The sequence below is a fragment of the Nocardia ignorata NBRC 108230 genome, from assembly GCF_001612905.1.
GTDB lineage: Bacteria > Actinomycetota > Actinomycetes > Mycobacteriales > Mycobacteriaceae > Nocardia > Nocardia ignorata.
This window is the reverse complement of the sequence record NZ_BDBI01000012.1, coordinates 1-57,671: the sequence shown is the minus strand read 5'-3', so window position 1 is coordinate 57,671 and position 57,671 is coordinate 1. Positions and strand designations below refer to the sequence as shown.

Below are 57,671 nucleotides of genomic sequence, written 5' to 3'. Positions count from 1 at the left end.
GTACGAGCGACACCGCCAACGGCCACCGCCGCCCCACAGCGAACACCACCGCGGCGCTCATCGCGAGCACCCAGTAGTGCACAGGCACCCGGAACCGACCCGGGTACGTGCTGGCCGCCAGCAGCACCGGGACCACAGCCACCGGCAGCCACCGCAGCAGGCGGCGCAGGTCGGGGCGAGCACGCACATCGATCACGCTCCCACCGTATGCGTCGACCGCGGAAGGCCCGACCGCCCGCAACCACGACACACCGGGCCGTCCGCCGCTACACGTGGCCCTCGCGCCCGGCGGCATCGCCCTACAGGTGGCGAGGGTCTTCGGAGACCGACTAGCAGACCACAGGAAGGTGCACAAGGGTCGGGCGGGCGGAAATTCCGGGCGGTAGTCGGGCCGGTGGGCTGAGCCGGGCGCGAAGGAACCGAGCGAAGCTGGGGTTCCCCCTCAGAGATGGAGTTGCCTGTGGTTTCGCGACGAGGATTCCTCGCCGGCTTGGCTCTTGCCCCGGTCGTGTATGCGGCCGGGTGTTCGGTTCGGCCGTCCGTTTCGGCCGCCAACGGCACTCGTCCGCTGCCGATCCCGTCGCTCGCGCCGTCGTCCGTCGGTGCCGACGGTGTCCGGCGGTTCACCCTGCGCGCCCAGGCGGGCTCGAGCGAGATGTTGCGCGGGGTCTCGACGCCGACCTGGGGTTACAGCGGGTCGGTGCTCGGCCCGACGGTGCGAGCGCGGCGGGGTGAGCGGGTCGAGTTGGCGATCAGCAATGCCCTGCCCGAGGCGACGTCGGTGCATTGGCACGGCATGCACCTGCCCGCGAAGTTCGACGGTGGACCGCATCAGATGATCGCGCCGGGCGCGGTGTGGACGCCGAGCTGGACGGTGCAGCAGCAGGCCGCGACCCTCTGGTATCACCCGCATCCGCACGGTGCGACGGAAAAGCATGTGCACCGTGGTCTGTCCGGCTTCTTCCTCATCGATGACGATGCCGCCGATGCCCTGCCCCTACCGAAAGAGTATGGGGTGGACGATATTCCGCTGGTGATCCAGGACCGCCGGTTCACCGCCGACGGCGCGGTGGACGAGTCCGATCCCACCGATGTGGGCCTGCTGGGCGACACCATCGTCACCAACGGCATCGCGGGCGCGCACCTGCGGGTCACCACCGAACGGGTGCGTTTGCGCGTCCTCAACGGCTCCTCGGGCCGGCTCTACAACCTCGCCCTCGCCGACGGCCGGGCTTTCCACCTGACCGGCACCGATGGCGGCCTGCTACCGAAACCTGTTGCGCTCGAACAGCTCCAGCTCAGCCCCGGCGAGCGCGCCGAGATCGTGATCGCGCTGCGACCCGGCGAGAACACCACGCTGCGGTCGCTGCCGATCACCGACCGCGCGGGCATCGACCGTGCCGCCGAGTTCGGCTTCGACGACACTTTCGACATCCTCGCCCTCCAGGCCGCCGAAACCCTGCGCCCCAGCGCGCCGCTACCCGCGTCTTTGATCCCGATGACCGCACTCGCCGCCGCGACGACCCCGGCGACACGGTCCTTCGACCTGCAGTGGTTCATGATCAACAACCGGCGCATGGATATGAACCGCATCGACATGACCATCCCCGTGGACACCACCGAGGTCTGGTCGGTGCGCAACAAGGACAACTGGCCGCACAACTTCCACGTCCACGACGTGCAGTTCCAGATCCTCACCGTCGACGGAAAGGCCCCTCCCCCAGCGCTATCCGGCTGGAAGGACACCGTCTACACCAGCTCCGGCTCGACCTACACCCTGGCCATGCGCTTCGCCGACCACACCGACCCCACCTACCCGTACATGTTCCACTGCCACCTGCTCCACCACGAGGATCAGGGGATGATGGGTCAGTTCCTGGTCCTCGCCCCGGGACAGCGGCCCGCGCCGATGGCCATGGACATGGGCGCGAAGGGGCATCACTGAACCTAGGCCGCAGTGGCGAGGTAGCGGGCGAGGTTCTCGACCAGTTCGCGAGTGCCCTCTTCACGCTGGGCGCCGGTATCGAATCCGTCCAGGTGGGCGCCGAATTCGACGAGGGTCAGCTTGGTGCCGGTGCTGGTCGGCTCGAATTCCCAGGTGGCGACCGAGGTGGAGATGTGGTCGCCGTTGATCCACATGTCGTAGGTGTAGACGAGGCGTTCGTCGTCGACGATGTCGGTGTAGGTGGCGACGAAGCGGGAGGTCATCTTCCCTTCGAAGGTGCCCTCGTTGACCTCCTGGCCGCCGACCCGGAAGTCCATGGAGACCTCACCCTGCTCCCAGCCTTCCTCGCCACCGAACCAGCGGCTCTTGATCGCGGGGTCGGCGAAGGCCTGGAAGGCGACGGACGGCGCGACGGGCACCTCCCGCTCGATGGTGAACTGGGCGTGCTTGACGGAACGGGTCACGGTGTTCATTGTTGTTCTCCTTCTGAGGATTTCGCTGTTTCGGTGAGCAATGCGGTCAGCCGGTCGAGCTGCCGTTCGGCGGGTGGACGCTGGCGCCCCAGCCAGTCGATCGCGGGCCCGAAGGCGCCGGGAACCAACTGGTAGGTGCGCACGCGCCCGACCTTGGCCGAGGCGACGATCCGCCCCGCTTCCAGGGCTTTGAGGTGCTGCACGATCGTCGGCATCGCGACGTCGAAAGGCGCCGCGAGTTCGGAGACCGACGCGGGTCCCCGCGTCAGCCGTTCGACGATCGCCCGCCGAGTCGGATCCATGAGCGCCCGGAAGACATCGTCGAGTCTCCCGTCCGCTTCACCGCTCGAATACTTAGGCACATGCCTTAGTATTCACACAGACGTCCCCTCGCGCAACCCCTGGACAAGAAAAACCCACCGCGGTCCGCGCGGTGGGTTCCGGAAGACCCTTGTCGAGCCAGGTCAGGCGAGTCGGGCCATGAAGAGCCCACAGAGTGCGATCCCGCTGTTCAGTCGCTTCCACAGGCGCACCATCGCGAGCTCGAGGATGATGCCGATGCGATCGGCGCAAGTGGTGGCCTCTGCCAGCGCCATCCGGTCGTAGACCAGGTCGGGGTCGCTGAGAATCTCGTCAAGGCGCAGTCCCGATATCGCCTGATCGGTCGTGAGACCGAATTCGGGCAACCAGGTGAGCCGCCACCGGCCGTCTCCCCCGAGAACCGCCTGTTCGGGGGTCTTGTCGCTACCCATGATCCGATTCGTGCGGTAGATCGCCATCACTACCTCCTCGGCAGTCGCTTGCGGCGTCTACCTTCCAGCATCCACGGAAATCGTCGCAGACAACAGCTGGCGAATGGCGTGGCAACGGAATATCATCCGCGAACTTCGAGGTGAAACCCCATGAACTCCAGCGGACACCGCCGCGATAGGCAAGCCTTACCATGGACAGCTATCGCGGGGCGATCGTCAATTCCGGTCGAATGCCGCCAGAATCTCCTCGGCGGCGAGAGCGGGGGTGAGCTCCCCGGCGCGAACAGCCGACTCCACCTGCGCGCGAACCTCTTTCACGCGCGGATTCTCGGTCAGACGGCGCAGGATCTGGTCGTGCACCATGGTCCAGGTCCAGTCGACCTGCTGGCGACGGCGCTTCTCGGCGAACTCCCCCGCCTCGGTGAGCACCCGCCGATGTTCGAGCACGGTGTCCCAGAACTTGTCCAGGCCGAGACCTTCCAGCCCACTCATGGTGAGCACCGGCGGTTTCCACAGGGCGTCGTGCGGGTGGATCAGCCGCAGCGCGCCCGAGAGTTCGCGGGCGGCGCTCTTGGCTTCCATCTCGTGCTTGCCGTCGGCCTTGTTGACCGCCACCACCTCGGCCAGCTCGAGCACACCCTTCTTGATGCCCTGCAACTGATCTCCGGTACGGGCCAGGGTGAGGAAGCAGAACACGTCGACCATATTGGCGACGGTCACCTCGGACTGCCCGACGCCGACGGTTTCCACCAGGATCACGTCGTACCCGGCCGCCTCGAGCAGCACGATGGTCTCGCGGGTGGCCTTGGCCACGCCGCCGAGCGTGCCCGCGGTGGGCGAGGGCCGGATGAACGCGTCGGCTTCCAGGGACAGCCGCGCCATCCGGGTCTTGTCGCCGAGGATCGACCCACCGGTGCGGGTCGAGGACGGGTCGACGGCCAGCACCGCGACCCGATGCCCTTTGCCGAGCAGGTACATGCCGAGCGCGTCGATGAACGTCGACTTGCCGACGCCCGGAACGCCGGTGATCCCGACCCGGTTCGACACCACCGCACCGGGTTCCCCGCTCACCCGCAGCAGCAGCTGCTGGGCGAGTCGGCGGTGATCGGACCTGGTCGACTCGACCAGCGTGATCGCCCGGGCCAGCGCGGCCCGCTGACCGGCGCCGATACCGTCGGCGAGCGCGTCGACGTCGATGGTGCGCGGTGTCCGCGCCACGGCTCGTTCGCCGTTGCGGGGCGCCCCGACACCCGCCGTGGTGCCCAGGCGGGGATGCCCGCCCTGTGCGGCCTCGTTCATGTCCGTGTCCCTCCGACCGGCACCGGTCCGCGTTGCCGCCGACCCGGTGCCTCCACCGTGTGCCCGTCACCCACCCACACAGGCAGGCCCGAACCCGCTGCGCCGCAGGCACATTGGTCCCTGGCGCAGCGGGCCGGCCACATCATGCCGGGGTGTCGCCCCCGAGCTCGTGGCCGAGCGAGGCACCGAGCTTGCGCAGCAGGTCGATCGCCGCGTCGGCGATGACGGTGCCGGGCGGGAAGATCGCCGCCGCGCCCGCTTCGTAGAGCTCGTCGAAGTCACCGGGCGGGATGACGCCGCCGACGATGACCATGATGTCGGGGCGACCGACCGAGGCCAGTGCCTGCCGCAGGGCGGGCACCAGCGTGAGGTGACCCGCGGCCAGCGAGGAGACACCGACGATGTGCACGTCGTTGTCGGCCGCCTGGCGCGCCACCTCTTCGGGGGTCTGGAACAGCGGGCCCACATCGACGTCCATGCCGAGGTCGGCGAAGGCGGTCGCGATCACCTTCTGGCCACGGTCGTGCCCGTCCTGGCCCATCTTGGCGACCAGGATGCGGGGGCGGCGGCCCTCGGCCTCGGCGAACTCCTCGACCAGCGCGATGGCGGCACCGATGTTGGATGCCTTGCCTGCTTCGTCACGGTACACACCGGACAGGGTACGGATCTCGGCCTGATGGCGGCCGTACACCTTCTCCAGCGCGTCGGAGATCTCACCGACAGTGGCCTTGGCGCGGGCCGCGTCGATGGCCAGCGCGAGGAGGTTGTTCTCCATGCCGCCCTCGGAAGAGGCTGCCGCCCGGGTCAATTCGGCCAGCGCCTGCTCGACCGCGACCGAATCACGTTCGGCACGAAGGCGTTCCAGCTTCTCGACCTGCTCGGCGCGCACCCGCGAGTTCTCGACCTTGAGGACCTCGACCTCGTGGTCCTCTTCGACCTGGTACTTGTTGACGCCGATCACCGGCTGCTGCCCGGTGTCGATCCGCGCCTGGGTGCGGGCGGCGGCCTCCTCGATGCGCAGCTTCGGAATGCCTTCCGAAATCGCCTGTGCCATGCCGCCGTGGGCCTCCACCTCGGCGATGTGGGCGCGGGCCCGCTCGGCGAGCTGGTGGGTGAGCCACTCGACGTAGTACGAGCCACCCCACGGGTCGATCGGGCGGGTGGTGTTGGACTCCTGCTGGATCAGCAGCTGGGTGTTGCGGGCGATGCGGGCGGAGAAGTCCGTCGGCAGCGCGAGGGCTTCGTCGAGGGCGTTGGTGTGCAGCGACTGGGTATGGCCCTGGGTGGCGGCCATCGCCTCGATGCAGGTGCGCGCCACATTGTTGTAGGCGTCCTGGGCGGTCAGCGACCAGCCGGAGGTCTGCGAATGGGTGCGCAGCGACAGCGATTTCGCGCTCTTGGGCTCGAACTTCGAGACCAGCTCGCTCCACAGCAGGCGTCCGGCGCGCAGCTTGGCGACCTCCATGAAGAAGTTCATGCCGATGGCCCAGAAGAAGGACAGGCGCGGGGCGAACTTGTCGACGTCCATGCCCGCGGCGATGCCCGCTCGGATGTACTCCACGCCGTCGGCCAGGGTGTAGGCCAGCTCGAGATCGGCTGTCGCACCGGCCTCTTGGATGTGGTATCCGGAGATCGAGATCGAGTTGAACTTCGGCATCTTCGCGCTGGTGAAGGCGAAGATGTCGGAGATGATCCGCATCGAGGGCTTGGGCGGGTAGATGTAGGTGTTGCGGACCATGAACTCTTTCAGAATGTCGTTCTGAATGGTTCCGGCCAGCTGCTCGGGCGTGACACCCTGTTCCTCGGCGGCGACGACGTAGAGCGCCAGGATCGGCAGCACCGCGCCGTTCATGGTCATCGAGACCGACACCTGGTCCAGCGGGATCTGGTCGAAGAGCTGGCGCATGTCCAGGATCGAGTCGATCGCCACACCGGCCATGCCGACGTCACCTTGGACGCGCGGGTGGTCGGAGTCGTACCCACGGTGGGTGGCCAGGTCGAAGGCCACCGACAGACCCTTCTGACCCGCCTGCAGGTTGCGGCGGTAGAAGGCGTTGGAGTCGGCGGCCGTGGAGAACCCCGCGTACTGGCGGATCGTCCACGGCTGGTTCACGTACATGGTCGGGTAGGGACCACGCAGGAACGGTGCGACGCCGGGCACCGTGTCGAGCGGATAGCCCTCTGCGACAACGGCATCACGGTCGGCCTTGGTGAACACCGGCGGCACGTCGATGCCCTCCGGGGTGGCCCAGGTGAGCTGGTCGGCGGTGGTGTGGTTGGCCGCGGCCGCCTCGGCCACGAACTCCCGCACCTGATCCGCGTCCACGGCGGCGGGCTCGGACGCCCGCTCGGTGAGCGGCACCTCGGCGAAACTGCCGATGCGGTGCTCGATATCGGATGTGGTCATCAGGCTCCCACCTTCTCCAGCAGCTGCGACAGGACCGCGACCGCGTCGATGCGCAGACTCAGGAATCCGTCCGGACGCTGCGTTCCGCTGTAATGCTCGACGGCCTTCTCCGGCCCGGCCAGCAGCACCGTCTCGATCCCGGCGCCGCGCAGCGCCTCGACCGCCGCGCCCGCTTCCTCGCCGTAGCGCTTGTCCGCGCCGCACAGCACCGCGATGCGCGCACCGGAACCGGCTGCGGCGGCGGCGATTCCGTCGACAGCGAGCGGTCCGGGGTTCACCGACTCGATGCCACCGGAGGCAAGCACGTTCGCGGTGAAGATGGTGCGCGCGTTGTGTTCGGCCACCGGGCCGAGCGCCACGATCAGCGCCTTGGGCCGCTCACCGTTCACCGCGAGGTAGGCGTCCGAGCGGTTGCGCAGGGCCTCGAACGCGGCACCGTAGCGCACCAGCGACGCCTGTTCGCGCGCCTGCTCCGACAGCGGCGCCTCGGCGAGGTTCGGGAACTCGTTGACACCGGTGACGGCGGTCTTGCGATGCGCGATGTCGGCGGCGCGCGCGGTGGCGGTCTCGGCGACGCGCGCGGCGATCAGGCCGGTGTCGAGCGCGGCCGGGTAACCACCGGCGGACTCGATCTCCTGCATGAATTCCCAGGCCTTGGCGGCGAGTTCGTCGGTGAGGGACTCGACGTACCACGAACCGGCACCGGGATCCTGCACATGACCCAGGTGGGATTCCTCGAGCAGCAGCAGCTGGATATTGCGGGCCATGCGCTCCGAGAACGACTGTGACACACCGAGTTCGCCCGCGGGCAGGGCGGAGTCGAACGGCTGCACGGTGACCGAATCGGCCCCGCCGACACCGGCACCGAACGCGGCGAGGGTGGTGCGGAGCAGGTTCACCCACGGATCGCGCTGGGTCATCATGGCCGAGGAGGTGACCGCGTGCTGCGGGGCGGCACCGAAAGCGGGCGCACCGCACACCTGGGCCACGCGCGCCCAGAGACGGCGGGCGGCGCGGAACTTCACGATGGTGGCGAACTGGTCGTCGGTGGCCGCGTAGCGGAACTCGAGCTGACCGAACGCGTCGGCGATGTCGACGCCCGCACCGGTCAGTGCGCGCAGGTAGGCCAGACCGGCGGCGATCGAGGCGCCGAGCTCCTGCGCGTCGGCGGCACCGGCGTTGTGGAAGGCGGTGCCGTCGACGGTGATCGCGCGCACCGCTTCGGGACGCGCGATCGCGCGACGAGCCAGCGCGACGGCCTGCTCGACATCGAGGTCGGCGTGACCGGCGAAGGCATCGGTGAGCGGCGCGGCGCCCAGGCCGACCCGGATCTGGGTGCGGTCCTCGAGCTGGTAGCCGTCGAGCACCTCGAACACCTGCTCGGCGGCCGCGCTCACCTCGGCACCCGCGACCAGCGACAGCGGCGCGAGTTCGAACAGCACCCCGGACAGGGCGGTCGCGATCTGCGTCACCGGCACGCCGTGGTCGCCGACCCCGAGCGAGACCGCGCTGACGCCGTTCTCGAGCCCGGTGAGGACGGCACGGTTGGTGCTCGCGGCGTCGGCCGAACCGGCGAAGGCGCCGACGAACCAGCCGCGCTGCGGGTCGCGGGTGGCGTCGCCGCCGCGCACGAACGGGAACGTGCCGGGCAGCGGCTGCTCGGGCAGCTCGTCGCGGCGGGTGTAGAGCGGGGCGATGGTGAGCCCGTCATAGGTGGTCTCGTCGAGCAGATGCTCGGGCTCGGTGGGCAGCTCGGCGATATCGACCCGTCGCGCCTTGGCCAGCACGCCTGCCACACCCTTGCGCCAGGCGGCGTACTCGGGCACCGGATCCGGTGCGAGACCTGCCCCTGCCTCTGAACCAATCGGCATAGCTGCTGTTCTCTCCTCCGTCACGGCGAACCGGGATGTGTCCGGTTCGCCTCCGATGCTATCTGTGACATCGTGTCCACCCACTGGGGCCATCCCCTACCGACCGGTACGCTGTCGCGGTGCTCCAGCTGATCCGCTCCCCCCGACTGCTGCTGACCCTGGCCGGGTCGGCGGCCCTGTTCGTGGTGGCGATGCTGGTTCCGCTGCCCGGCCCACAGCAGGTCAGGGACTGGGCAGGCGGCGTGGGACCGCTGCTTCCCCTGCTGTTCTTCCTCTTCTACTCCCTCGTCGCGGTCGCGCCGGTACCGCGCACCGTACTGACAGTCACCAGTGGGGTGCTGTTCGGTCCGCTGCTCGGGTCGGTCATCGCCCTCGGTGCCACGGGCGTGAGCGCCGGTCTCGCCCTGCTCGGAGTGCGGGCGATCGGCCGGGCGCGAGTCGCCGAGCACCTCACCCATCCGGCGGTGCGGGCGGTCGACCTGCGGCTGGCGCAGCGCGGCTGGCTCGCGGTGGCCGCGCTGCGGCTCATCGCGTTCGCGCCGTTCTCGGTCGTGAACTACTGCTGCGGGTTGTCGTCGGTGTGCTTCGCCCCGTACCTGCTCGCGACGGTGGTCGGCTCGGCGCCGGGGACCATCGCGACGGTCGTGCTGGCCGACGCGCTGACCGGCGGTACGCACCCGGTCGCGATCGCGGTGTCGCTGGTGTGTCTCGCCTTCGGATTGCTCGGTCTGATCGTCGATGCCCGGATGCCGGTCGTTGCCCCGGAAACCGATGCCCCCTACTCCAGGGGCATGGCGTCGCGTCGGTGATCGATCACAATTGAGAAAGTGATCTTCTTCACATCTGGAAGTTGTGACTAAGCCATCTTTCAGAATTCTCACAGAGTTATAGACTCCGGATAGCCCAGGGTTCGCCAGCTACATCCGGTGCGGGATCCAGAGCAACACCCGGTGTCGCGTCCCGTCTTCACCGCTTCCATTCACCGCCGTTCTCGGCACGTTCTTCCACCATGAGGTGACCCGGCATGGAATACACCCATCTCTCCGATTTCCGCATCCGATCCGGCGATCTGTCGATCTGGACCCCTGAGCTGATCTCGCCCGACTCCTGGCACGACGACGAACGGCCGCTGGCCAGCGTCCACGCCCAGTACCTCGGTTTCCTCGACCCCGACGACCCGCAGCCCGGCCGTGGCCGCTGGATCGGCACCATCTTCGAGATGGACGCCCCGCTCGACGAGCGAGCCTGGGCACGGACCCTCGAGTTGTGGCACGACCGTCACGAGGGTTTCCGCACCACGGTCGCACCCACCGGTGACGGCGACTACCACCGCATCACCACCGCACCCGGCACCGTGCGCGTCACCTCAGCCCCGGTCGCCGATCTCACCGACGGTGAACAGATCAACGAATTCCTCTGCGATGTCCTGGAATTGCGGCTCTCGGCACTGGTGTGGCCGCACCTGCTGGTCGCGACGGTCGCCCACGACACCGACGACTTCACCGTGCTGGTCGGCGCCGACCACTCCGTACTCGACGCCTACTCCCAGGCCGTGCTGATCCTGGAACTGCGCACCCTCTACACCGCCGTCACCACCGGCGGCGAGATCCGCGACTCCTCGACGTTCGGCAGCCCCGCCGATTTCGCCGCCATCGAGCGCGCCGCCGCCGAGGAACTCACCCCCGACTCCCCCGCCGTGGCAGTGTGGCGGGATTTTCTCGGTGCCCCCGGTTCCCCGATGCCCCGTTTCGGCGCGGGCATGGTGGCCGAACTCGACGGTGAGCACGCCCAGCCGAGCGTGTCGCGCACCCTGCTGACCATCGCCGAACTCGAGGAGGTGGAGGCTCGGCTCGATCAGCTCAAGCACCGGCTGTCGGTCACGGTGTTCGCCGCGCTTGCCGTGGCCTGGCGAGAGGTGTTCGGCCAGGACCGGTTCCGCACGGTGATGCCGATCGCCACCCGGCCCGACCTGACCTGGCTCGAGTCGATGGGCTGGTTCGTCAATGTCGTGCCCGTCGACATCACCCTGCCCTCGGGCGCCGACATGGCCGCCGCGCTCACCGCCACCCGGGCCTCGCTCAAACGCGCCCATATCTGCAACGACGCCTCGTGGGGTCGCTCGCTGGCCATGGTCGGTGCGATGGAAGGCCCGACCTTCGGCGCGTCGTTCCTCGACATCCGGATGCTGCCCGACTACGAACTCGTCGCCGACCTGCGCGGACGGACCCTGCGCGCGGTGTCGTACTCGACCGAGGAGGTGTACTTCTGGGTGGTGCGCGGCCCCGAGGGCCTCTATGTCTCCACCCGGTATCCGGCGGGTCTGCCCGCGGAGGTGATGGACCGCTACCTCACCGAATTCGCCCGGGCCATGTACGCGGTGACCACGATCGCCGCGCCCGCCGCGGCCGCCCCGGTCGCCGACGTGCCGGCGGCATTGAGCGCGAGCTGAAATGCGTGCGCTGCTGGCCTTCACCGGAAGCAGGGGCGATGCCCAGCCCGGCATCCTGCTCGCCCGCGAGCTCATCGCTCGCGGGCACGCGGTGACGCTCGCGCTGTCGCCCAATCTCGTCGAGTTCGCCACCGGCCACGGCATCGCGGCGGTCGGGTTCGGGTGCGACAGCGCCGAGCTGCTGCGCACCCAGCACGCCGACCGGCGCTTCCGTAGCGCCAGTCCGCGTCAGCGGATGCGCGCGGTGCTGGATCTGCAGCGACGCGGTGTCGCCGAGGCGGTGCGCGACCTGCTCGCGCTCGCCCCGGGGCACGACGTGCTCGTCACCGGCATGGCGGGCGAGGAGGCGGCGGAGAAGGCGGCACGGCACGTCGGGTTGCCGTTGGCGGCAGTGCATTTCTTCCCGATCCACCCCAGCCGGTCGGTGCCGGTGGTGCCGACCGGCTGGGGGCGGCGGGTGCCCGGTGCGCTCAACCGCCGGATCTGGTCGGGTCTGCGGTGGGCGCGTGACGCCGCCCTGGCCGAGCCGCTGTCCGAGTCCGGGATCGTCGAACATCCGCTGCCCGATCGAATGTCGGTCCAGGCCTACGACACCGACCTGTTTCCCGGGCTGGCGGCCGAGCTGCCCGAACGGCATCCGGTCACCGGCTTCATCGTGGACAGCGACGGATTCCTCGGTGCCCCAGCCGATCCCGCGCTGGCGGCCTGGCTGGTGGCGGGACCCGCCCCGATCTATGTCGGTTTCGGGTCGATGACCGTCGATGATCCCGCCGCTCTGGTCCGCATGCTGCGCACCGTGTGCGCGCGGCGCGGGCGGCGACTGCTGCTCGCGGCGGGCTGGGCCGGGATCGAGCCGGAGCTATCGCCCGAGGTGGCTGTCGTCGAGCAGGTCGACCACGCGACGGTGTTCCCGCGCTGCCTGGCGGCCGTGCACCACGGCGGCGCCGGGACGACCGCTGCCGCTCTGAGAGCCGGTGTGCCGCAGGTCATCTGCGCGATCCAAGCCGATCAACCGTACTGGGGGACGGCGCTGTCGCGGCTCGGCCTCGCCGCGACGACCCGCGCCGCCGCATTGGACGCCGATCGCCTCGACGCGTTGCTCGACGCGGTCGCCGAACCGCAGGTGGTGGCCAGGGCCGCCGCGTACGCGGTCGGCTTCCGTGACGACGGCCTGGCCCGCGCCGCCGACGAGGTGGAAGCCCTTGTCCCCCTGCCTGTTCCGACACCCCAATTCGACCACGCCGGGAGGCCGCAGTGAGCACCGACATCGCCGTCCGCACCAGCGGTCTCGGCAAGTCCTACGGCGATTTCACCGCCGTGGGCGCCATCGATCTCAGCATCGCGGCCGGATCGGTGTTCGCCATGCTCGGCCCCAACGGGGCGGGCAAGACCACCACGGTGCGCATGCTGGCCACCCTGTTGCGTCCCGATCGTGGCAGCGCCGAAGTGTTCGGCTACGACGTGGTGCGCGATGCCACGGCCGTCCGGTCGATGATCGGGCTCACCGGCCAGTACGCCTCCGTCGACGAAACCCTCACCGCCGCCGAGAATCTGCGCCTGTTCGGCCGGCTGCTCGGATTGTCGCGGCGGGCCGCCACCGCTCGGGCCGACGAGTTGCTCGAGGAGTTCGAGTTGTCGGCGGTGGCGCGGCGCAGCGTCAGCGCGTTCTCCGGTGGGATGCGCCGACGCCTGGATCTGGCGGCCACGCTCATCACCGTGCCGCCGCTGATCTTCCTCGACGAGCCGACCACGGGCCTGGACCCGCACACCCGTGACCGGATGTGGGGCATCGTGCGCGGGCTGGTCGAGCGTGGCGCGACCGTCCTGCTGACCACCCAGTACTTGGAGGAGGCCGACGCGCTGGCCGACCGGATCGCGGTGATCGATCGGGGCAGCCTCGTCGCGCAAGGCACTGCGGCCGAACTGAAGTCGTCCATCGGCGAGCAGGTACTGCGCCTCGACATCCCCGACACCGCCGACCTGCGCCGGGCCGAGGCGCTGATCTGCGAGCTCACCGGCGAGGTGCCCGAGGGATCCTCCGCCGGGACGCTCACCGTCGCCCTGCCGGAGGTGGGAACGGGCGCCGACATCGTCGCCGCCTGCCGCGCCGCGGGCATCGAGCTGCGGGGATTCGCCGTCGACCGTCCCGACCTCAACGAGGTGTTCCTGTCGTTGACCGGCCACGCGACCTCCGCCGACGCGGCATGACCGCCCTTCGTGAAAGCACCGCAATGACTCTCACCACCGAGAAGACGACCACCCAGGTCGTGCGCGCGCCGCGCGTCACCAGGGTGAGCCCATTCGCCGCGCTGCAGCATTCGCTGATGATGGCGTGGCGTGGGCTGCTGACCTTCCGGCACAGCCCGCAATTGCTCTACGACGCACTGCTGTTGCCGATCGTGGGGCCGGTGCTGTTCGGCAATATCTTCGGCACCGCCATCGCGGGCAGTATGGCGGCGTATCTGCCGATCATGATTCCGGGTGTGCTGGTGCAGATCGTGCTCACCTCCTCGGTGGCCACGGGTGTGCAGCTGTCCGAGGACATCCATTCGGGGGTGTTCGACCGGTTCGTCGCCATGCCGATCGCCCGCTCGGCACCGGTTGCGGGCGCATTGCTGGCAGGCATGGTGCGCTATCTGCTGGCCGCGACGACGGTCGTGGTCGTGGGATCGGCCATGGGCTACCGGCCCGAGCACACAGCCGGTTTCCTCGCGGGCGCGGTGCTCGTCGTCTTCGCCACCACCGCCATCAGCTGGTTGTTCGCCTTCATCGGCGCGACCATCGCCCGCCCGGCCGCCGTGCAGGGCATGTGCATGCTCGTGCTCACCTTCCTCGGTTTCGCGTCCAACGCGTTGGTGCCCGAGGAGGCGATGCCCACCTGGATGCGCCATGTCTCGGACCTGAACCCGGTGTCCTACCTGGTGTCGGCGGTGCGGACGCTGGCCGCCGAGGGCACGATCGGCGCCGACGCCTGGTGGTCACTGGTGGCCTCGGTGGTCGTGGTCGCCGTTTTCGCGCCGCTCACCGTGCGCACCCTGCGTTCCCGCTGATCAGGAGATTCCCCGATGACTGTCACCTCGCCCGTCGTACCGGTCGCCACCACCGGCCTCAACCGGATCACCGCCGACGACGACCTGTTCTTCAAACTCCACAGCCTCTACCCCAACGCCCTGGTCAACCAGCTGGCCTACCGGTTCGACACCGCCGTCGGCCGGGAGTCGTTGCAGCGCTGGCACGCTCATCTGGCCACGGGTTTCATCGCCCGCCGCGTGCGTACCACCCGTTTCCCGATCGCGCGCGCCCACTGGGAGCCCGCCACCGAGTCGCTGCCGCTGCGATGGTCGGACACCCCGATTCCCGACGACGCGGTACTCGACTGGTTCCTCGAGCAGGCCGCGGTGGAGTTCGATCCGGCCCGGGGGCTGGTGTGGCAACTGGCCGGTGCCCCGACCGAATCCGGTGGCACGGTGGTCACCCTCGTCGCCTCCCATGTCGCCTGCGACGGCGGCGGCATGATGCACGCGATCGTCGACTCGCTCGACCGTCTCGGGCGCGGTGAGCAGCCCGACCGCGACGCGAGCGCGGGCAGGCTGGTCGGGCCGGTCGCCGGGCCCGGCCGGTTGGCCGCCGACCTCGCCGACGCACGCGCCCAGCTGCGCGCGGTGACACGAGGTGTGCGGGCGGCGCGACGGGCGCGTGGTGTGAGCGAACCGGCCCGTAATCCGCGTCCGGCCCAGCCCCGGCTGCCGCATGCCGACACCTGGCAGGCCGCCGACGCGATCGTGCAGCTCGACCTGGCCGAGTGGGACGCCGTCGCCGCGGCGCACGGCGGCACAACCAACGGCCTGCTGATCGGCGTCGCCGTCGGTCTGCTCGGTCGCAGTGGCCGCATCGCCGATGGAGCGAAAGTGCGCGTGGACATTCCGCACTCGATGCGGGAGGCCGACGACCCCCGCGCCAACGCGACCACCGGCCTGCCGATCAGCGTCGCCTACCGCGCAGGTACCCGCACCGACCTGCCCGAGGTGCGGGCCTCGCTCAAGGCCGCCGCCCTCGCCTACCGCGATCCGGCGACGATTCCGCCGATCCAACACCTGCAGCCGGTGCAGATGCTGCTGCCGAAGGTGGTGCTGCACAAGTTCGCCCGCACCGCCAAGGCACCGGAATGCCTGTGCACCAACATGGGTCGCACCGCGCAGAACATCGCGGTGCTCGACGGTCATCGCGCCCGCGATGTGATCATGCGCCCGGTGGTGAATCCCGGCCCGGTGGAGTTGTTCCGCCAGGTGGAGGTCGGCGTGAACCTGGCGTTCTCCTGCGACGACGACACCGTCACCCTGGTGGTCACCGGCGCCGACCCGGACCGTTTCCCGAACCGGGCCGCGCTGCGCGAGCTGCTCACCGCCGAATTCGCCGATTGGTCGTTGACACCCCGCTTCTGGTGAGCCGGAAGGGTTCAGGAAGCTTCGTCGACCAGTTCCGCGGCTTCGGGCTTGCTGATGCACAGCGTGAAGCGGAAACCGCAGTCGGATTCGAGCGAGCCGGATTGTCGTCCGGTTCGCACCGCGCTGCGTACCTCGATGCCGACGTCGAGGTCCTCGAATCCGGCGTAGAAGTCGCCCGCCATCCAGAACTCGGTGTGCGCGGCGGTGCGGCCGGCCATGACATCGTCTGCGCTGGGACAGAATTCGGCGCGGCGCACGCAGATCGGACTGCGGCCGTCGGTGCCGGGCGCCAGATAGAGGACAACCGGGCCGTGCATCTCGGTGAGCAGAGCGAGCACGTCACTCGCTTCGCCGGTGGCCTCGATCGCGCGATGACGGTGACTTCCCCAGTGGGCGTGGAGATCTCGGTCGCGGTGTACGGACCCGGCACGGTTACCCATGGTGCGCTCCTTGCATGTCTCGACGGTGTTCGGTGCACACTATCGGTGCGCAAGGTTGGTCCAACGTTGGTACGCCCCGAACCTTGCCGAACGACTGCCCTCACCTCCGGCCGCCCACCCGCGATTTCGCCGATTTCATCAGTGCCTGCCCTTCTTCGGCAACCATTCCGCGCAGCGATATTCGGGCGATGTTCGCGAAACCAAATCGCCTCCGATGTTTTCGGCGCGAGAAACAACTTCCGAAACAACAGCGGCCATTCCGTCACCCGCACCGACGTGAGGTCCCTCACGCCACACCCGACAGCCCGGGCGCCCCGAATCGTGGGCTTACACACCGCCCGATCGATAGCTGACAACTTGCCGACAAGCACCTGCGCCGAGTCTCCGATGTCGAAAGATTGCGGAATATCAGCAGACTCGGTGCATTTGCTGTGTAACTTCACCATTGCCACCGGCAGATGTCTGGATGGGACCCAGCCCGGCTCGCGCCGCGAGCCAACCCTCCGCGACCGCCGACGCCGCCCCGCGAAACCCGGTTACTTTCCGGTAGTGTCCGCTCGCATCGGCCCCCACCACGGTCACCGGCGACCCTTTTCGACTGTCAGGAGTTTTCGTGTCGCATTCGCGTTTCGAATCCATCGGTGCGTATCTTCCGTCGAATATCGTCTCGACCGAGGAATTACTTTCCCGGCTCGCCACGCCGCCCGCTTTCGACCTCGAGAAGATCACCGGGATCAAAGAGCGCCGGTTCCGCGACACCCGGCCCGACAGCCTCGAGGACTCCTTCACCCTCGCCGTGAACGCGGCCCGCGACTGTCTCGAGCGCTCACGCTACGGGGCGGGCGAGCTCGAGGTGATCATCTCCTGCTCGATCACCCGCAGCAACGAGGGCACCCGCATGTACATGGAGCCCTCCTTCGCCTCGACCATCGCCAAGGAACTCGGCGCCGAGCGGGCCATCACCTTCGACGTGTCCAATGCCTGCGCGGGCATGCTCACCGGCACCTACCTGCTCGACCGGATGATCCGGGCGGGCGTGGTGCGCAACGGGATGGTGGTCAGCGGGGAGTCCATCACCCCGATCGCCGAAACAGCGGTCAACGAGATCTCCGAGAAGTACGACCTGCAGTTCGCGTCGCTCTCGGTCGGTGACTCCGGGTGCGCGGTCGTGCTCGACCAGGCCGTCGACGATGCCGACAAGATCCACTACATCGAATTGCTCACGGCCGCAGAGCATTCCCACCTGTGCCTCGGCATGCCGAGCGACAAGTCCTCGGGTGTCGCGCTCTACACCGACAACCGCAAGATGCACAACGAGGCCAGATTCCTGCTGTGGCCAGACGCGCAGGGCGAGTTCCTCGCCGCACAGGGCCGCACCTTCGCCGACGAGGAATTCGACTACATCATCCACCACCAGTTCGGTGCCGCGGCGGTGCCTTTCATCAACGCGGTGGCCGCCCGCGAGTTCGGCGCCCCCATCCCGCCGGACCTCAATGTGATCGAGAAGTACGGAAACACCTCGACCACTTCGCATTTCATCGTGCTGCACGATCAGCTCGAACAGGACGGCATCGAGGCAGGCGCGAAGGTTCTCATGGTCCCGGCCGCCTCCGGTGTCGTCGCGGGCTTCCTGTCCACCACCATCTCCTCCCTGAAGGTCTGAGGTTCGTCATGGGCGTGCGTATCCGAGCCACCGGTACCAGTCGGTCGACCGACACCCACAGCATCGTCGAGCACAGCGGGCGGGCGGCCCGTCACTGTCTGGAGCAGGCCGGGATCCGGCCCGACCAGGTCGGTGTGCTCATCAATACCGGCATCTTCCGCGATTCCAACACCGTGGAACCCGCCGTCGCCGCGATGATCCAGAAGGCCGCGGGGATCGGCCTGGACTACGGCAAGAACGACCCGCGCACCTTCTCCTTCGACCTGATGAACGGTGCGACCGGCGTGGTGAACGCGGTGCAGGTCGCGGGCGCGATCCTGGCGACGGGGACCGAACACGTGCTGATCGTCGCAGGCGACACCCATCCCTCGCTCACCCGCTCGCGCGCGGACACCGAATTCCCCTATGCCACAGCAGGTGCCGCGTTGCTGCTCGAGTACGTCCAGGGCGCGGAGGGCTTCGGACCCGTGCACACCCTCACCGCACCCGGCACGCCGGCCGGACAGGCCTACGTCGACACCGCGACGATGGGCACCGTCGGCCGCAGCCTCATGACGGTGGAGCGCGAACCCGATTTCGAGGACCGGGTCCTGGCGGTGGCGGCCGAGGCCGGTCGCGCGGCGCTGGCCGAGGCGCCGGACGCTCGGGTCGCGCTCATCGCCTCCACCCCGAGCGCGCACTTCCCCAAGCGCCTCGCCGACGCCCTCGGCCTGGACCAGAATGCCGTGCGCACACCGGACCTCACCGACGGCGACCCGCACACCGCCGCGCTGCCTTTGGCCTACGCGCGCGCCACCGAGGATGCCTCTCTCGGTGGGTTCACCCACATTCTGTTCGTCGGTGCCGGTGCCGGTCCGTCGGCCGCGGCCACCCTCTACCGGCTGCCCGAGGAGCACCTCGCGTGACCACCGCGACGTACTGGGCCACGATCGACCGCTTCCGCGAATTCGCCCGCACCGAACCCGATCGCCCGGCGGTGATCTACCCCGACGGCACCACCGCTGACGGCGTGCCCGACTACCGGCGGGTCACCTACCGCGATCTCGACCGGTGGTCCGACGCCATCGCCGAACACCTGACGAGTTCCGGTGTCGGCAGCGGCACCCGCACCATCGTGCTGGTGCTGCCGAGCCCGGAGCTGTACGCGATCCTGTTCGCGCTGTTGAAGATCGGCGCGGTGCCGGTAGTGATCGACCCGGGCATGGGGGTGCGGCGCATGGTGCACTGCCTGCGCGCGGTCGAGGCCGAGGCGTTCATCGGGATCCCGCAGGCACACGCGCTGCGAGTGCTGTTCCCGCGCAGCTTCCGCCGGGTGCGCACCACCCTGACCGTCGGCCGCCGCTGGTTCTGGGGCGGACCCACCCTGCAATCGTGGGGCCGCGCCCCGGCGGGTCTGCTGCCCGACCGTGCGCCCGCCGCCGAGGACGACCTGCTCATCATCGGTTTCACCACCGGAAGCACCGGCCCGGCCAAGGCGGTCGAACTCACCCACGGCAACCTCGCCGCCATGGTCGAGCAGGTGCACGCCGCCCGCGGGCACATGCCGCCGGAGTCCTCGCTGGTCACCCTGCCGCTGGTCGGCGTGCTCGACTTGCTGCTCGGTTCCCGGTGTGTGCTGCCGCCGCTGATTCCCAGCAAAGTCGGTTCCACCGATCCGGCGCACGTTGTCGACGCGATCACCAAATTCGGGGTGCGCACGATGTTCGCGTCCCCGGCCGTGCTGATCCCGCTGCTCGCCCACCTGCGGGCGCACCCCGTCGAACTCGACTCCCTGGTCAGCATCTTCTCCGGAGGCGCGCCGGTGCCCGCGTGGTGCATCGCCGGACTGCGCGAGGTCTTGCGCCCCGATGTCGAAATCTTCGCGGGCTACGGTTCCACCGAGGCGCTGCCGATGACGACGATCGAATCGCGGGAATTGCTCGACGGCCTGGTCGAACGGGCAGCGAACGGTGAGGGCACCTGCATCGGACGCCCCACCGACAATGTCGAGGTGCGCCTCGTCGCCGTCACGGACGCCCCGATCGCGAATCTCGCCGACGCCGAACCCACCGGCCGGATCGGCGAGATCGTCGTCGCCGGACCCAATGTGAGCACCCGCTACTACTGGCCCGCCGAGGCCGATGCACTGGGCAAGATCGCCGACGGTGATCGGGTCTGGCACCGCACCGGTGACCTGGGCTGGATCGACGAGCAGGGCCGCGTGTGGTTCTGCGGTCGCAAGAGCCAGCGGTTGAGCACGTCCGCGGGTCCGATGTTCACCGTGCAGGTCGAGCAGGTCTTCAACGCGGTACGTGGTGTGTCGCGCACGGCGCTGGTCGGTGTCGGCCGACCCGGTGCGCACCGGCCGGTGCTGTGTGTAGAACTGGAGCCGGGTGCCGATCCGGTGGCCGTCGACCTGCGCCTGCGCGACCGCGCCGCCGCCTTCGACACCGCCGCACCGATCACCGATTTCCTCATCCACCCCGGTTTCCCGGTCGACATCCGGCACAACGCCAAGATCGGCCGCGAAGAACTCGCCCGTTGGGCAACGAAGAAGCTGAACTCATGAAGATCCTCGTCACCGGCGCGTCCGGATTCCTCGGCGGCGCCATCGTGCGGGCCCTGGTGGCCGACGGTACGCACGACGTGTCGATCCTGGTGCGGCGCACCAGTGTGCTCGACGACCTCGGCACCGCCCGCGACGCCGTCACGATCGTCGAAGGCGACCTGACCGACGCCGACTCGCTGCGCCGCGCCGCCGACGGTGTGGACGCCGTCATCCACAGTGCGGCCCGCGTCGACGAACGCGGCACCCGAGCCCAGTTCTGGGTGGAGAACGTGCGCGCCACCGAACTGTTGCTCGACGCCGCCCGCCGCGGCGGTGCGCACCGGTTCGTGTTCATCTCCAGTCCGAGTGCCCTGATGGACCGTGACGGCGGCGACCAGATCGATGTCGACGAGTCGCTGCCCTATCCGCGCCGCTACCTCAACCATTATTCCGAGACGAAGGCGACGGCCGAACAGGCTGTGCTCGCCGCGAGCACCGCCGAATTCAGCACCGTGGCCTTGCGTCCGCGCGCGATCTGGGGTGCCGGTGACCGGTCGGGCCCGATCGTGCGGTTGCTCGCCCGCACCGCCGACGGTGCCCTGCCCGACTTGTCGTACGGCCGGACGATCGAGGCATCGCTGTGCCATGTGGACAATATCGTCCACGCCTGCCTGCTCGCGCTGAGTGCCAAGAACATCGGTGGCAACGCGTATTTCATCGCCGATGCCGAGAAGACCGATGTGTGGGGGTTCCTCGGTGAGGTCGCCGAGGGGCTCGGCCTCCAGCGGCCGACGCGCAGGCCGAATCCGCGTGTCCTCGCCGCCGTTGTCGCGGCCATCGAGGCGGTGTGGCGGATTCCGGCCGTGGCGCGGCGCTGGTCGCCGCCGCTGTCGCGCTACGCCGTCGCCCTGATGACCCGCACCGCCACCTACAACACCGGCGCGGCCCGTGCGGACCTGGGCTACCGCCCGGTCGTCGACCGTGCCACCGGCCTGTCCACCTTCTCGGCCTGGCTCGACGACCAGGGCGGCATCGAGTCGCTCGCCGGGCACCTGCGGTAACACCCGAGAGGCGATCATGAACGACGACAACGTCTTCCGTCGACCCGTGACGACCACCGAACGCATGTACTTCCCCATGCGCACCCTCGCCCCGCCCTTCCTCATGCAGCTCGTCGTGCCGGGTGAGGGCACGATCGACCCGCAGCGCTTGCGCCAGGCAGTTGCTGCGGCGGCGGACGTGACACCGGGCGCGCGCCTGCTCAGGCAGGGCGATATCTGGGTGGACAGCGGCATCGCCCCCGCCGTCCGGGTGGTCGATGACCACGAATTCGGTTATCCCGCACTGGAATCCGATCCGGTACTGACCAGCGACATCGGGCCGACACCGGATACCACCGTCGAGGTCCTGCTGCTCACCGCGACCACACCGACCCTGGTATTCCGCGTGTTCCACGGCGTGATGGACGGTATGGGCATGGTGCTGTGGGCGACCAATGTGCTGCGCGCGCTGCGTGGCGCCGATCCTGTTCCGCAACCGGACCCGGTGGCCGATCAGCAACTGGTCGACCGGGTCGGTGCCCCGGGCAAGCCGACCCCGATGATTCCGCGCTACCGCAGCGCCGTGGGGCGCGGCAGGCAGCGGCGCGGCACCGCCCGGCATCTGCTGCGGCACCGGCGCGTGCAGGCCGCCGGACCCGGTGCGCTGGCTCGTGTCTGCGCCCTGCTGGCGGCGGAGACTCCGGGAACTTCGCGGATCATGATGCCCGTCGACCTGCGCCGTCACGATCCGGCACTGCGCTCGACCGCCAATCTCGCGCTGCCACTGTTCCTCGACATCGCACCGGGCCAGGACTGGACGCAGGTCAAAGAGGAAATCAAAGCCGGGCTCGCACAGCGGCGGGAATTGAATCAGCTGGCCAACACTCGCATCACCCTGGTCCCGGACCCGGTCAATCGGGGTGTGCTGCGGACGACGAACTGGCTCGGCGCGCGGCTGGGCCGCAACCTGGCCTCGGCCACCGTCTCCCACATGGGCCGATTCACCTCCGACGAGCTCGCGGTCCCCGGTTTCCGGCCCACCGGCCTGTTCGTGCTCCCCCAGCACAGCGCCGCCATGCCGTTGCTGTTCGGCCTCACCGAATTCGACGGCCACACCGAGCTCACCGTGTCGGCCCGCAACGGTGCCGGGATCGAAGCACGGCTCGAAGCCCTGCTCGACCGGATCGTCGCGATGCTGGAAGCCGAACTACCCGTGGTGGATTCGGCGCGGTGACCACACTCGCCCGGTTCGTCACGGCCCGGCCGCGCACCGTCCTCGCCGTGGTCGTGGTGTTCATCGGGATGTGCGCCGCATACGGTGCGACGGTGACCGAACGCCTCAGTGCGGGCGGGTTCATCGACGGCGGCAGCGAATCCGCCCTGGTGGACCGCTTCGTCACCGAACAGCTCGGCCCGCAGAGCCCCGATGTGGTCGCGCTCTACACCGCACCCGAGGGACGCACGATCGACGAGATCGGCCCGCAGGTGCGCACCGCCGTCGACCGCATCGACCCGGCGCTGCTTGCCCGGCCCGTGGAGAGTTACTGGTCGGCGGTGGTGCCGCGCAAAAACTTCCTGGTCTCCGAGGACCGCAGGCACGCCGTGGCCGTGGTGTACACCGCCGGTGACGACACCGCCCGCATCGCCGCGTATCCCGCTGTCGCCGAGGCGCTGCGAGTGCCCGGTGTCGAAACCAGGCTGTCGGGCTACAGCGCCCTCAATGCCGAGATCATCGACCGGTCCCAGCGTGATCTCGTTGTGGCCGAGTCGGTTTCGCTGCCGTTGACACTGCTGGTTCTCGTCCTGGTGTTCGGGGGCATCGCGGCGGGCGCGTTGCCGGTGGTGGTCGGCATGCTCGCCGTCGGTGGTGCGCTCGGCGCCATCCGGTTGCTGACCGAGGTCACCGAGGTCACCACCTTCGCGGTCAATATCGCGTCCCTGCTGGGGCTCGGCATGGCCATCGACTACGGGCTTTTCCTGGTGAACCGGTTCCGGGAGGAATACGGTGCGGGCGCGGATATCGGCGCCGCGGTCGACCGGACCATGGCAAGTGCCGGGCGCACGGTCGCCGTGTCGGCGGCGCTGCTGATCTGCGCGTTCGCGGGCACCTTCGTCTTCCCGCAGGCCGTGCTCCGCTCACTCGGTATCGGCGCGGTGGCGGCCGTCGCATTGGCGGCGGGCCTGTCGCTCACGGTGCTGCCGGCATTGCTCGTGCTTTTCGGCGCCCGCATCGGGCGCGCGAAACCGACCACACGCACCGAGCACTTCTGGGGTCGGGTGGTCGACGCGGTGCTGCGCAGGCCGGGAACGGTAACGGTCGCCGTCGGCGCGGTCCTGCTCGTCCTCGCCACACCGCTGGCCGGTATCCGGCTCGGCGAGATCGACCACCGCGCTTTGCCCGCCGACAGCCCGATGCGTCACACGGTCGAGGAGCTGACCGCACAATTCCCCGCGGCGGCGAGCGGGGCGACGGTGCTGCTGCGCGGTCCGGACGGCCCACCGCAATCGGCGACCGTGTCGGGCGCGCTCGACGCGATCGGCGACGTCGCGGGTGTCGACGATGTCGTCCAGGTGGGACGCGACGACGACTTCGTCGTTCTGCACGTCTTCCTCACCCACGCCGACCGCAGTGAGGAGGCCACCGCCGCCGTCCGCGCCATCCGCGGGTTGCAAGCACCGGGCGCCACCACGGTCGCGGTGGGCGGTGACACCGCGGCCACCCTGGACAGTGTGGACGCGACGCTGGATCGGCTGCCGCTGATGATCGCCGTGATGGTGCTGGTCACGATGGTGCTGCTCACCGTGGCGTTCCGCTCGGTGATCCTGCCGCTCAAAGCCGTGGCCATGGCGTTTCTCAGCTTGGCCGCCACCTTCGGGGTGCTCACCTGGATCTTCGTCGGCGGTCACGGTGCGAGCCTGCTCGGCATCAGTCACGGGCCGCTCCCGGCGGGCATGACGGTGCTCATCATCGCGGTGGTCTTCGGGTTGTCCACCGATTACGAGGTGTTCCTGCTGTCACGAATGGCCGAGGCGCACCGCGCGGGCGCGGACACGGCGACGGCGGTGCGCGTCGGGACCGTGCGGACGGCCCGGGTCATCACCGCCGCCGCCGTGTTGCTCGTTCTGGTCACCGGCGCGTTCGCGCTGTCACCGCTCACGCCGATGCGCCTGCTGGGCATCGGCATGATCATCGCCCTGATCCTCGATGCCACCCTGGTACGCATGCTGCTGGTTCCCGCCCTGGTCCAGCTCATGGGACCGGCGAACTGGTGGTTACCGCGACTATCGTGGAGACGTGGGCATCATGGGTGAAATGTTTCCTGGCAAGAAGCTGCAGCACGAGGGCAGCGGTGACAGCGACGGCCAGGCCCGCGAACCCCACCTCGATCTCGACCTCGATGCCGGTGTCGTCCGTCTGACCGCACCCGAGGCCGAGCCGACCGAGGACTAGCGCGGCGAACCGGCCAGCGCGGTCCCCGCACCGAGGCGTTCGAGCAGCGGATGCGGGTCGCGCGACAACTCGGCGGACACCACTTCCGACCAGTCGTACCGACCGTTCTCGCACACCAACTCGACCAGCGACAACGACGAGACCGTGTCGTCGAGGGTGAAGTCGGCGAACCCGTCGGCGGAGAGCGCGTTCTCGATCTCGCCGACCGGAACCGGTGTCTTGGTGTAGGCCAGCGCCAGGTACGGGAGCAACGGCTCACCGAACTCGGGAACGCGCTCCCGGATCCAGACGTCGGTCAACGCGCGGGTGAGGTCCTCACGGACACGCAGCAACTCCTCGGGCAACGCGATGGGTAATCGCACCCCGTCGGCGGCGACCACGGGCGGGCCCAAGGTGATGGGGAACGGCGCGTGGTCGGCGAGCAGGCCGCGCGAACCCTCGACCAAACGGGCCAGATCGACGCCCTTCACCCCGTCGACGAAGCCCACACCCTGCACTTCCACCCGCAGACGCGGCGCGTCGACTTGTTCGAGACCGGGCACCCGCGCCACAGTAGGGGCGAAGATCTCCACGAGCTTGTCGGCGACGGGCTGCGTCGGCATCACCTGCCAGTCGTAGAAGGAACGGCCCGGGGTCCACCCCGGCCGCCACCACCAGCGACTCGCCGTCGTCGTCGCGCTCATGTCCATGTCTCGCACCTCCGCCTGCGATGCCGGGCTACCTCTGAGTTGAGAACTACCCTGCCCGCGTCACGGACCAACCGGACGAGACCGATCCGTTGCCTGTTCGATTCCGGATTACACTCATAACGTTCGGAGCGCTCGAGGATGTGCTCGAGATGCCCAGAACTAGCTGTATGAGGCCATGACGTTGGTGACACCGAAGTGAAGTCGGGTCGCTGGCGGCCGGTTCCCGGCTGCAGTGTGGGGTCGGTGGTAGTTGCAGTGGACGTTCCATACGGCGAGGGCCTCTGATCGTTGAGTCTCGCTGGTCCAGTCGCGGGCGTAGAGAAACTCTTCGGCGAGGATCCGGTTGTTCCGCTCGACCTTGCCGTTGTGTCGCGGGGTGTAGGGCCGGATGAACTGGTGACGGGCGAATACGACCGAGCGGTAGACCGGCTGTTGTGATGCCTTTCTCGTGCGGGTGGCGCGCTTCTTACCACGGCCGATGGTCTCGGCGTGTTCGCTACCGCGTCCGTGCGTACGCCAGCCGCCGCCGTCGGGGATCCGGCCGACCTTCTTGACGTCGACGTGCACCATGTGTCCGGGGTGTCGGGCGACGATTGTGGCGATGGACTTGCGGTTGTCGGCGCCGCTGGGATCGATGAACTTGCGTCGGTTCAGGCGGAGGTGACCGGCGCAGGCGCGGGAGACGCCCGTTTCGGGGGCGATTGGGCGAGTGCGGCTGCATTCGACGAGTCGGCGTCGGCCTTCTGGAGACAACAGAGCTTGGGGCTGTTCTCGGCGTCCTCGCTCGACTCCGCCGAGCGAGGACGCGACCCTTCAGAGAACCCAGTCGAGGACTGTTCGGCGGTTGCGGTACGCGTCATCCATGAGTTCGAGAAGGCGTTCCTGAGCGACCTGGGTGCGGATGCCGCTGGCGATGTCGGTGATCTGAACGCTGTTCTGCGCGATTTCGGTCGGCCCGATGGCTGCGATGAGGTGGTCTCGCGTCTTGCGAGCGTTTCGAACGCGCGCTGCCAATGACCCGTTGTGGTCGACTCGGCCGCGGAGTCCCCTCTGTCGGGCCTTGTCGGCGAGTGTGCGCGCTGCTCCGTCCTGGTCGGGGCTGACGGGCAGGACTGTGATGTGGATCGGAGAGAGCCAGAACGGGAGGCGTCCTGCATAGCGTTCGAGCAATGCTGCTGTGACCCGCTCCATCGATCCAACCGTCCCCCGATGGATCATGACGGGGCGGTGTTCGCGGCCATCTGCGCCGACATAGGTGAGACCGAATCGTTGGGGCTGATTGAAGTCGAGTTGCACGGTGGCAATGGTTTCCTCGCGGTCGCGTCCGTCCTTGACTTGCAGATCGAATTTGGGGCCGTAGAACGCGGCCTCACCCGGGGCTTCGACCAATTTCAGTCCGTGCTCGTCGAGGACGGACTGCCCTGCGGCGCGCAGGTTCTCCTGGGCGTGCTCCCACTGGGCGTCGGTACCGAGCCATGTCGAGGAGTTGTCTCTCGTTGACAGTCGGACGTAATCGACGGGAAGCCCCAAGATCTCTTGAGCACGCAGTGCTGCCCGCAGCCCGAGTTCGGCTTCGTGCAGGACCTGGTCCGGTCTGCAGAAGACGTGAGTGTCGTCGAGGTTGATCTGCCGGACGCGACTCAACCCGGAGACAACACCGGAACGTTCGGCTCGGAACATGGCGGCGAGTTCGTTGAAGCGAAGCGGCAGTTCACGATAGGAGCGTTGAGTCGATGCGTAGATCAACGCGTGATGGGGGCAGTTCGCCGGCCGCAGCATCAGCTCGTCGTCGCCCATCTGCATGGCGGGAAACATGTCTCGGCTGAACTTGCTCAGATGACCGGAACGCTCGTACAGCGCCCGCTTCCCGAGTACCGGCGAGAACACGCCGAGGCAGCCATCCCCCGCGGCGAGCTCTTTGGCGAGCTTCTGCAATTCCTCTCGAATAACGGACCCGGCGGGGAGCCACAGTGGAAGACCGGAACCGGCAAGCGGATCGGTAGCGAATATGTCCATGTCGAAATTGAGATCTCGGTGGTCGACGACCATAGGTGTCTGCTCCTTGGCTTGTACCGGAACAGAAGGGGAAAGAACGAAGCCCCGGAAACTGTTCCGGGGCTCGAGATGTCTGTGGCGAGATCAGCCCATCACAAAGGCGCCGGAAGTATCCGGCGTCGTCGTGGAAATGTTGGGTCCCTGCACAGTTCGGCAGTTTACACGATGGGCGCATAGTTGCGCGTTCGGTGCGTCATCAAGCCAAGTCCGCCGACGCCCGAACACAACGTCATGACCCGCAACAACTAGGCACTAGGCGCCATGGACATTCAGAGATCGGCACCGCGTCATCGTCGTACAGGCGACCTCGAGGTCGAGAAGATCCCTTATCTCGCGGGATGCGGGAACGCCGACTACCTCACAACACACTCAGACCTCTACACGCTAGTGCTCGGGAGCCTCCTTGCCCGTCGCGTGGTCGAACCGCTCCCACTCCCTCGCCCACGCGGCGCGGCGGCGCTGATCCAGCAACTGCCGCGCGCCCCACGCGATCACCAGCGCACCGCCCACTGTCGCGCTCAGCGTCACCACGCCGGCACTGATCCCGGACCACACCGCAGTGCCGGATCCGGCCGGCGCCGACACCGGCTGCCCGTCACCGGAAAGCCAGACCACCAGGCTGTCACCGGCCGAAGTGGACGCAGCCGTGTCGACAACGGCGGTGCCATCGCGGCCTGCCTCGGACCACTCGACACGTGCGGTGTACCGCTCGACGGCGTAGCCACGTGGTCCGATCGTCACCGAGCGCGCCGGGGTCTCCCGCACCGTCGCGGTGACCGATGTCAAGCGTGCTCTCTCGTCCCGAAGCCGTTCTCCCGCAGCAGAATAGGACGCTGTTCCGACCGCACCGGCCAAGGGTATCGCCACCAGCACCACCGCCACGACCAAGCCCCACAGCGCGGACTCCCATCGATCCGACGGCCGCATCAGCGGATTTCGGCTCCACGGTCGCCGGCTCCACCAAGACACCATAGACGGACCCCACCCCGGCACCGCCATCACCTGCTTCGCCCGTGACCGCGCGTGGTGAGCAACAGGTCACCTGTTTTCGCGTTCATGATGTCCGCTCCTCCTGGTTCGACATCTCACCTGTCCATCGTCGGAAGACTCCACCGGATCGAAGTAGGGCCGTTGGTCCGCCGAGACCGGACCGTTGGTCTTCAGGCACTTCCTGAAGGGACCGAGACGGTCCAACGCCCTTCCACGAAGGGACGAAGTGCCGTATCCGCGGACTTTCCCCGCGCCAAAAATTAGAACCAGGAAATCCCACCGAGAAGGAGTCGTCATGAGTTGGACAGTCACCGCGGTGCTCATCGCCGCGATCTTCGCAGCCATGGTCATCGTCACCACCTACCTCTCCACCAAGAAGTCGTGATCTCGCGACGAGCGCGGCAGGCTTCACGGATCGAATCGAGACAGCGATGAACCCCACCCGATCGTGGACGAATTCCGCCCGCCGCATTTTCCGTGATCGCAGCGAGGCCGGAAAGGCCATGGCGGAACTACTCGCGTCCTACCGTGGTCGCGGCGATGTGATCGTGCTCGGGCTCCCGCGCGGGGGAATCCCCGTGGCCTGGGAGGTGGCGGCCGCGCTGAATGCCCCGTTGGACGCACTCGTGGTACGCAAGCTGGGAGTCCCCGGCAGTCCGGAGTTCGCGTTCGGAGCGCTCTCGGCGGGTGGACGCGTCGTTCTCGCCGACGACGTCGTCCGCGCGCTGCGCCTGACGTCCGAACAGATCCGTGCCGTGACCGCAGCGGAGGCGGCCGAGCTCGTGCGACGGGAATCCGCGTACCGCGGCGACCGTGGTCCGCTCGACCTCACCGGAAGAACGGTCATCGTCGTCGACGACGGGCTGGCCACCGGCTCGAGTATGTTCGCCGCGATAGACGCCATCCGGGCCCAGGAACCCGACCGCATCGTCGTCGCGGTCCCCGCCGCGCCGGAGTCGACCTGCCGGGAACTCGGCGCGATGGTCGATGACGTGGTGTGCGCGACGATCCCGTCGCCGTTCCGTGCCGTCGGCGAGTCCTATTGGGACTTCGACCAGGTCACCGACGAGCAGGTACAGACCCTGCTGGCCACCCCGACCGCCGGCACCGCCACCTCGGTGGCCGACCCGGCGGCGACGATCCGGGCAGCCGCGATTCCCGCACCCGGGGGGATACCGCCCGAAGATCATCTGGACGATCTCATCGGCACGGCGAGCATCGTCCTGATCGGCGAAAGCACGCACGGGACGCACGAGTTCTATGCCGCCAGAGCCGAGATGACGAAATGGCTGATCGAGCACAGGGGCTTCGACGCCGTCGCGATCGAAGGAGATTGGCCGGATGCCGCCCGTGTCCATCGCTACGTGAACGGGCGCGGCAGTGACACCTCGGCCGAGGAATCGCTGCGTGGGTTCCAGCGGTTCCCTGCCTGGATGTGGCGGAACACGGTGGTGCGCGACTTCGTCGGCTGGTTGCGCGAGCACAACGACGAACAGGTGCGCAACGACGAACCCACCACCGGCTTCTATGGCCTCGATCTGTACAGCCTGCATCGATCGATGGACGAGGTCGTGCGATATCTCGAACGGACCGACCACGCTGCCGCACAACGCGCCAAAGCCCGATACAGCTGTTTCGACCATGCCGGCTCCGACAACGGCCAGGCGTACGGATACGGTGCGGCCTTCGGTGCGGGGAGGACGTGCGAGGACCAGGTCGTCGCCCAACTGGTGGAATTGCAGCGCAGATCGCTCGCGGAGTTCGGCGCAGGAACGGATTCGGCCGAGGCACTCTTCGACGCCCTACGCAACGCCTGGTCCGTCCGGGATGCCGAGCTGTACTACCGCACGATGTTCGGTGATCACACCGCCTCGTGGAACCTCCGTGACGAACACATGGCGGACACGCTCGACGCGCTACGCGCGCATCTGCGTGACAGCCGAGGCCGGTCGGACAACGGTCGTGTTCCCAAAATTGTTGTCTGGGCACATAATTCGCATGTCGGAGATGCTCGCGCCACCGAGTTCGGCACGGAGGGCCAGGTGACGATCGGACAGCTGACGCGGCAACGGCACGGGGCGCATTGCCGGACGATCGGCTGGAGCACCTACGACGGCTCGGTCACCGCGGCGCAGAACTGGGGTGGCGCGGCGATGCACGAGAGGGTTCGCCCCGCGCTGCCGTCGAGCCTGGAAACACTGTTGCACGACACCGGCGCCGGTGCGTTCATGGTCCGAACGGACACCGATGACGCCGCCGCCCGCGAGCTCGATCAGCCACGCCTGCAGCGAGCGATCGGTGTGGTGTACCGCCCCGGCACGGAACGACAGAGCCACTATTTCCACACCCGCGCGGCCGCGCAGTTCGATGCGATCATCCACATCGATCGGACGAGCGCGCTCCAGCCACTCGAGCCCACCAGCCGGTGGAGCGCCGCGAGAACTCCGGAGACCTACCCCACGGGGTTGTGAGCCGACAACTGATATTCGCCGATGAGAGGAATGGGAATTCGATGACCACCGCACAGATGATCATGCATCCAGACGTCGCCAGTCTCAGTGTGCGCGACACCATGGATGTCGCCGCCCAGCGCATGCACCAACTCGATGTGGGCGCCCTGCCGATCTGCGACGGGGAAGGCCGTCCGGTCGGCATCGTGACCGATCGCGACATCGTCGTCAAATGTCTCGCGCCCGGCCATGATCCGCGCACCACCACGGCCGGCGAAATGGCCCAGGGGACCGCCGATCTACTCACCGTAGGCTCGGACGCCGGCATGACCGAGGTCCTTGCCCTTATGAAGCGGCATCAGATCCGGCGGCTGCCGGTGGTCGAGGACGGCAAGCTCGTCGGGATCATCAGCGAGGCCGATATCGCGCGCGGCCTGCCCGAATCGACAGTCGGTGAGTTCGTGGGATCGGTGTGTGCCCAACATCTGCCGATGACGACGACCGACCTGTAGCTGCCACGCCGACGCGATCGACGACGAATTCCGCCACCCCAGCACGGAAGGGCATGCGATGTGAGCCGCACCGCCATGCTCATGCGTAGCGGCGACACCTTGCACGCAGGTGCCGACTTGGGGGTCTACGATTCATCGCCAGTGCAGGGAAGCCCGCTCAGCCCAGAGGTGCGCAGAGCGGTGGGTGCGGTGTACCGGACCGAAGCACGATGGACCGTCTGAATTCGGTACACCGCCGGGCGTCGGACTCGCTTTCGTCGCTGATCAGAGCGCGACGCCGCCGCCTGTCTCTACACCCTCCGCCGGGCGCGGCGAGTCCACCGACGGAGAGCACGTGCGGCGGTTCCGGCGCATCCGCATGATGCTCCCGACACCGCGCCCGTACTCCGACGTGGGATATCACGATTCCCCTATGTCCCCGTCGATCCAACCGGCCGGGACGAACGGTGCGCGGAGGTCCACGTGAACTGCAGCTTTCGACCCTCCCTCGGCGGGGGACGCCGGATCCGCCGATCGCTGTTTCGACCGCGCGGATGACGAGCTGTGAGCTCGAAAGCTCCGCACGCTCCCACCCGCTGACGTCCGTTCGTGCTCGCCGTCGGGTGGTTCATATCGCCGGCCCCGGATCCGGACCGACGGGCTCGCGCGGCCCCTGGTCGAGCCGGAACGGCGGATATTCGTCCCGCATCAATCCCGCGTGCGCGACGATCCGGTACAGCCACCGGTTGATACCGAGTACGGAATCGAAAGGCCTGCGTGGATACTTCGCGGTGAACAGCACATCACGGCCGCGATGACCACCAGCACCCACCTCGAAGTCAGCGGGACAGTCGGTGCAACGCAGCGTGAACGGTGGATACCGATCGGTGCCCAACGCCGCGCACGAATAGAACTGAACCCGCCACGACCATCGGACCACACCGACGTTGAAGTCGAAGAGCGACCTCGGATACCGGCCCGTGCAGAGAATCGCGAGAATGGCTCGTCCAGGTCCCCCGCAAGCGCACCGGATAGGGATGGGGAGCTTCCATCATGGCCTCCTCGGATCTGACGCGATGCGGTGACGACGCATCCGGCACCGTTGAAGCGCGACCGCACCGCGACCCGTGCACGGGCGCGTGCACACCACCGATCCTCGCCTCCCAGACGCCGGTTGTCAGGGAACATGATCCACGGCCGCGCAGCCGAATTGCCCTTCTTCGGCCGCCGTCGCCGTCGCGCGTGCCTGGCCCGGTAACCCGTTGGGGGCCGTCTTCGATCAGCCGCTGTGCCGCCTGCGCGGACGACAAGCCGGGATCGACCTGGTGCCCGTCGCCGGCGCGAGGCTCCACAGCGTCGACATCGCCGGTGCTGAGCCAGAACCCCTGGCTATCGTCTGTTCGCGTAGCGCGCACCGACGGCGAGCGCGGCCAGCGCCACCATCCCGACTACGGCGATCAACCGATTCGCATCGACCGTCGGCTGCCACCGCACCCGGCCATCTCGGATGACGAAGGCACCGACCGGCTTCGCCCCGACCCCGAAGCCGGCACCGGAGCCCTTCTCGCCGTCCGGGCCCGACCCGCCGCCGCCACCGGCACCCCCGGAGATCGCGGCTACGCCGATCACCGTCGTTCCGTCACGTTCCACCGGCGCGGCATACACACGCTCGACCGACATCGCTTCTTTCACGGTTACGACCACGTCATCGAATTTCATCGGGGACTCCTCACATCCGGTCTCTGCATCTCGAATTCGGCGTACACGCCGTACGTCCCACTGGCCCGACGTTCGCACGTCGGTGTCGAACAGCGCCTTCCGATTCGACCACCCGTCAGCGGCGAAGGACAGGGACCGCCGACCCTGCCGCGGGTGCCCTTCGTCGTCTCGTGTCAGGCGTCGGCGGATCCCCGACGCGCGCCGGGGCGCGCGATGGTCAACGGGCACGACAAGACGAACGCCGGACAGGTCGGGTGATGGCCTTCGGCCAACCGTGGACACATCCGGGTTCGGCAGGCAGGCAGTGGCGAAACGTGCCTGCGGACCTGCGGGACCGGGTGCGCCACGACCTCACACCCGCTACGTACACCGCACGACCGCGAAGCGTAACCCCGCAACTACGGCCACCAGTAGAGCAGCACAGCCCACGTTCCCCCGGCTGTCGCCGAGGGCTCGTCAGGTCGGGTCAGCGCGCGCTGTAGGTCAGGCAACGCGCGGTGTGCTCTCCTTCGCCGGGGCCGACGTGGGTATCGCTGGCGGCGCATTCGAGGTGACGGTTGTGAAGGCAGTCGGCGCGCTGGCAGGCCCCGACCATGCTGGTCACTGTGTCCAGCCCGCCCTTGATCGACAACGGGATGAACGTTCCACAGTCGGCGCTGCCGTTGTGGTCGGCGACGTTGATCGCGTAGGCGTGACAGCCATCGTGGTTGTACGAGCAGTCGCTGACTGTGCACTTGAACACAAGGCCAGCCAGGCTGCGCTCGGCGGCCGCAGGGGCAGTCCGATCATCGTCGTCGATGGCCACGGTTTCAACGGCCCCGTCCTGACCGAACAACCCAGCCCGGACCGCGGACGAGATCTGCTCGATGCGGTCGTCACCGCCGCGACCACCCCCGGATTCACCGCCCTGCACCGGCCCTGTCAAGGCCCGCCGACAATCGATGCCGCCACCGAGAAGAACCGCTGAGGGGCGTACCACCCTACGTCGCACCCTTCGGCAAATCACCTGGTCCGGATGCGCGCCCACATCGAGGCCGTCCGCCCCGATACCTGGCGCCCCGGACACCCGACCCGGCAAGCAGGCCGACCCTGGTGGCGCCTGCGCAGGAGTTGACCGACCACCGCACTGCGCCGGCGCGGAACATGCTCGAAGTGATCCGGTCCCGCACCCCGGTGAGTATCGAGCTCGCCACGCCGATTGCCTGCGGCGCCGAAGAATGGGGCCAGCTCACGAAACGCTCCGCACGGGGCTCTGCCACACAGCGGCGCCGTGCTGCCGGGTCGCTACCGGCCGGGAACCGGCGCAGCCCCTGGTCGGTCGGTGAAAACCTCGGCCCGTATCTACGCTCGGCGAGCATTCTTCGGTAGCGGCCGGGCGGGGAGAGCCAAGCGTGTGGCAGCGGCACAGCTCAGTCGGGCAAGGGCACCGACCAACACAGTGTGGTACCACCACCGGGTGCTGAACTGGCGGTGAAGGTGCCGCCGTGGCGTTGAGCTCGGGCGGCGAGGTTCGCCAGGCCGCTTCGCCTGGTCTGTTCGGCTGGGATGCCGTCGCCGTCGTCGGTGACTTCGATGCCCACCTCGTCGCCGACACGCAACTCGATCGCCAGGGTGCGGGCATTGGCATGGCGCACCACATTGCTGACAGCCTCACGAAGGACAGCCTCCACATCGTCGGTCAGGGGTGGAGCGAGAACACTGATGGGACCGGCGAGCCGGACGGTGGTGTGCAGATCGGTGTCGTCGGTCATGTCGAGGATCATCGCGTGGAGGTGTTTACGGTAGTGCGCTGAGTCGGCGACCGTATTGGCTTGCAGGTCGAAGATGGACTGGCGGATGGTTTGAACGATGGCCTGGATGTCGTCGATGGTCGCCGAGAGCCGGGAGCGCACTTCGGGACCACGCACGCGTTGCAGCGTGCCCTGCAAGGAGAGCCCGACGGCGAAGAGTTGTTGAATGACCTGGTCGTGGAGATCACGAGCGATCCGATCGCGATCGGACAACACGTCCAGTTCGCGCATGCGTCGCTGTGTCGCGGCCAGTTGGAGAGCGACTGCGGCTTGGTCGGCGAAGTTGACCAGCATCTGTCCGACCAGTTCATCCGGTGGATTCCGGTCTTGTCGGTGTAGAACGATCAGTACGCCTATGGCTGCTCCGCTCGCGCGCAAAGGGATGATCCTGCCGGGCCCGAATGCGTCGACGGACGGGCTGTCGTGGCGTCCGGGCGGAGAGGTCGGCGCGTCGATGTCGAGTTGTTCGCCGGTGCGAAGGGCGCGGCCGATGGCGGACTTCTTCGCCGAGATCCTGCGTCCCGCGAGTTTGTCCGCGCCGGTTCCGGAGGCTGCGACGATGCGCAGTTCGCTGACTTCCTCGGGCGGGACGTCGGGGTCTTCCGGCAGGGCGGTGAAGACGCAGAGCGCGTCGGTGAGTTCGCGGGTTTGCTCCGTGACCAAGGTGAGAAGTTCTGCATGGCTGGTGCCTCCCAAGACGGCCGAGGCGATGTCGGCGGTGGTTTCCAACCATTGCTGGCGGACTTGGGACTGTTCGAACAGGCGTGCGTTCTCGATAGCGATGCCGGCGGCGGCCGCGAGGGCTTGGACAACGACTTCGTCGTCTTCGGTGAACTCCACGCCGCCCGCTTTTTCGGTGAGGTAGAGGTTGCCGAACACTTCTTCGCGGGCCTGGACCGGGACGCCGAGGAAGCTGCGCATCGGTGGGTGGTGCGCGGGGAAACCGACCGAGGACGGATGCTGGGACAGGTCGGTCAACCGGATCGGTTTCGGTTGTTCGAGGAGTAGCCCGAGAACCCCGGCACCGCGTGGAAGGTCGCCGATCATGACCCTGGTCGAGTCATCGATGCCTTCGTAGATGAAGGCCGACAAGCCGTCGCCGTTCGGATCGCGAACCCCGAGCGCGCCGTACTGGGCGTCGACCAGTTCGATGGCGGTGTGCACGATCGAACGGAGCGTGGCATCCAGGTCCAAACCCGCGGTGACGGCGAGCATCGCCTCGATCAGCCGGTCGAGGCGATCGTGGACATCGATGATCTGGGCGATGCGCTCCTGGACCTGGTCGAGCAGCTCCCGCAGGCGCAATTGCGACAGCGTCTCGGTGACCGGCGTTGCTGAATCGGTCCATGGCCTGTGGCTCTGCTGGTTCATGAGCTGCTCCTGAGTGGCTGGTCGGCGGTCGATACGAGGCCGTGCCAGCTTGCGTTGTCGTGCGATGGGGTAACGAGGTTCCGGCGTCTGCTCATGCTGGATGAGAGCTGCTGGTTCAACTGTCCGGCGCCTGGAATTCGGTGTCGAAGACCTCCGACAGTGCGCGCCGAGGTGTCCACTCCAGTGGGGTGGCGGCGCGTGGCATGCGGCCCAGGCGCATCATCACGTGCGGGTAGGCACAGTCGTGCAGCACGGTGGTGCGGATATGGTCGCGAAGCTCGGTGATCCCGAGCGGTTCCGATTGCAGGCTGGTCGCCAATCCGCGCCGGGTCGCTTCGAGCAGCATCGCGCTCGTCGCCTCACCCGCTCTCAGTTGGGGAAGGAAGCCGTCGTGTGCGGTGCAGACCACCGCCCAGTGGGCTTTGTCGGCTTGGTCGGTGTATTCGGACAGTTCGGCTGCGGCGAAGGAACGCACGGGCATCTCGTGCTGGTGGCGCGATGGTGGGATGTTGCGGGCGGGCACGCCCTCCGGAGCGTTGATGCAGCCGCTCCACTCCTCTAGTTCTTGCAGGTAGTCCGGGTCCTGGGCGTGCCTGCGTGCCGCTCGGCGCATCGGCTCGGCCAATCGGGGCAGCAGCGTCGGGGGTACGTGTCGCGCGGCGGCGCCGTGCCGGGTGGCCAGCGCCGATATCGCGCGTAGGTCTCCGGCCGAGACGGTTTCCGGGTAGCGGCGTCGGTCCGAGCGCCGCGTCAGCGCGGCTGCGGCCAACTCGATGACATGATCGTCGGCGGGTTGCCTGTGGAAGGTCATCGACGCGAGGTGCCCGGGCTGGCACGGGTCGGGAAAGCGGAGAATCTCGGTCTGCCAGCCCATGGTCGCAAACGCCACCTGCAGGTGATGCAGCGCCGTACCACAGCTCACCATCAACGCTCGCCCGCAGGGATCGGTCGCGGTGACCTGCCTGGCGAAGTCGGCGAAGAACTCCAGTGACTCTTCCGACAGTCTCCATCGCCACGGCTGGGTGTTGTGCACCGAGGGCGCGCGGGTCGCGATTTCCAGGGCATCGCGGCAAGTAGCGGCTTCCGGGACCACCGACATCGTCGGCCCCTTCCCACGCCGGCGGCGCATCGAGGATCACCTGGCTGGTTCCCGGTCTCCGAATTAATAAACTGAAACGTCAATATGTCCAACCAGTGCGAGGGGAGTTCTATCGACACGAGGCCCTCGACGATGGGACCGAAGCCGAAACTTGCTGTCGCCCGGAGCGGCTTTGCGGTCCCGGCAGCGGCGTTCGACGAAGTGCCCCTTGCACGGTTGCTCGGGTCACCACGAGGCGAACAGAGGCAACTCACTGATCGGGCTGCTGGAACTTCGCTGCGAAGTGGTGCGCCTGATCACACAGGTGAGACTATTGCGTGGCGGGACAGTAAATTTGGCCAGCGGGTGCCGGCCAGTCGGCCACGTAGGGAAGGCACTTCTAGCGATCGACAGTTGGGAGGCCAGGAGGTGCACGCCGTGCTCGAACCGCCGATGCACCGGTCATCCGTGCCTGCTCGTCCCTCTCGCACGGACTCTTCGAACACTGCCCGACGTGTCCCCGGGCGACAATCGCTCACGGCGTTATCGGTTCGTTACCATCGAACCGTAGTGAGACTCATCGTTCGACTGCGACGGGCCGGTTGGCCGACCGCGCTGCTGCTTGCGGCGCTGCTCGTCGTCCCTTCCGTCGACTGCTCACTGGTCCGCGACCACACACACACCGACGGCCCTCACACTGCGGTCGCACTGCACTCGATTCTCGACACTCACGACGTTCTGAGCGGTATCACCACCGCCGCACATTGTGACGTGGATGCCGTCCATTGCATGGTCAAAGCCATCCCGCTGGGCATTGTTTCACTGACCATCTCACTGCTATTGCTCGCGGCGCTCACCGCTGTGTTCGCCGCAACGCCGACGCCGCCGTTGAGCGGAGTCGGTATTCGCGGGCCACCTCGACGGCCACGGCCGCCCTACGGTCGCATCATTCTGTCTCTGCACTGCATCGCCCGACGCTGACCGGTCAGCGCCAGGCCGACTCGACATGTCGGCCGGGGACCGCTGTCCGTCGTCGTAACGCGCCGCTCACCGCGAGCGCGATTGCAGGAAGAGAAAACACCGTGAACAAGGTCATGCTCACCAAGAAGCTCGACCACTACCCCCGTCTGCTCGGCGCCCCTGACGCCACCCGCGCTCCACGCGGCCTGGTCGGCAACACTCCGGTGTTGTGGATCGGGGAACCACTGGCGAAGGAGGGACGTGGCTTTTGGGCCAAACTCGAAGGCTTCAACCCGGGTGGGATGAAAGACCGCCCCGCACTGCATATGGTTCGGCGTGCCCGCGAGCGAGCCGATCTGCGACCCGGTGCTCGCATTGTCGAGTCGACAAGCGGCACCCTCGGTCTGGGGCTCGCCTTGGCAGGCATGGTCTACCAGCACCCGGTGACCGTCGTGACCGACCCTGGGCTGGAACCGATCGTGGCCAAAATGCTGGCAGCATACGGGGCGAAGGTCGAACTGGTCGCCGAAGCGCACCCGAGCGGTGGCTGGCAGCAAGCTCGTCGTGAGCGAGTTGCTCACCTCCTCGCGGAAGACCCAGATGCCTGGTGCCCCGACCAATACAGCAATCCTGACAACGTCGATGGCTACGAATCTCTCGCGTTGGAGCTGATCGAACAGCTCGGCACCGTCGACGTATTGGTCTGCGCGGTAGGAACGGGCGGACACTCGGCAGGTGTCTCGCGAGTATTGCGCCGATTCAATCCGGCGATGAAGCTTGTCGGAGTCGATACGGTCGCCTCGACGATCTTCGGCCAGCCGGCCGGGCCGCGGTTGATGCGCGGGCTCGGTTCGAGCATCTTTCCCGCCAATGTCGACTATGGCGCTTTCGACGAGGTCCACTGGGTTGCCCCCGGCGAAGCGGTGTGGGCCGCGAGGACGCTGGCGTCGACCCACCACGCGACAGGCGGATGGAGTGTCGGCGCCGTTGCTTTGGTCGCGGGATGGCTCGCACGCACCAACGATCCGGACACCAACATCGCGGCCGTGTTTCCCGACGGCCCACTGCGCTACTTCGACACGATATACAACGACACCTATTGCGCTGAACATGGACTCTTGGACGCATCGGCGCCGCTCGAACCCGAAACGATCGCGCATCCGGGCGACCGCGTCGTACAGCGCTGGACCAAGTGCTCGACGGTGTGTTCCCCACTTTCGTGGCCGGCTGGGGAGTTCGCCTCATGAGCGTCTTCGCCAAGTTCGCCTGCTTCGACCGGCCCGCGCAGCTGCTGATGATCAACCAGTTCGGCATCAATCTCGGCTTCTACATGCTGATGCCATACCTGGCCGGGTACCTCGCGGGCCCGCTCGGCTTGGCCGCGTGGGCAGTCGGTTTGGTACTGGGTGTTCGCAACTTCTCTCAGCAAGGGATGTTCCTGATCGGCGGAACGCTGGCCGACCGCCTCGGATACAAACCCCTGATAGTCGCGGGCTGCCTGCTTCGTACCGGTGGCTTCGCCCTGCTGATCGTGGCGAACTCCCTGCCGACGGTACTCGTTGCCTCCGCAGCAACCGGGTTCGCCGGAGCTCTGTTCAACCCTGCTGTGCGCGCGTACCTCGCCGCCGACGCCGGTGAGCGCCGTGTCGAGGCCTTCGCCCTGTTCAACATGTTCTACCAAGCAGGAATCCTCGCGGGCCCGTTGGTGGGGTTGGCGCTGATGGCCGTCGATTTCCGAATCACCGCGGCTGTTGCCGCGGCAGTGTTCGCGGCGCTGACCGTCGCACAGCTGTTCGCGCTGCCCGCACGTGGTGGCGAGACCTCGTCGGTGAAAACGTCGGTGCTCGAGGATTGGCGCACCGTGGTGTCGAACCGGCGATTCCTCGCGTTCTCCGTCGCGATGATCGGCTCCTACGTGCTGTCCTTTCAGGTCTATCTCGCACTTCCTCTGCAAGCCGAGTTCATCGCGGGCGCACAGGCGCAGATCCTGGTCTCGGCTTTGTTCGTAGTCTCCGGTGTGGTCGCGGTCGCGGGCCAACTACGAATCACCGCGTGGCTTCGGGCGAGATGGGGCGCGGGCCGAAGTCTCGTCGTCGGCATGGCAGTCCTCGCCGCGTCATTCGTCCCGCTGATCGTGGTGCCGACTCCCGGCCGGCTGGGTACGATCGCTGCCATCGCGGTGCTTTTGACCACGACGGCAATGCTCGCGGTCGGTACCGCCGCGGTCTTCCCCTTCGAGATGGACACCGTCGTGTCCTTGTCCGGCGACAGGCTCGTCGCTACGCACTACGGCCTATACAACACCATCGTCGGAATCGGCATCCTCGTCGGCAATCTCGCCACGGGAGCCCTTGTCGGGGCCGCCCGCAACGCGGGAGTCGATTGGGCGGTCTGGGCGGGACTGACCAGTATCGGCGCTCTCGCAGCACTCGCGCTGGCGCGCCTCGACCGGACAGATGCCGCCTCCGTTGAGCCCTCGCATCGGGTTGTCAGCGGTTCAACTGCGGCCCAGCGTTGAGCCCAGCTGCTACGAAGCCCAGGAACACCACTACTACCGGAGTCGAACGCCGAGGACCTCCACTTGCGCCCACCGCACGAACCGAGGCCATGGCCGACTGGGACGCCGTCGCGCACCGCGACTCGAAAGACCTGGCGACCTCGGTGACCTGGACCGCAGCACCCAGTGGCGGCGTCGGCCCTGTTCGATTCCAGAAGTTCGTGTCGGTCTTGGTACTGGCGTCGGCGTCGCCAGTACGACGATGTCCAGACCCGCCGTGTGCTGCGTGGGGAATCGAGGAGCAGCGCGGCGGTCAGGCGCCTGATCTCCGGTGGAGTGCGCGCGATCATGCCCTGCTCGGGTTGTCTGGTTCCCCTTTACTGCAACAGTTTTCGCTCCTATGAGCCAAACGATCTCGGAGTGGCAGACCGCCGCGTCCGCACATCCGGCGCGTACTCGATCGGCTCGGGCTCGCGTCTGCACCGGGGCGGCAGAGACCCGCGCATCCGGTCATCGATTTCCCATTACACTCATCGCATGTCTGTTCGACGGCGGATCACGCTCCTCGCGTTCGCCCTGCTGCTCCCCCTCTCCGCCACCGCCTGCACCGTCACCGGGCCGGGAACCACCTCCGAATGCACCGTCAGCGGTTGCACCGTGACCTTCGACCGAGGCGTGAACGCCAAGGCGTCGGTACTCGGCATCGACGCCGAACTCGTCGCCGTGAACGGCAATATCGTCACCCTGCGCATCGGCGGTCAGGAAGTGACCGTGCCCGCCGGGGAATCCCAGCCCGCGCAAGGGATGGACGTGCGCGTCAGCGAGGTCACCGACGAGAAGGTCGTCGTCGTGCTCTCCACCGGCCTGAACCAGAACTGACGCACCGGGAACCGTTGTGCGCCATGCTCACCCGAGCACGTTGGGTTGATCGAGGATCCAGCGCCATGTCCCGTCCGGCTGCCTGCGGGCCACTTCGACGGTAGCCCCCGTACCGCCGGGCAGTCGGGAGGACGTGAGCGCGAGGTCGCCCGCGCGTAATGCCGGTGCCTGCGGGCCCGGCTGGAACACCGGACGGTCGGCGACGAGCCGGGCGTAGGCGGCCCTGATCTCCTCGATCCCGGTGGCGACAACACCGTCGGGCAACGCGAGCACCGCGTCGCTCTCGTACAGCTCGACCAAGCCGTCCACGTCGCCGGCGTTCAACCGTTCGACCACCAGTCTGCTCAGATCCTCCGGGCGCCTCGCCCGTTCCCTGGCACCCTCGATACTGTCGGTCATCGTCACCCTCCTCGACTCGGGTTGTGCGCCAACGGTAGCGCCGGGGTACGACACAAACCCTGCCCCGGCCCCACCCCGGAAACCACGAAACCCCCGAAAACCCAAGGGCCTTCGGAGGTTTCGTAGACAAATATGGTGTGTCAGCCGATCACAGCGGCGGGAACCCCGACGATCCGGTCGCCATCCAGTTCCAGAACTCCGCAGCGCGGTTCGTCACCAAAGCGATGACGTCGAGGACAGTGCTTCCCATTGTCTTCCTTCATCCGAACGAACACTCTTGCGTCCTCACCATAGCAACCGGCTTCGAGTGCACAACGTTGTGATAACGGACAGATGACAACGCACTTCCCTGAACAACGTCGAGGCGAACCGCATCCGGCCACGCAACCGTCGCGGCCGGATGCCTTGCGGCACAGTCGGGCTCAGCGCGGGGCCATGCGGATGGCGCCGTCGAGGCGGATGGTTTCGCCGTTGAGCATCGGGTTCTCCACGATATGGCGGGCCAGTGCGGCGAACTCGGTCGGTCGGCCGAGGCGGGAGGGGTGTGGCACCTGGGCGCCGAGGGACTGCAGGGCCTCCTCGGGCAGCGTCTCGAACAGCGGCGTGCGGAACAGGCCGGGCGCGATGGTGACGACGCGGATCTTGAAGCTCGCCAGGTCGCGTGCGACCGGCAGGGTCAGGCCGACGATGCCGCCCTTGGACGCCGAGTAGGCGGCCTGGCCGATCTGGCCGTCGTAGGCGGCGACCGAGGCGGTGTTGATGATGACGCCGCGCTCCTCGCCGACGGGTTCGGTGGCCGACATACGTTCAGCGGCCAGCCGGATCACATTGAAGGTGCCGACGAGGTTCACGTTGATCACCTTGGTGAAGTCGGCGAGCGGGAAGGCGCCCTTCTTGCCGACCGTCTTGATCGCGTTGCCGATTCCGGCGCAGTTCACGGCGATGCGCAGCGGGGCCAGCGATTCGGCGACATCGAGTGCCGCGACCACCGCCGATTCATCGGTCACATCCGCGGCCGCGAATGCCGCGCCCTCGCCGAGTTCCTTGGCGATGGCCGCGCCGTTGGACGAGGGCAGGTCGACGATGACGACCTTGGCGCCCTTGGCGTGCAGTTCCTGCACGGTCGCCAAGCCGAGGCCCGACGCGCCGCCCGTGACGATCGCGGACGAGTTGACGAAATCCATACTTTTCTCCTGTTTCGGTGACGGCCCACCGATATTGACACACTTCGCCAAAACTGTTTGGCTTTCGCCGTGACTCAGCCAGCTGCCCGCCGTCCCGGCCGCCCCTCCGTGCTGGACACCGCGGCCGTGTCCGCCGGTGCGCTGCGGTTGTGGACCGAGCGCGGGTTCGCCACCACCGGCTGGAACGAACTCGCCGAGGCCACGGGCGTGAGCACGCGAACCCTGTTGCGGCACTTCTCGTCCCGATCCGACATCGCCTGGATCGGCGTCGCACCGGCGACGGAGCGGCTGCGTGCGACCCTCGCCGGGGCCGCCGCCGAGGAGGCGCCCGCGGTGGTGGTCAGGACCGCGATCGTCGAATCGGTGTCGCGCGATCCACGGATCCAGGAGCTGGCGCCGGATTGGCTGCGGCTGATCTCGTCGGAGCCGGAACTGGCCGCGACCGCACCACGGATCTATCGACCGTGGATCGATACGCTCTCGGCCTACCTGGCCGATCGACTGCCCAACTCCCCCGCCGCCATCTGCCGGGCCATGGCGACCGCCTACCAGTCCGCCACCTTCGCCGCGCTGATCGAATGGGCGGAGTCAGGGGCGCACGGTGACTGCGCGGATTCGGTGGATCGGATGCTGCGCTGGATGGACCCGCACTTGCCGCGGAGCTGACCTGCTCGCGGGAGAACCGTGCGGGACCGGCGCCGACGTGCCGGTCGATCAGGATTCGCGGGCGGCGATCGCGGCCTGGATGCGGCGCAGTGTGCGCAGACCCTTCTTCGCGGCAACGCTCACCATGCCGTCGAACACCGTCGAGCCGCGGTCGGTGGCCATCAGCCGTTCCAGTGTCGGCACCGCGCGGTCGTCGCCGGTCGAGCCGAGGGCGACGGCCGCCCAGTAGCGCTGGTCGGGGTCCTCGCTCGCGGCCGCTTCGATCAGTCGCGGAATGATTTCCGGGGCGAATTCGGACAGTGCGCTGGCGATGTAGCCGATGCGGTAGTAGCGGCGGTTCTCCAATTCGTCCCAGAGGGCAGCCAGCGCCGCGTCGCCACCGATCATGCCGAGGGCTTCGGCGGCACGCTCGCGCATTCCGCTGTTCGAGTCCCTCAGCAGGGGCACAAGGGCCGGAACCACCGACTCGTCGCCGAGCACACCCAGCGCGATGATCGCCTGGTCGCGGGCGATGTCCTGCGGGTGGTCGAGCATCGCGACCAGTCCCGGGACCGCGTCGTGGAAACCGAGGGCGGCACATCCCATCGCGGCCCACGCCTGACAGTTGTAGCGGGTGTCGGCAAGGGAGGCGAGCAGTGGCTCGCGCAGAGTGTCGTCGCCGAAGAGTCCAGCCCGGTTCAGCGCCCGGCTGTACAGCGACCGGTGGTAGTCGGGATAGTCCCGCACGAGCGCACGCAGAGTTTCCGCCGCCGATGCGTCACCCTTCTCGGTTCGCAGCAGCAGCTGCCGCAGGTTCTCCTCGCGAGTATCGAGGTCACCGTCTTTGAGGAGTCGCGCGTCGGCTGGGTTCACCGCCCAACGGTACCCGGTGGCAAGCCCCTCCTGAGACCACCGGACCGCCACGCGTAACCCGCGAACCCCTCGCTCGTCAGCCCGTCTTTCACGGTTGGTCGAGAGGACCCCAATCCAGGGCGTCGACCGTTTCGCGATCACCTTCGAGCCAGGCCCACAGGATCTCGACGAGTTGTGCCTCGTCCCGGATGACAGTGCGCCTGACCTCAGGGGGTGCGTCCGACAATTCGAGGTCGTAGTCGTCGGCGCCGTTGCGGTAGGCCTGGGATGAACCCTGGTCGATCCTTGCGCGATACGACCATGAAGGTGTTGCCGAACTGCAGAGGGATACAGCCCACCCAGTACTGGAGGTGCTCGCGAGTGAGCGTCGTCAAGTCCCAGCCGCCGACGCGCACCTCGAGGTCTCGATGCACCACCGGCACCGGGTCGGGGAACTGGTCGGCCCATGGGCCGTCGATGCGTGGATCAGAAATCATCTTCGTGCTCCCACCCGAAACGCACTCGCGCATGCGGCACCAGCTGCGTCGCCCGCGCCGTGAGCCGCCGCTCGAAGTCTGCCTGCCACCGGAAGAACCCGGCGAAGATCACCTTGTGGTCGCCGGAATCGGCGCACACGGCAAGGTCGTCCCCCTCGCCCCGCATACTCACGAACACTTCGTCGTCCAACCGCTCCGCCCGCACGACCTCGGTCAACAACGCGGTCATCCCCACCTGCTCCCGATCGTCGCGCAACCCGGATATCTCCACGAAGACACCGACATTCACAGACACGCCACGGACTCCAACCACATCCGGTGACAGCCGCCGCGCGGATGGCCGTGCCCCTTCGCACGTGACCTGGGTCGATATCGACTTGTGCTGCGGCCCAGCGTCATCCGTTCAGTCGATGTATCCAGGCGCGAACTGGTACCGGAACCAGTCGCCGTCGAAAGGCTGGTAATAGGTGGGGGCCTTGCGCTGCTGTGCGCCATCGCGTGGCTTCGTTCCCGGCGCGAAGTACCCGAGACCGTCGGTGTCACTCCGTTGTCCGATGGCGAAGGCGCACGCTCCGTCGCTGTAGCGACGCACCGCATCGACTCGGAACATGCCGATCCACCGCGGATCTCCAGCAGGCTCGCAGACCTGGGCCGCGGCAGTCATCGCGTCTTCCGAGACGCGCCACGCGATCCGCTCGGGAAGGTTGTCGACCTCACCGACGAACCCACAGAAGACCAGCAGTGGCTGGACCGCGACCAGCATCAAACCGCCAGGTGTTGTCGGCGCGAACCCGATGACCAGATACACCCACCAGATCGAAAGCCCTACCAGCACAACCCATCCGACCGACCACACCATCGGATCAGGTGACGTGGCTTCCACGACAGACACGACGCCGACGACGAAACCGGTGACACACGCGGTGATCGTCAATCGCCTCGACCATGGCCTCGAACCTCGCCAGTCGTGCCGTTGAAGTTCCCGTATCGTCGCCACGCCCGGACCCTACCGAGCACCCGAGATCCCCGGATGCTCAGCAGAATTCCCGTGGGCAGGCAGCGGAGGAAGTCAGTCGTGCACGATCGGTGTGCTGTAGCGGTACCAGTTCGGGGCGAAGCGCTCGTACACGTGTTCATAGGGGCGCGGCGGTCCGCTCGGCGGTGTCGATCCGGGAGCGAAGTAGGCGACACCGCCGTCGGTGGGGTAGATCGCGAAAATGCACCCGCCGTCGTATGGATAGACGTTGTCGACGTGCATCACACCGAACCATGCCGCACCACCCTTCGCGCACACCTGCGCGGCACGCGTGAACGAATCCTCGGACAACCACCAGGCGAGCCGATCCGGTACTCCCGAAAACACCAGCGCTACACCGATTCCCACCACGAGCGGAGCGGTCACGACAGCCCGATACTCGCGGTACTTCGCGCATCCGATCGGGGCGAGAACCATCCACGCCACCCCAGCCGCGAGCAGCACAGCACCCGCCAACAGCAGAGCCGTCAAGGTGTACTCGGTGACCACCTCGAACAGCAACACCGCGATCCCGAAGCACGACGCCACAGTTGTCGCGCGCATGACGTACTGCCATGTTCGCGATATCTCGACCGCCTCCGACGACACCCCCGACCTCGTCATACTCGACAGCCTAGACGCCGACGGCGCATCGCGGTCGCGGACGTGCACCAGAGCGTTCGCCACTTCTTCGCCGACTTGGGAAGAGGCTGGCCTCAGACACCACCGAGCACGGCTGGCCAGTAGCTTAACCACCTCAACGCCGCCAGCATAGATTCCCATTAACTCGGCGGCGGTCGGCACGACGTCCCAATCGGTTGCGCAGTCGACTCAGGCAACAACGTCGGTACCCGTCGACCATTCATATCCTGTCGGGCTTATCACCGCACCGGCACCGCCATCCGCCCAGGACCAGCCCTATCGCTGCATAGCGCAGCAGAGCGAACCCCACATTGTGGTTCTGAACCGATCCCATCGGGCGCGGCGAAGGTGACCGTCATACCCTCGCTCTCATTAGCTCACAGCAACTTCCGAGGCCACCACCGGTGACGTGCGCGGGCTGGCTCGTTCCATACGTCGAGTCAAAGGCGCACCATGTTGCCGGAGCATATGAGATTTTCGCTACACCGACCATATGTGTCGATGAATAGCATCAAGCCCATGTGTGTATTGACTTCCAGTGCGAGCCTGATCCGCCGAAGCCATCGGTCGTGCGGGTTTCGGCGCAGGTAGCACTCGGCTCGGCCCATCCCGACCCTGCCACGATCGATGACGTCAGAACTCACCAATTGAAGCGGTCAGATCTGACCTTTTCATTGTGTGACATTTTGAGCGTGACAAAGCCGGTATCCGAGGTGATCTCCGGTGACGACGGAGGCCCCGCATCGGATGTCTCCGATGCGGGGCCTCGAACGAAAAGTGCTGCTACGAGCTACTTTTCAATCACTCGCCATCACTACTTCTGCGCAGCCTTGAACTCACGACGACGCCGGTGCAGGATCGGCTCGGTGTACCGATCTCAGTCTCACTACCTCGCCTGACCTGCGGCTATTGCTAAAGGAAGTCCGCGTGTGACCGTTTTGTGGACGTTTTGAGCGAGGTCAGTCAACATGACCGGTCCTCATCGGGCATCAGCCAGATCGACTACCCGACGCTTGTCGGGCACGTAGTGCTGTGCGGTGACAGGCGAATCCACCTCGTGCCCAAGGATCAGCCGAGCGGCTGGCAAGTCGTACTGCTCCGCGACACGGGTTGCGCGCGTAGAGCGCAAAGTCCTCGGCGTGGACCATTGCAGGCCGGTTTCCTTCACGACCTTGCTCCAAGTTAGCGACATCTGCTCAGACCTCACCACCTTTCCCGTTCGAGATGGCAGCACCAGTCGATGTCCAGGCCTCGCGCCGATCCTTCGACGCCGCAGCATAACCATGCATGCAGGGCCGACTTTGATCGTCCGCATCGACTTCGCCGTCTTGGTGAACGGCTGCCGATACGCGACGCACACCACGTCCTCGTCGTCAAAATCCGGCCAGCCCCGAGGGAAGACGATCTCATCGTCCCGGAGGTCGTACTGCTCGACGATGCTCTTGACCTGATGTACGCGCAACTCGGTATCGATGATGGTGCCCGCAACCGTCACTTCGCATCGGTCGTAGTCGACGTCATCGTCCAGCCGCACTGCAAGCGCTTCGCTGGGGCGCGCAGCAAGTTCGTAAGCAAGAAGCGTGAAGTCCATGTATCGCTGCTCGAACCATCGACAGGCGTTGGGACGAGGAAAATAGCAACGCTCCGCCTCCCAGTATCGGTTCATCTCGTCTGCACTGAACGGCCGCGGCTCATCAGCAAAGTACGGGTTGACAGCACTTCGTAGGCCCGCGCGGCCGCTGGGCACCTTGGTTGCCCCACCCTTCCCTGCCACGCTGTTCACCGGATTGTCGTCACGGAGTCCGTCGTCGATCAACAACTGGAACGCATTGCGCAGGATCGACTTCTGCCTGTTCTTCTTGTACGCGGTCCCGGTCATCTGCTCCAGATGGATTCGGACATGAAATGGCCTGGTCTCCGATGCCCTCATCTTGCCCAGCACCGAACCCGAAATCGTGATCTTGTCTTTGTTGCCGCGGCCCTTCGCTGCCGGATAGATCTCGCGCCGATAATGTTTAGCGTTCTGAGGGCGCTTCGTGGCATCGCGCTCATAGCGATGAAGCCATGCCTGGCACAGTTCCTCGACGGTCACATTCGAGCTGTACGTACCGAGCGACTCGGCCCTGGGCTTCCACTCCGCGATACGCCTTTTCAGATTTGCGCGGGCTTTCGGTTTGCTATTACCAGACGCGTGCAGCTTCGAGGGCTCTCCGTACGGCTCGCCCACCAGACAGTAAATCTGGAATGTACGGCGTGCAGCGTTCCACTTCGGCTCGCTGAAGTTGCCCGGAACTCCGGGCGCCAGTTCGATCTGAGACATGGTTCACCGACTTCCCGGGCACTCGTCCTCCTCGGCCCGCTCGGGCTCTGCAATCAGCCATGACGTCCAGCGAGAGCGTAGGAAGTCCAGGACAAGCATGAAAGCCCGTAAAGATAGCTGCAAGTTGGCTATTAGAGTTTGCGGGTAGTACTAGGCATCCCCGACCGTGTGCTCCTCTATGAAGGCGCGTAGAGCATCCCATGGATACAGGACCCTGCGGCCGTACTTCACATAGGAGGGACCGACGCCACGGTGCCGGTCATTGGCGAGCTTCCCGACCGAAGTTCGCAGATACTTCGCTGCTTCTGCCGGAGTTGCCAACTGACTGCGGACGGGCTCTGAACGCGGGATTCGCTGCAACAGCCTCAAAAGTGCCTCTGCTGCAGCAACATTAAGAACGGATAGGTCTCGAGGGCCGACGACGCGGACTGCGTCTGGTTCGGCATCATCATCAGCCCCGACCGGGCAGTTAGCCGGATTCGACGAAGAGGGTTGATTGGAAGAGGACATGACAAACTCCTGTAACCCTGTCAACAGCTCTTCCACAGTCCATGAAACCTGAATTCTCGTCTGGGTGCCAGTCGATTCACACGAAGTGACGAAACCGTCGCGGCCAGACCCTGGTGTGCACGCGCCCACGGGACAGTGCTGGACGGACACTAGGCCCCTCACCTGTGAGCAAACCCCGCTGGAGGTGTACGGCGGGACACTCGGTCAGCCGCGGTATTCCCAGCCTTCGGGCCGCCAGCCGTCCGGCATGCGCTCTTTCGCGTACTCGATCATGATCCTGAGCAGCTCGGAGCGGTTCGGCTCACCCGCTTTGGTAAGCAGATCTTCAGCCACTGCGCGTTCGTCGAGAGCTTCGATCTGCTCGTCTGCCATGCGGAGCCCGATGATCGGCCGACGTGGCCCTGATCTTGGCACTCGGTGTTACCTCCTGGCGAAGTGATGACGATAGCGGCGACAGCTGGCCTGTAGCATAGGCCGCAGCTCGGATGGGGTTGGGGAAAATGAGTCAGGCCGGGCTCCGATGACTTCTCGGAGCCCGGCCTGACCTGCACTTATTGCGGAGCTAAGGGGAAGAACCCCTAACCTTCTCGCTTCGGGTACTCCTGCCTACCTACCGGGCAGGCGACTCAGAAGGTGTAGTGCTTCGACAGAACCTGCCCGTTGTACTTGCCGCCCTGGCACACATGCTTCCAACCCTTCGGCTGATACATCTTCTGAACGACGATGTGCCCTCCACCTTTCACACAGAGCATGCTGTTGGAATCAGCCTGGGCCGCGCCGGCATTGATCACCACAACAGCAGTACCGATGAAGGTGCTCGCAACGACAAATATGGCTTTTCGCATGGGTCCTCCCCCGCCTCGGATTCGATATCACTCGTCCACGGCCGCGGAGCCTCCCGGCACGGCCATGGCAAGCGAATTGACCTGCGCAACATACCATTCCATGCAACGCCATGCCAGATCACTCCCAGGCTGTAGCCAGCGACCAATAGCACTCGAATCACCCGCCAACTCATGCCATGCGGGCCAACAACGCAACCGCAGCCGGAACCAACAGAGAACGATCGTCGTGAACGACACGAGCCCCACCAAGCTCGATCATTTTTAACATCAGATCTCTCCTCGAATGCACCGACACCATCGCGAAGACGGCCACCCAACTCGAGCCCGCCTCGTGCAACGTGCGCTCGGGGTTTGTCCGGTTCAAAGAAGCTGATCTCCGCATCCGCTCCACCTGCGACTACCCTCACACAGTCACAACCAGACACAACAGACGGGAAATCGCATGGCACGCAAGGTCGTTGTCACCCTCGTCGACGACTACGACGGCACATCCACCGCCGAAGAAACCGTCACCTTCGGCATCGACGGACACACCTACGAGATCGACCTGTCCGAAACCAATGCCACCAAACTGCGCAACACCTTCGAACAATGGACCCCCTACGCCCGGCGAACCAGCCGCACCAAAACCAGCAACACCCGCCGACACGCCACCACGACCCCCGCCACCCGGACGGGTCGCCGCACCGACCTCGCCGCCATCAGGGCCTGGGCAATCGAAAACGGCCACACCGTCTCCACCCGCGGCCGCATCGCCACCGAGATCATCACCGCCTACGACGAAGCCTCAGCCTAGGCGCCGCCCATTAGTAGCAGCACTGCAGCGAACCGTAACCGCTCTTTTTCCAGGTTGGTCGGGGTACATCTACATAGCTCGACATTGCCTCAACGGGGAGACTTGTGTCGGCCTGGACACGTCCAGGATGCGCGGTTCGCCTCGATCGGACTCGACCGAACGAGGCGAACCTTCCCCGTGCACCCACGCGTCGCCGCCACGTCGCGGGGCAAGATCGACTCTACTCGAGTCAGCAGTCCGAATTCGCGTGCCGCGCCCACACCGACCGGCATAGGGTTCCGAGGACGAGCCGAGGGCCGAGTGGGTGAGAACTTCACGCCGTCACTCACCTAAGTTGCCTATCAAAATCATCATCGCAGGCATGCAAGTCAATCAACGTACAGAAATCTTCGATGACACATGCTTCGCGGCGCAGCGCCGCGACTTCGCCCTGGATCTTGGTCGACAATTCCTGCAAGTGTTGAGGCAGACGTGCTACCGCGACACCGAGACTGAGTTTGTCGCGCTAGTAGGTGAAATACGGTCGAAGATCCGTTCCTGCCAGACTCGGAGCCAGACGCAGCCACGCTCGCACATGCGATTTGTTCATCCACGCCTGCAACTCCTCGCCACCCGCAGGCGCTGCCGTGTCACTACCAGCCTGGGGCGCAGCGCTTTCGGACTGTCCTTGTGAGGACGTTCGAGTACGGCGCGCACGGGGAGGCTGGTCATCGCCGACCGCGGAGTCGGACCCGCTACCGGGTTCGCTGGTTGCTGGGGCGTCGGGTCGCTCGCGGCGGCGGCCTCGGCGATCGCGAATTCGGGGATCGGTCCCTGCGCCTGTACCTGCCAGCCGAACAACTTCTGGAAATCGGTCAGGTACTGGGCTTCGAGCGCCATCAGTTTGGCCAGTACCGGTCGCTCAAGTGTGATGCCGCGGCGTTCGGCACTGCGATGTTTGAGCATCAGGTCGTTGAGGAACCGCTTGAGCTGGCGAGGGCTTCCGCGCAGCCCGCCGCCGAGGATCTCGGAAACACTCGCTGCCCAGGACAAGTCGGCGACCAGTGATTGCGGGACGTCGTCGACGACCTGGTTGCAGATCCCGAGGTTGAACGCGACGTGGAGGTTGCCTTCGGCGCGGATCGCGCGGGTCTTGTCGATGACCTTGCGGAACTGTTCGGGTTCCAGATGAAGTCGCGCCAGTAGCAGATTCATGTATGTGTCAGCTTCGGGCGGGGACAGTTGCGGGACGCTGACTCGCAACTGGAGCATCTTCTCGAGGTATTTCGCGCCGAGCCCGGTGCCTTCGATCACCAACTCCGGATAGCGCGAATCGATTGCCGATTGCACGATCTCCTCGTTGGCGGCGATCACGAACGCCGTCTTCTCGGTGTTGACGAACAACCTGATCGCCTCGAAGGTATCGACCACCGTGTCGGGCAGACACCGATCCAGATCATCGATGAACACCACAATGGCCTTCACCTCTGACAGTTCGGCCAACAGGTGCGCGAAATCCGCACGGAAGGACCCTACATCGGTAACCCGTTCCCGAGCGACCGATTCCTCGACCGCCGGTTCCACCGGTTCGGCCAACCGCTCGGCACCCGCTCGAGCCGCCGCGCTCAGCGAATCGCCCATGACCCCCGCCAACTCCGGGTCGATGTTCTGGTCGAGTGCTTGCACCGCCAAGGGCACCAATTGCGGCGTCCCACCCAGCAGCGTGCGCGCGGCCTTGCGCCCGTAACGCCGAAGGCGAGGCAAGCGTCTACGAAGTTGCTGGACCTGCTCCTGCGCTAGCGCGTCTTCGCCGACACGTTCATCTATGGCATCGAGGATGGCATTCATCAGCGCGACCTTGACGTCGTCGTAGTCCTCGTACTGCCACGGACTGAACTGCACACACAGATACGGCGAGGCGTGCTCGGGACCGCCCTCGGCTCGAAGTTCCGCGCAGGTCAACGCCATCAACGAACTCTTGCCTGAACCCCAATCGCCGAGCAGTCCGATCGTCAACGGCAACAACCGCGACTCGGTGACCGCGACGAACAAACAGCATCCGCGCCCCGGCTGCCGGGTGGCGCCGGTAGTGGTCGAAGGTGGCCGCGCGCCCGGCGACTGTGGCCAGGCGGTACGGGCAGAACACGCATGCGCTCTTGTGCCATTGCCGCCCAGTGGATTTCAGCAGGTAGGACTCGGCGGTCGGGCGGTCCCAGCCCCAGTCGATCAGCGGGTATTCTCCGGTTCGGGCCGTGGCGTTGTAGCGGGTGTCCTTTAGGGCGCGCCCGGTTTCGGTGGCTTCGAACCCGATCACGTGCCTATACGGTGCGCCGGCGGTGATCGCGGTGATCGTCGGGTCGAGGATTTCGCCCTTGGCATGTACCGAGCTTCTCTGCACTTTGCAAGTCGAACCCGAGATGCTCAGTCCAACTACAGGTGTTTCGGGAGGGCAACACAGCGACATCCACCTGCGGACACCGCCCAGCCTCACTGCAGTTGCCCCGGGGCTCCCTTGCCGGCCGTGGGTGGTTCGGGCGGCTGGCACGCGGGGCTGAGAGCCCGCATTCCTGCGCGTGCCGGGAGTGACCGCGCACGAATGGTCGATGTGGGCGCAAGTGTCGCGAGACTTTGGGGGACTTGCCCGATAGAACGAAGGACGGCGATGAAGTCTTCGATCGAGAGCCCTGGAACCCGACGACGCGCCGCACTGCTGGCGACGGCGAAATGGGCTGCCCTCCCAGCTGCGGTCCTCAGCCTTGTGCCGATGATGCCTGACTGGTTGATGGTGGCCAGCGTGACCATCTTGCTTGTCGCAACAGTGCTGTCCACTCCCGCAATCTCGAAAATGATCTCGATTCTTGTGGCAGTCCTCGGCGCCCAACGCCTGGGTCATGAAGCCCTGCCGGATCAGATCAAGCTGAAATTGTTGGAATTGCTGATCCGGGGCTGATCTCGGCCCGATACTGGGTGGATGGCGGCGGGCAGGATTCCAGGTCGGCCTCCAATGATCGCCGAGGCACAAAAACCGACAGGTCGGTTTGGTTGGATCTGTCGGATGCTGCGAGAATATTCTGGTGAGCCGGATATTCAGCACACGCCCAGTTTTGCGCGGCGGCTAGCCGCGCATCTGCCCAAAGAACTGACACCTGCGACGGTGAATCGCATGGAGACTGGATCAGCCAAGTTCGACATTGGCCGAGTGATGGCATACGAGCAGGCGCTCGGCTGTGCTCCAGGACAATTGCTGGACGTTTTCGTGTACCTGTTCCGGTTGGAGGCCGCGCCCGGCGCACAGATTTCGTGGGTCGATCACGGTGACGGCTGGTTCTACGATCTGTTGTATCGGATCTGCCACAACGGGCCAGTGAGCTCGTTGGATTGGCTGCAGTTCTCGATCGCAGCCCGACTTCCCGCACGAGGCAAGGTCTTCGACTCGACTCGGTTCTCCGAGGGCGTATTCGGTCGCCTGATAGAGGACTTCAGGTCATCGTTCGAACGCGATGAGCGGTTATTGCGGGAGGCTCTGATCAACCTATCACCACATTCGATCCCCTACATCGCCGAGCGTGTCAATGAAGACCCGTTGGCACTGTTCAATGTGGTGGAGTCACTGGGATTTGTTCAGGACCGTCAAGCATGGGCACCCTTGCTTCGCCTGTGTGCAAAATTGGACGACGGTGTACAAGGGCAGACTTTGCTGGAAACGGTGCGTCGTTGGATCCCCAGAGACCGCAGGGCATTCGATGAAATACGACAATCCGCACCATCGCTGATTCCGTATTGTGAGCACATTATCGAAGACCCTACGGAGGCCTACACTGCCAGAGAGGAAGCGATCGCTTTTCTCTCCGCTGGGAGGGTGGCGATCTCACCGCGGCTTCGTAAATACATGCACGACAACCGCAGCGAGATCCGTCAGCTGCTCGTAGAGCCTACCGCAGCGACACGAACCGAGATCATCCAGGCCGTTCACTCCTACGTGGGAAAGCACCTCGCCTCTCACGGTCCTCACGGCCGGCATGGCGCAACCGGTGTTCCCGTCGGTCTCACCGGCATGCTTACCGACGCGGTCTTCTCGAAGTACCGGGTCCAGCGCCTGGGCTTCGCGCTGGCTCTGGGACCGTTGCAGATTTCGGCGGGTCTGGCGCACGGCGCTGGTCTGGCTCTGCTCAAGGACATTTCGAATGAAGACTACGGAACCCAACGCGCCGTTCTGCGTCTCATGACTAAGCTCGACCACCCTTCGACGCATCCCTACTTCTCGCGGTTTGCCCACACGAAGATCCTCGACGAGGGAGTGCGGTTGACCGCTGCGTGGGCGTTGGGTACCGGCTCGGGGCCAGACGATGAGCGGTGTCTTCGAGTGCTGTTGCCCGGGGCGGCGGTAACCACCCGACGCGTGATCGTGTTGGCGGCAGAGCGCCGAAACTTCCCGAATCTGCTGACAGAGCTTGTGAGTGATCGCAGCTCGGTGGTCAGCGTCGAGGCCGCCAAAGGTCTTCGGCGCCTGCCGAAGCCAGAGGTGTCGTGACCGAATGCTACTTAGAGTTGGCCTTGAGGGCGGCCACGAACAGGTCGAACGTCGAGTTTTGCGGTGTCAAGCTCGATAAGGGAACCCAGGCTGCTTCGGCGGCGTCGTCGCCGGGGTGCATGCTGCCGGAGAGGCCCTCGACTCTGTGGATCAGCACGATGAGGTGGTGTTCGGGATCGATATGTTGATGGGTCCCGATCATGGTCGCTCGGCGACCGAGCAGTCCGGTTTCCTCGACCAGTTCACGGAGCACACCGACTTCTGCGCGCTCACCGAAGTGAAGTCGACCTCCAGGTAGCGACCAGGCGCTCGCCCGCGGCTGTTTGGTGCGTCGAATGACGAGCAGGCGTTGGTCGGGGTCGATACAGAGTCCGGCAGTGCAAACTACCGGCAGCAGTTGTGTCTTACCGGCCATGGCGCCGCTGTCGCTGCTGGAACTCAGCCACTGCCGAACTGAAGTGCAGACCTCTGAAATCCGGCCACAGGGTGTCAGTGAACACCAACTCGGCATGCGCGACATGCCACAACATGAAGTCGGACAGACGCTGCTCACCGCCTGGTCGGATGAGCAAATCGATATCTGGAGTCTGCTTCGAGAAGGAGTCATAAGCGCGGTCTGTGCTCGTCCGGTCCGTGGTGGCGAGTCCGCCCAGCAACTCAGCCCGCGAGCTGTAATTCACCGCGAAGCAGACGTCGATCTTTCCCTCTCCTTGTCGGCCGTGTTCAACGACATGCAGGATGTCATCGACGATGCGTGCATCGCGATACTCACCGATGACGTGAACGTTGGCGTCGGCTGCCTCTACAGCCTCAAGGACTTCTGACGTCCACAACCATCTGCGCAGTTTCACCAGGGAGTCGACCTCCTCAGTGCTGCGCTCGAGATTGCGGGCCGCGAGCGCGAAGAAGGTCAGGTGAGAGACGTTGAGCCACCTGGCCTCTTCGATGCATGAGACCAGAGCCGGTGCACTCGACATATGCGCGTCGACCGCAGATATGCCCCGGGCGGCCCCCCACCGCCGATTTCCGTCCATGATCAACGCCACATGAATCGGCACTCCCCGGTCTTTGACTGCCCGACGTTCGGGCCATTCGATAATCCTCACGACGCCATCCTCGACGGATCCGCCATCTTGCCCTCCGCACCGATGTCGGCCTCCCCGTGGGCCTTTGAAAGCTTGCAGACCTAGCGTAGTGCGCTGCAGACACCTACGGATCAGTAGACCGGCAGGTATGCTTTGGGGTTCGGATCTGCGCGGATGAGGGTCACTGCCGTAGAGAGCAAGCGGAGTCGTGTCGGCCAGTCACCACAACGGCCCAACGTTTGCGCTCGAAACTCTCGCCCGGGCACCGGCGCTCGTTCGAACAACCTGGTCGATCTCGCGACGTACCGCTGGCCCGCACGTTGACCACTTGCACGGGCTGGTCGTGGTGCGCACGGTCAGGATGCAAGCGGATAGGTGGTGACGTTCAAGGCGTCGGCGCGCGTGAGTTACTGTTCGCCAAAGTTGTCGGACCCGGCGCGCTTCTTATAGCGTCGGCCGGTGGGGAGTGCGGCGACGAAGAAGGGGTTCGGCGTGCTGGTCGGCGGTGCAGTTCGTAGAGGCGTGCTCGCTCCCGGCGAGCGCGGCATCGATTGGCCGAGCTGAGAGTGTAGGCGCGAGCCGCCGACAAGCCTCGCCGACTACGGTTCGGCACCAGCTTCGTCGAGGTACTGCACGATTG

The 57,671-nt window shown here is 66.5% G+C and carries 55 protein-coding genes (1 of these 55 running past the window's edge); 25 read left to right on the top strand and 30 right to left on the bottom strand.

Annotated features, from left to right (window positions below; all coding sequences use genetic code 11):
* Positions 1–193: the start of a sensor histidine kinase gene (locus tag NI2_RS11335; protein ID WP_371851975.1), read on the bottom strand. Its footprint begins 947 nt before the window's first position; the window shows 193 of its 1,140 coding nt (coding positions 1–193); it begins with the start codon at positions 191–193; its stop codon lies beyond the left edge, outside the window.
* A gap of 255 nt (positions 194–448) precedes the next feature.
* Between NI2_RS11335 and NI2_RS11330 the strand changes: the two genes are divergently transcribed.
* Positions 449–1,945, top strand: a complete 1,497-nt coding sequence (locus NI2_RS11330; protein WP_067489369.1) for a multicopper oxidase family protein — start codon at positions 449–451, stop codon at positions 1,943–1,945.
* Between the two features lie 2 nt (positions 1,946–1,947).
* On the opposite strand, the gene NI2_RS11325 is transcribed toward NI2_RS11330, so the two are convergent.
* The 6 genes from NI2_RS11325 to NI2_RS11300 all read right to left on the bottom strand — a co-directional run bounded on the left by NI2_RS11325 (position 1,948) and on the right by NI2_RS11300 (position 8,747).
* A complete protein-coding gene (locus NI2_RS11325; RefSeq protein ID WP_067489366.1) occupies positions 1,948–2,418 on the bottom strand; it encodes an SRPBCC family protein in 471 nt (156 codons plus the stop codon).
* Positions 2,415–2,780 carry an ArsR/SmtB family transcription factor gene (locus NI2_RS11320; RefSeq protein WP_067489363.1) on the bottom strand — a complete coding sequence of 122 codons (366 nt, stop codon included), beginning with the start codon at positions 2,778–2,780 and terminating at the stop codon, positions 2,415–2,417. Before NI2_RS11320 ends, NI2_RS11325 begins: the two co-directional genes overlap by 4 nt.
* 102 nt (positions 2,781–2,882) lie before the next feature.
* Positions 2,883–3,197: a hypothetical protein gene (locus NI2_RS11315; RefSeq protein ID WP_067489360.1), complete on the bottom strand. Its 315-nt coding sequence runs from the start codon at positions 3,195–3,197 to the stop codon at positions 2,883–2,885.
* 189 nt (positions 3,198–3,386) lie between these two features.
* Positions 3,387–4,436, bottom strand: coding sequence for a methylmalonyl Co-A mutase-associated GTPase MeaB (gene meaB, locus NI2_RS11310; protein WP_371851974.1), 1,050 nt, complete (start codon positions 4,434–4,436; stop codon positions 3,387–3,389).
* Positions 4,437–4,611: 175 nt separating this feature from the next.
* Positions 4,612–6,876 (bottom strand): methylmalonyl-CoA mutase, encoded by a 2,265-nt coding sequence (gene scpA / locus NI2_RS11305; protein ID WP_067489357.1) that lies wholly within the window; start codon positions 6,874–6,876, stop codon positions 4,612–4,614.
* Positions 6,876–8,747, bottom strand: coding sequence for a methylmalonyl-CoA mutase family protein (locus NI2_RS11300; protein ID WP_067489354.1), 1,872 nt, complete (start codon positions 8,745–8,747; stop codon positions 6,876–6,878). The genes scpA and NI2_RS11300 overlap by 1 nt, the downstream gene beginning before the upstream one ends.
* Positions 8,748–8,866: 119 nt before the next feature.
* Between NI2_RS11300 and NI2_RS11295 the strand changes: the two genes are divergently transcribed.
* The 6 genes from NI2_RS11295 to NI2_RS11270 all read left to right on the top strand — a co-directional run bounded on the left by NI2_RS11295 (position 8,867) and on the right by NI2_RS11270 (position 15,641).
* Positions 8,867–9,556, top strand: coding sequence for a TVP38/TMEM64 family protein (locus NI2_RS11295; protein WP_174552201.1), 690 nt, complete (start codon positions 8,867–8,869; stop codon positions 9,554–9,556).
* 215 nt (positions 9,557–9,771) lie between these two features.
* Positions 9,772–11,196 (top strand): condensation domain-containing protein, encoded by a 1,425-nt coding sequence (locus tag NI2_RS11290; protein WP_067489351.1) that lies wholly within the window; start codon positions 9,772–9,774, stop codon positions 11,194–11,196.
* 1 nt (position 11,197) lies between these two features.
* On the top strand, positions 11,198–12,454 hold the full coding sequence (locus tag NI2_RS11285; protein WP_067489348.1) for a glycosyltransferase: 1,257 nt from the start codon (positions 11,198–11,200) through the stop codon (positions 12,452–12,454).
* Positions 12,451–13,404 (top strand): ATP-binding cassette domain-containing protein, encoded by a 954-nt coding sequence (locus NI2_RS11280; RefSeq protein ID WP_067489345.1) that lies wholly within the window; start codon positions 12,451–12,453, stop codon positions 13,402–13,404. The genes NI2_RS11285 and NI2_RS11280 overlap by 4 nt, the downstream gene beginning before the upstream one ends.
* A 23-nt stretch (positions 13,405–13,427) precedes the next feature.
* Positions 13,428–14,246 (top strand): ABC transporter permease, encoded by an 819-nt coding sequence (locus NI2_RS11275; RefSeq protein WP_067489342.1) that lies wholly within the window; start codon positions 13,428–13,430, stop codon positions 14,244–14,246.
* 15 nt (positions 14,247–14,261) lie between these two features.
* Positions 14,262–15,641, top strand: coding sequence for a hypothetical protein (locus NI2_RS11270; protein ID WP_067489339.1), 1,380 nt, complete (start codon positions 14,262–14,264; stop codon positions 15,639–15,641).
* A gap of 11 nt (positions 15,642–15,652) precedes the next feature.
* Here NI2_RS11270 and NI2_RS11265 read toward each other — a convergent pair whose 3' ends face one another.
* Positions 15,653–16,081: a DUF779 domain-containing protein gene (locus NI2_RS11265; RefSeq protein ID WP_067489336.1), complete on the bottom strand. Its 429-nt coding sequence runs from the start codon at positions 16,079–16,081 to the stop codon at positions 15,653–15,655.
* A gap of 613 nt (positions 16,082–16,694) precedes the next feature.
* On the opposite strand from NI2_RS11265, the gene NI2_RS11260 reads away from it, so the two are divergent.
* From NI2_RS11260 to NI2_RS34435, 7 genes are read left to right on the top strand one after another with little or no spacing between them, the layout of a single operon-like run.
* On the top strand, positions 16,695–17,744 hold the full coding sequence (locus NI2_RS11260) for a 3-oxoacyl-ACP synthase III family protein (RefSeq protein ID WP_067489333.1): 1,050 nt from the start codon (positions 16,695–16,697) through the stop codon (positions 17,742–17,744).
* A gap of 8 nt (positions 17,745–17,752) precedes the next feature.
* On the top strand, positions 17,753–18,649 hold the full coding sequence (locus NI2_RS11255; protein ID WP_067489330.1) for a hypothetical protein: 897 nt from the start codon (positions 17,753–17,755) through the stop codon (positions 18,647–18,649).
* Positions 18,646–20,292, top strand: coding sequence for a fatty acid CoA ligase family protein (locus tag NI2_RS11250; protein ID WP_067489327.1), 1,647 nt, complete (start codon positions 18,646–18,648; stop codon positions 20,290–20,292). The genes NI2_RS11255 and NI2_RS11250 overlap by 4 nt, the downstream gene beginning before the upstream one ends.
* Entirely contained in the window at positions 20,289–21,332 is a 1,044-nt protein-coding gene (locus NI2_RS11245) for an NAD-dependent epimerase/dehydratase family protein (protein WP_067489324.1), read from the top strand. The genes NI2_RS11250 and NI2_RS11245 overlap by 4 nt, the downstream gene beginning before the upstream one ends.
* Positions 21,333–21,348: 16 nt before the next feature.
* Positions 21,349–22,545: a peptide synthetase gene (locus NI2_RS11240; RefSeq protein ID WP_067489321.1), complete on the top strand. Its 1,197-nt coding sequence runs from the start codon at positions 21,349–21,351 to the stop codon at positions 22,543–22,545.
* Positions 22,542–24,623 (top strand): MMPL family transporter, encoded by a 2,082-nt coding sequence (locus NI2_RS11235; RefSeq protein WP_067489318.1) that lies wholly within the window; start codon positions 22,542–22,544, stop codon positions 24,621–24,623. Before NI2_RS11240 ends, NI2_RS11235 begins: the two co-directional genes overlap by 4 nt.
* Positions 24,616–24,762 (top strand): hypothetical protein, encoded by a 147-nt coding sequence (locus NI2_RS34435; protein WP_166655799.1) that lies wholly within the window; start codon positions 24,616–24,618, stop codon positions 24,760–24,762. Before NI2_RS11235 ends, NI2_RS34435 begins: the two co-directional genes overlap by 8 nt.
* Here NI2_RS34435 and NI2_RS11230 read toward each other — a convergent pair.
* From NI2_RS11230 to NI2_RS11215, 4 genes are all read right to left on the bottom strand, one after another.
* On the bottom strand, positions 24,759–25,451 hold the full coding sequence (locus tag NI2_RS11230) for a 2'-5' RNA ligase family protein (protein ID WP_067489315.1): 693 nt from the start codon (positions 25,449–25,451) through the stop codon (positions 24,759–24,761). The genes NI2_RS34435 and NI2_RS11230 overlap by 4 nt on opposite strands.
* A gap of 159 nt (positions 25,452–25,610) precedes the next feature.
* On the bottom strand, positions 25,611–26,207 hold the full coding sequence (locus NI2_RS11225) for an integrase core domain-containing protein (RefSeq protein WP_084476359.1): 597 nt from the start codon (positions 26,205–26,207) through the stop codon (positions 25,611–25,613).
* 57 nt (positions 26,208–26,264) lie between these two features.
* Positions 26,265–27,500: a threonine--tRNA ligase gene (thrS, locus tag NI2_RS11220; RefSeq protein WP_067489311.1), complete on the bottom strand. Its 1,236-nt coding sequence runs from the start codon at positions 27,498–27,500 to the stop codon at positions 26,265–26,267.
* 390 nt (positions 27,501–27,890) lie between these two features.
* Positions 27,891–28,478 carry an Rv1733c family protein gene (locus NI2_RS11215; protein WP_443093639.1) on the bottom strand — a complete coding sequence of 196 codons (588 nt, stop codon included), beginning with the start codon at positions 28,476–28,478 and terminating at the stop codon, positions 27,891–27,893.
* Between the two features lie 449 nt (positions 28,479–28,927).
* Here NI2_RS11215 and NI2_RS11210 point away from each other — a divergent pair, with 449 nt between their 5' ends.
* The gene (locus NI2_RS11210; RefSeq protein WP_067489307.1) at positions 28,928–30,967 is read left to right on the top strand and encodes an erythromycin esterase family protein; all 2,040 of its coding nucleotides are present in this window, start codon (positions 28,928–28,930) and stop codon (positions 30,965–30,967) included.
* Between the two features lie 41 nt (positions 30,968–31,008).
* A complete protein-coding gene (locus tag NI2_RS11205; RefSeq protein ID WP_067489304.1) occupies positions 31,009–31,458 on the top strand; it encodes a CBS domain-containing protein in 450 nt (149 codons plus the stop codon).
* 1,368 nt (positions 31,459–32,826) lie between these two features.
* On the opposite strand, the gene NI2_RS11195 is transcribed toward NI2_RS11205, so the two are convergent.
* Together NI2_RS11195 and NI2_RS11190 are read right to left on the bottom strand one after the other, a co-directional pair.
* Positions 32,827–33,156 carry a spore germination protein GerW family protein gene (locus tag NI2_RS11195; RefSeq protein WP_067489298.1) on the bottom strand — a complete coding sequence of 110 codons (330 nt, stop codon included), beginning with the start codon at positions 33,154–33,156 and terminating at the stop codon, positions 32,827–32,829.
* Between the two features lie 466 nt (positions 33,157–33,622).
* On the bottom strand, positions 33,623–33,961 hold the full coding sequence (locus tag NI2_RS11190) for a DUF1540 domain-containing protein (RefSeq protein ID WP_503826288.1): 339 nt from the start codon (positions 33,959–33,961) through the stop codon (positions 33,623–33,625).
* Between NI2_RS11190 and NI2_RS35720 the strand changes: the two genes are divergently transcribed.
* A complete protein-coding gene (locus NI2_RS35720; protein WP_503826287.1) occupies positions 33,848–34,123 on the top strand; it encodes a mycothiol-dependent nitroreductase Rv2466c family protein in 276 nt (91 codons plus the stop codon). The genes NI2_RS11190 and NI2_RS35720 overlap by 114 nt on opposite strands.
* Before the next feature lie 442 nt (positions 34,124–34,565).
* Here NI2_RS35720 and NI2_RS11185 read toward each other — a convergent pair whose 3' ends face one another.
* Complete coding sequence (locus NI2_RS11185; protein ID WP_067489292.1) at positions 34,566–36,317, bottom strand: GAF domain-containing sensor histidine kinase; 1,752 nt, start codon at positions 36,315–36,317, stop codon at positions 34,566–34,568.
* A 115-nt stretch (positions 36,318–36,432) separates the two neighbouring features.
* Entirely contained in the window at positions 36,433–37,416 is a 984-nt protein-coding gene (locus NI2_RS11180; protein WP_067489290.1) for an Acg family FMN-binding oxidoreductase, read from the bottom strand.
* Positions 37,417–37,965: 549 nt separating this feature from the next.
* Between NI2_RS11180 and lpqS the strand changes: the two genes are divergently transcribed.
* The 4 genes from lpqS to NI2_RS11160 all read left to right on the top strand — a co-directional run bounded on the left by lpqS (position 37,966) and on the right by NI2_RS11160 (position 41,731).
* A complete protein-coding gene (gene lpqS, locus NI2_RS34425) occupies positions 37,966–38,376 on the top strand; it encodes a putative copper homeostasis (lipo)protein LpqS (RefSeq protein ID WP_067489287.1) in 411 nt (136 codons plus the stop codon).
* Positions 38,377–38,489: 113 nt separating this feature from the next.
* Positions 38,490–39,602: a PLP-dependent cysteine synthase family protein gene (locus tag NI2_RS11170; protein ID WP_084476390.1), complete on the top strand. Its 1,113-nt coding sequence runs from the start codon at positions 38,490–38,492 to the stop codon at positions 39,600–39,602.
* Positions 39,599–40,873 carry an MFS transporter gene (locus NI2_RS11165; protein ID WP_067490262.1) on the top strand — a complete coding sequence of 425 codons (1,275 nt, stop codon included), beginning with the start codon at positions 39,599–39,601 and terminating at the stop codon, positions 40,871–40,873. The genes NI2_RS11170 and NI2_RS11165 overlap by 4 nt, the downstream gene beginning before the upstream one ends.
* 516 nt (positions 40,874–41,389) lie before the next feature.
* On the top strand, positions 41,390–41,731 hold the full coding sequence (locus NI2_RS11160; protein ID WP_067489284.1) for a hypothetical protein: 342 nt from the start codon (positions 41,390–41,392) through the stop codon (positions 41,729–41,731).
* Positions 41,732–41,758: 27 nt separating this feature from the next.
* Here NI2_RS11160 and NI2_RS11155 read toward each other — a convergent pair whose 3' ends face one another.
* The gene (locus tag NI2_RS11155; protein ID WP_067489281.1) at positions 41,759–42,130 is read right to left on the bottom strand and encodes a YybH family protein; all 372 of its coding nucleotides are present in this window, start codon (positions 42,128–42,130) and stop codon (positions 41,759–41,761) included.
* Positions 42,131–42,552: 422 nt separating this feature from the next.
* Positions 42,553–43,314 (bottom strand): 3-hydroxyacyl-CoA dehydrogenase, encoded by a 762-nt coding sequence (locus tag NI2_RS11150; RefSeq protein WP_067489278.1) that lies wholly within the window; start codon positions 43,312–43,314, stop codon positions 42,553–42,555.
* Between the two features lie 69 nt (positions 43,315–43,383).
* On the opposite strand from NI2_RS11150, the gene NI2_RS11145 reads away from it, so the two are divergent.
* Complete coding sequence (locus NI2_RS11145) at positions 43,384–43,980, top strand: TetR/AcrR family transcriptional regulator (RefSeq protein ID WP_067490259.1); 597 nt, start codon at positions 43,384–43,386, stop codon at positions 43,978–43,980.
* Positions 43,981–44,028: 48 nt separating this feature from the next.
* Here NI2_RS11145 and NI2_RS34420 read toward each other — a convergent pair whose 3' ends face one another.
* The 9 genes from NI2_RS34420 to NI2_RS33730 all read right to left on the bottom strand — a co-directional run bounded on the left by NI2_RS34420 (position 44,029) and on the right by NI2_RS33730 (position 50,640).
* Positions 44,029–44,832 carry a HEAT repeat domain-containing protein gene (locus NI2_RS34420; protein ID WP_067489275.1) on the bottom strand — a complete coding sequence of 268 codons (804 nt, stop codon included), beginning with the start codon at positions 44,830–44,832 and terminating at the stop codon, positions 44,029–44,031.
* A 206-nt stretch (positions 44,833–45,038) separates the two neighbouring features.
* Positions 45,039–45,308, bottom strand: coding sequence for a hypothetical protein (locus tag NI2_RS34415; protein WP_166655800.1), 270 nt, complete (start codon positions 45,306–45,308; stop codon positions 45,039–45,041).
* Entirely contained in the window at positions 45,298–45,603 is a 306-nt protein-coding gene (locus NI2_RS11135; RefSeq protein ID WP_067489272.1) for a hypothetical protein, read from the bottom strand. The genes NI2_RS34415 and NI2_RS11135 overlap by 11 nt, the downstream gene beginning before the upstream one ends.
* Before the next feature lie 108 nt (positions 45,604–45,711).
* A complete protein-coding gene (locus tag NI2_RS11130) occupies positions 45,712–46,242 on the bottom strand; it encodes a hypothetical protein (protein ID WP_067489269.1) in 531 nt (176 codons plus the stop codon).
* Between the two features lie 135 nt (positions 46,243–46,377).
* Complete coding sequence (locus tag NI2_RS11125) at positions 46,378–46,947, bottom strand: hypothetical protein (RefSeq protein WP_133734130.1); 570 nt, start codon at positions 46,945–46,947, stop codon at positions 46,378–46,380.
* A 997-nt stretch (positions 46,948–47,944) separates the two neighbouring features.
* Positions 47,945–49,285 carry a tyrosine-type recombinase/integrase gene (locus NI2_RS11120; RefSeq protein ID WP_084476357.1) on the bottom strand — a complete coding sequence of 447 codons (1,341 nt, stop codon included), beginning with the start codon at positions 49,283–49,285 and terminating at the stop codon, positions 47,945–47,947.
* Positions 49,286–49,435: 150 nt separating this feature from the next.
* Positions 49,436–49,795, bottom strand: a complete 360-nt coding sequence (locus tag NI2_RS35715; protein ID WP_341805484.1) for a helix-turn-helix domain-containing protein — start codon at positions 49,793–49,795, stop codon at positions 49,436–49,438.
* A 204-nt stretch (positions 49,796–49,999) separates the two neighbouring features.
* Positions 50,000–50,167: a hypothetical protein gene (locus tag NI2_RS33735; protein WP_157104661.1), complete on the bottom strand. Its 168-nt coding sequence runs from the start codon at positions 50,165–50,167 to the stop codon at positions 50,000–50,002.
* 254 nt (positions 50,168–50,421) lie between these two features.
* Entirely contained in the window at positions 50,422–50,640 is a 219-nt protein-coding gene (locus tag NI2_RS33730; protein WP_133734131.1) for a hypothetical protein, read from the bottom strand.
* A 442-nt stretch (positions 50,641–51,082) separates the two neighbouring features.
* Between NI2_RS33730 and NI2_RS11115 the strand changes: the two genes are divergently transcribed.
* A complete protein-coding gene (locus tag NI2_RS11115; protein WP_067489259.1) occupies positions 51,083–51,436 on the top strand; it encodes a histone-like nucleoid-structuring protein Lsr2 in 354 nt (117 codons plus the stop codon).
* Between the two features lie 585 nt (positions 51,437–52,021).
* Here the strand turns inward: NI2_RS11115 and NI2_RS11110 are convergent.
* Positions 52,022–53,467, bottom strand: coding sequence for a KAP family P-loop NTPase fold protein (locus NI2_RS11110; protein WP_067489255.1), 1,446 nt, complete (start codon positions 53,465–53,467; stop codon positions 52,022–52,024).
* 610 nt (positions 53,468–54,077) lie between these two features.
* Here NI2_RS11110 and NI2_RS33725 point away from each other — a divergent pair.
* Together NI2_RS33725 and NI2_RS11100 are read left to right on the top strand one after the other, a co-directional pair.
* Positions 54,078–54,365, top strand: coding sequence for a hypothetical protein (locus NI2_RS33725; protein WP_133734132.1), 288 nt, complete (start codon positions 54,078–54,080; stop codon positions 54,363–54,365).
* A gap of 54 nt (positions 54,366–54,419) precedes the next feature.
* Positions 54,420–55,946: a hypothetical protein gene (locus tag NI2_RS11100; RefSeq protein ID WP_133734133.1), complete on the top strand. Its 1,527-nt coding sequence runs from the start codon at positions 54,420–54,422 to the stop codon at positions 55,944–55,946.
* A 7-nt stretch (positions 55,947–55,953) separates the two neighbouring features.
* On the opposite strand, the gene NI2_RS33020 is transcribed toward NI2_RS11100, so the two are convergent.
* Positions 55,954–56,361, bottom strand: coding sequence for an NUDIX hydrolase (locus tag NI2_RS33020; protein ID WP_166655801.1), 408 nt, complete (start codon positions 56,359–56,361; stop codon positions 55,954–55,956).
* Positions 56,351–57,052 (bottom strand): polyprenyl diphosphate synthase, encoded by a 702-nt coding sequence (gene uppS / locus NI2_RS11095; RefSeq protein WP_166655802.1) that lies wholly within the window; start codon positions 57,050–57,052, stop codon positions 56,351–56,353. Before uppS ends, NI2_RS33020 begins: the two co-directional genes overlap by 11 nt.
* Between the last annotated feature and the right edge of the window lie 619 nt (positions 57,053–57,671).

Bases quoted from the DNA above. Each gene is read 5' to 3' on its own strand.
- NI2_RS11330 (WP_067489369.1), top strand. From the start codon at position 449: ATGGAGTTGCCTGTGGTTTCGCGACGAGGATTCCTCGCCGGCTTGGCT.
- NI2_RS11325 (WP_067489366.1), bottom strand. From the start codon at position 2,418: ATGAACACCGTGACCCGTTCCGTCAAGCACGCCCAGTTCACCATCGAG.
- NI2_RS11315 (WP_067489360.1), bottom strand. From the start codon at position 3,197: ATGGCGATCTACCGCACGAATCGGATCATGGGTAGCGACAAGACCCCC.
- scpA (WP_067489357.1), bottom strand. From the start codon at position 6,876: ATGACCACATCCGATATCGAGCACCGCATCGGCAGTTTCGCCGAGGTG.
- NI2_RS11300 (WP_067489354.1), bottom strand. From the start codon at position 8,747: ATGCCGATTGGTTCAGAGGCAGGGGCAGGTCTCGCACCGGATCCGGTG.
- NI2_RS11290 (WP_067489351.1), top strand. From the start codon at position 9,772: ATGGAATACACCCATCTCTCCGATTTCCGCATCCGATCCGGCGATCTG.
- NI2_RS11285 (WP_067489348.1), top strand. From the start codon at position 11,198: ATGCGTGCGCTGCTGGCCTTCACCGGAAGCAGGGGCGATGCCCAGCCC.
- NI2_RS11275 (WP_067489342.1), top strand. From the start codon at position 13,428: ATGACTCTCACCACCGAGAAGACGACCACCCAGGTCGTGCGCGCGCCG.
- NI2_RS11270 (WP_067489339.1), top strand. From the start codon at position 14,262: ATGACTGTCACCTCGCCCGTCGTACCGGTCGCCACCACCGGCCTCAAC.
- NI2_RS11265 (WP_067489336.1), bottom strand. From the start codon at position 16,081: ATGGGTAACCGTGCCGGGTCCGTACACCGCGACCGAGATCTCCACGCC.
- NI2_RS11255 (WP_067489330.1), top strand. From the start codon at position 17,753: ATGGGCGTGCGTATCCGAGCCACCGGTACCAGTCGGTCGACCGACACC.
- NI2_RS11245 (WP_067489324.1), top strand. From the start codon at position 20,289: ATGAAGATCCTCGTCACCGGCGCGTCCGGATTCCTCGGCGGCGCCATC.
- NI2_RS11240 (WP_067489321.1), top strand. From the start codon at position 21,349: ATGAACGACGACAACGTCTTCCGTCGACCCGTGACGACCACCGAACGC.
- NI2_RS34435 (WP_166655799.1), top strand. From the start codon at position 24,616: ATGGGTGAAATGTTTCCTGGCAAGAAGCTGCAGCACGAGGGCAGCGGT.
- NI2_RS11230 (WP_067489315.1), bottom strand. From the start codon at position 25,451: ATGGACATGAGCGCGACGACGACGGCGAGTCGCTGGTGGTGGCGGCCG.
- thrS (WP_067489311.1), bottom strand. From the start codon at position 27,500: ATGGTCGTCGACCACCGAGATCTCAATTTCGACATGGACATATTCGCT.
- NI2_RS11215 (WP_443093639.1), bottom strand. From the start codon at position 28,478: ATGGTGTCTTGGTGGAGCCGGCGACCGTGGAGCCGAAATCCGCTGATG.
- NI2_RS11210 (WP_067489307.1), top strand. From the start codon at position 28,928: ATGAACCCCACCCGATCGTGGACGAATTCCGCCCGCCGCATTTTCCGT.
- NI2_RS11205 (WP_067489304.1), top strand. From the start codon at position 31,009: ATGACCACCGCACAGATGATCATGCATCCAGACGTCGCCAGTCTCAGT.
- NI2_RS11195 (WP_067489298.1), bottom strand. From the start codon at position 33,156: ATGAAATTCGATGACGTGGTCGTAACCGTGAAAGAAGCGATGTCGGTC.
- NI2_RS11185 (WP_067489292.1), bottom strand. From the start codon at position 36,317: ATGAACCAGCAGAGCCACAGGCCATGGACCGATTCAGCAACGCCGGTC.
- NI2_RS11180 (WP_067489290.1), bottom strand. From the start codon at position 37,416: ATGTCGGTGGTCCCGGAAGCCGCTACTTGCCGCGATGCCCTGGAAATC.
- NI2_RS11170 (WP_084476390.1), top strand. From the start codon at position 38,490: ATGCTCACCAAGAAGCTCGACCACTACCCCCGTCTGCTCGGCGCCCCT.
- NI2_RS11165 (WP_067490262.1), top strand. From the start codon at position 39,599: ATGAGCGTCTTCGCCAAGTTCGCCTGCTTCGACCGGCCCGCGCAGCTG.
- NI2_RS11160 (WP_067489284.1), top strand. From the start codon at position 41,390: ATGTCTGTTCGACGGCGGATCACGCTCCTCGCGTTCGCCCTGCTGCTC.
- NI2_RS11155 (WP_067489281.1), bottom strand. From the start codon at position 42,130: ATGACCGACAGTATCGAGGGTGCCAGGGAACGGGCGAGGCGCCCGGAG.
- NI2_RS11150 (WP_067489278.1), bottom strand. From the start codon at position 43,314: ATGGATTTCGTCAACTCGTCCGCGATCGTCACGGGCGGCGCGTCGGGC.
- NI2_RS34415 (WP_166655800.1), bottom strand. From the start codon at position 45,308: ATGATTTCTGATCCACGCATCGACGGCCCATGGGCCGACCAGTTCCCC.
- NI2_RS11125 (WP_133734130.1), bottom strand. From the start codon at position 46,947: ATGACGAGGTCGGGGGTGTCGTCGGAGGCGGTCGAGATATCGCGAACA.
- NI2_RS11120 (WP_084476357.1), bottom strand. From the start codon at position 49,285: ATGTCTCAGATCGAACTGGCGCCCGGAGTTCCGGGCAACTTCAGCGAG.
- NI2_RS35715 (WP_341805484.1), bottom strand. From the start codon at position 49,795: ATGTCCTCTTCCAATCAACCCTCTTCGTCGAATCCGGCTAACTGCCCG.
- NI2_RS33735 (WP_157104661.1), bottom strand. From the start codon at position 50,167: ATGGCAGACGAGCAGATCGAAGCTCTCGACGAACGCGCAGTGGCTGAA.
- NI2_RS33730 (WP_133734131.1), bottom strand. From the start codon at position 50,640: ATGCGAAAAGCCATATTTGTCGTTGCGAGCACCTTCATCGGTACTGCT.
- NI2_RS11115 (WP_067489259.1), top strand. From the start codon at position 51,083: ATGGCACGCAAGGTCGTTGTCACCCTCGTCGACGACTACGACGGCACA.
- NI2_RS33725 (WP_133734132.1), top strand. From the start codon at position 54,078: ATGAAGTCTTCGATCGAGAGCCCTGGAACCCGACGACGCGCCGCACTG.
- NI2_RS11100 (WP_133734133.1), top strand. From the start codon at position 54,420: ATGATCGCCGAGGCACAAAAACCGACAGGTCGGTTTGGTTGGATCTGT.
- NI2_RS33020 (WP_166655801.1), bottom strand. From the start codon at position 56,361: ATGGCCGGTAAGACACAACTGCTGCCGGTAGTTTGCACTGCCGGACTC.